Genomic DNA, 57,671 nt, shown 5'->3' with positions numbered 1-57,671 from the left:
AACCTAAGCAAGATGGTTTTCGAAGGTAAACAGCAACAACTGCTAGCCGCTGACGCAGCGCAAGTGATTGGCCTTCTGAAAGGTGAAGCGGTTTCTACAGCCTCTCAAGACGATGACAACTGCGCAGTATTCAAAATCAAAAACGCACACGGCCTACACGCTCGTCCGGGTGCAATGCTAGTTGCTGAAGCGAAGAAGTTTGAATCAACGATCCGCGTTTCAAACCTAGATGGCGACGGAAAAGAAGTGAACGCGAAGAGCTTGATGAAAGTCATCGCGCTTGGCGTTAAACACGGCCACCAGCTTCAGTTTGTTGCTGAAGGTGAAGATGCAGCACAAGCACTTGAATCGATTGGTAAAGCTATCGCTTCAGGCCTTGGCGAAGGTTAAGGAATCGATATGTCTGATAAACAAATCAAAGCCGTTACCGTTACGCTAAACCCTGCTCTCGACCTAACAGGCGCTATCGACGCACTTAATGTGGGCTCAGTGAGCCTAGTAAACAAAGGCTCTCTGCATGCAGCGGGCAAAGGCGTAAACGTAGCGAAAGTACTTTCAGAGCTTGGCGCGAAAGTGACCGTAACAGGTTTCCTTGGTCGCAATAACGAAGAAGCGTTCTACCAACTGTTTGAGCAGATGGGCGCAACTGACCGCTTCATCCGTGTCGACGGCGCGACTCGTATCAACGTGAAATTGGTAGAAAATTCAGGCCAAGTAAGCGATATCAACTTCCCAGGTGTTCCTGTTGATGCTGACGCTATCAAAGCGTTTGAAGAAACCTTGTTAGAGCTTGCTGAAACACACGATTACTTCGTGATTGCAGGCAGCCTGCCACAGGGCATCTCTCCTGAGCTTTGCGCTTCTTGGGTTCAACGCTTACACGATTTAGGTAAGAAGGTGCTATTTGATAGCAGCCGTGACGCACTTAAAGCCGGTATCAATGCGCAACCTTGGCTGATTAAGCCAAACGACGAAGAGCTGTCTCAGCTGTTCAATGCAGAACTAACCACACGCGACCAATGCCAACACGCAGGCCAAGCCCTAAGTGAAAAAGGTATTGAAAACATCGTGGTGTCACTTGGCGCAGAAGGCGTGATGTGGCTAAACCAAGGTGAATGGTTACATGCTCAACCACCGCGCATGCAAGTAGTAAGCACGGTAGGCGCAGGCGACACCTTAGTTGCTGGCCTATGTTGGGGTCACATGCAACAGATGCCAAAACCAGAACTTATTAAATTCGCAACCGCCCTATCTGCTCTAGCAGTTTCACAGGTAGGCGTGGGCATCACCAGCCAACAAGAGCTGGATTCAGTACTACAAAATATCCAATTACAGTCGCTTAGTGCTCCAACTAGCCAGTTAGACACAAGCAAATAAGACAAAAGGTTTATTATGAATATTACCATTATCACAGCTTGCCCTAGTGGCGTAGCAAACAGCATCATCGCCGCAGGCTTGTTAGAGCAAGCGACAAAAGCACTGGGTTGGAACGCCGCTATTGAATGTCAATCAAGCGTGCTACCTGACTCAACCGTATCGCAAGACACTATCGACAGCAGCGACGTTGTGGTTATCGCAGCCAACACCAACGTTGATAAAGCGCGCTTTGTCGGCAAGAAAGTGTACCAAGCAGCTATCTCGGAATGCACTGCGGATGCAAAAGCATTTCTAGAGAAAGCGGTAGTAGAAGCAACAGTACTAGACGCTTCTCAAGTTGAAAGCACTGTTGAAGTGACCGGTACCTCTCCAAACTCTTCTACAACAGCAAGCACAGGCAGCAAGAAGATCGTAGCGATTACGGCTTGCCCAACGGGTGTTGCACATACCTTTATGGCAGCTGAAGCGCTTGAAGCAGAAGGCAAACGCCTAGGTCACCAAATCAAAGTGGAAACTCGCGGCTCTGTAGGTGCGAAAAACCAACTGACTGACCAAGAAATCGCAGACGCTGATCTTGTTATCATCGCAGCTGACATCGACGTTCCTCTGGATCGTTTTAACGGCAAAGCGCTATACAAAACGACAACGGGTCCTGCGCTTAAGAAAACAAAGCAAGAGATGGAAAAAGCATTCGCAGAAGCTAAACCATACCAACACACTGCTTCTTCAAATTCAGCGCCTGCTGACGAGAAGAAAGGCGTGTACAAGCACCTAATGACGGGTGTTTCTCACATGCTTCCAGTGGTAGTTGCAGGTGGTTTGATCATTGCTCTTTCTTTCGTATTCGGTATCGAAGCGTTTAAAGAAGAAGGCACGCTGGCCGCTGCACTGATGACTATCGGTGGTGGCTCTGCATTCGCTCTGATGATTCCTGTTCTTGCTGGTTTCATTGCATTCTCAATTGCTGACCGTCCGGGTCTGGCTCCAGGTCTAATCGGCGGTATGCTGGCTAGCTCAACGGGCGCAGGTTTCATAGGTGGTATCGCAGCAGGTTTCATTGCAGGTTACGCAGCGAAATTCATTGCCGACAAGGTTCAACTTCCACAATCCATGGAAGCCCTCAAGCCAATCCTGATCATTCCGTTTATCGCGAGTTTGTTCACTGGTCTTGTGATGGTTTACATCGTGGGTGGCCCTGTTTCTGGCGTGATGAGCGCAATGACAACTTTCCTAAACAACATGGGAACGTCTAATGCGATTCTTCTGGGTGTGATTCTAGGCGCAATGATGTGTTTCGACCTTGGTGGTCCGGTAAACAAAGCAGCTTACACATTCGGTGTTGGTCTATTGGCTTCGCAAACTTACGCACCAATGGCAGCAATCATGGCAGCAGGTATGGTTCCAGCTCTAGGTATGGGCCTTGCGACTTTCCTAGTGAAAGACAAGTTTGAAGCAGGCGAGCGTGAAGCAGGTAAAGCATCATTCGTTCTTGGCCTATGTTTCATCTCTGAAGGTGCAATCCCATTCGCAGCGAAAGATCCAATGCGTGTTATCCCAGCTTGTATGGCAGGTGGTGCACTAACAGGTGCTCTATCAATGATGTTTGGTGCTCAGCTAATGGCTCCACACGGCGGTCTATTCGTACTACTGATTCCTGGTGCTATCTCTCCAGTTCTAATGTACCTATTGGCGATTGCAGCAGGTACAGCGGTAACAGGCTTTGGTTACGCGGCTCTTAAAAAGATGAGTGACTCTAAGGTAACTGCAGAGGCTTAATCCCCCTACTCTGGTTAACGGTTCAGCCCGATAACCAGAGGCTCTTGATAACCGGTTTCTTGGTAAAACGGCTCCTTAAAACAAAGGCTCCTCATTTGAGGAGCCTTTTTATTGTTCATGTATTTTCCGGTCGGAATGAGTTAAGTGCAATATTGGTATATTTGATTAGCTAGTAAGCGTTTCTTCAAAGACACCCAATTCACGACCAAGCCAGATCGCTCGTACTGTGTGATCCAAAGTTTCTTCACCGCCAGTTACAGGGTGAATAAGCACCGACATATCACCGCGTTCTTGCTCAAGCCATTCAACAATGCCCGACTCTTTGTTCGCAAAGTGAATCTCAAACATTGGCATCTTATGTGGACCAACCAAACGCTGTATTAATGGGAAAACCTCTAATACATCTTTACGTTCCGCTAAAATTTTCTGACGCAGTGTTTCTGCTTGCTCTGCAAATCGCAGAGGGAAATAGATATGACCGTGGTACATGGCACCATCCTTTAGAATTATGATGTCGCAAGTTTATACCTAAACCGCCTTTAATAGCCAAACCTAAATAGGTGAGCTTGCTTTCGGAAGGATCAATTTGAAATGGGAAAACTAGAGTTTGTTACTCGAACGAATCGAAAACAAACTCTAGTGATATTGACTATTTCTTTAAATCACTACGGGCGTAGTTTTAAAACACGGTCGATGTCTTCTGCGGAATGGCGTTCTGGTACTTGCTCCCACTCTTCGCCAAATGAACGGTTAACAACTCGCCCTCGTTGGAAACCTTCGCGCGCTTCAAGTTGCTTCGCCCAGCGCACAACGTTGGTGTAAGACTCAACTTGTAGAAACTCGGCCGCATCGTAAATTTTGCCTAGCACAAGGTTGCCATACCAAGGCCAAATCGCGATATCAGCGATGCTTAACTCGTCACCCGCCACAAATGTGTTATTTGCGAGCTGTTTGTCTAACACATCTAGTTGACGCTTAGCTTCCATTGCGAAGCGGTTAATTGGGTACTCTTGCTTTTCATCCGCGTAAGCGTAGAAGTGGCCGAAACCACCGCCTAGGAATGGTGCCGAGCCTTGTGCCCAGAACAACCAGTTAATGGTTTGCGTTCTTGCTGCCCCTTCTTTTGGTAAGAAGTGACCAAATTTTTCTGCTAGATGCATCAAGATAGATGCCGATTCGAATACATTCACGTCTTCGTCACCAGACTTGTCGACAAGTGCTGGTATTTTGGAGTTTGGATTCACTCCAACAAAGCCAGAAGAGAACTGATCAGCCTCACCGATGTTGATCAAGTACGCATCATATTCAGCTTCTTTAACACCCGCCGCTAACAACTCTTCCAGCAAGATAGTGACTTTTTGACCGTTAGGTGTGCCAAGAGAATACAATTGAAAAGCATGGTCACCAACAGGAAGTTCTTTATCAAAGCGAGCTCCAGATTCAGGACTATTGATGCTTGCCCACTTGTTACCACCAGCAGTATCGTTAACCCAAACTTTTGGTGGAGTGTATTGTTCTGACATGATATTTCCTTATTAATATAGGGTCTCACAAACTGATATTAGGTCACATGCCTGCGGTTAAAACCCCTGAATACGATTTATTTTCAAACTGTTAAGCATGGCTTATTCCAGAAAGACATAACCCGCTTAAGCGTTAGTGTGTGTAGAAGGTAAGTCTGTATTCAAACTTCAATCTAATCTCGATAAGTCCACTGCATCATTTAGCAATGATTTTACGAACGACATACCGACAGCTTCAAGAAAGCTGTGATAAAATCGGGATATTACAATTGATAAGGATTTGGCAATGTCTTCTGATTACACAGGTTCGAGTGCAGCGTATGCTCGCCAAGAGAAAGGCTACCGCGAAAAAGCACTAAAACTGTACCCTTGGGTTTGTGGTAAATGTGCGCGTGAATTTGTTTACTCAAACCTCCGAGAGCTTACCGTTCACCACGTGGATCACGACCATACAAACAACCCTGAAGATGGCAGCAACTGGGAGCTACTGTGCCTGTACTGTCACGATCATGAGCATTCAAAATACACTGACCATGAGCGTTATGGTGTGGATGCAAAAGCGAGTTTAGATGATCATCAGTCAGCGACACACAACCCGTTCGCCGATCTCGCTAAGATGATGAAGAAATAACACACCTTCAGAGTAGTCTTTGGTAGATGGTAACTGCTAGATAATAGATACATAACAAGTAACCCCAGTATGTCACCATACTGGGGTTTCTTTTATCTGCCGTCATAACCAAATAATAGAGTTCAGGTAGGCAGGATCAAAAAAGCCTTCCGAAGAAGGCTTTTTAAGAATCAAATCGAATTATGCTGCCGCTTGCTTGCGAGACTCTTCTACCTTCTTAGCGCGTTGTTTTAGCGTCAATTTATCGCGGTATGCAAACCAAACGTAAGACACAACCACTAAGAAGAACAGGTATGACAATGAGAAAATGAACGGCGATTGAATGATATCGTTCGAGATACCCCAAGAAACACCGATAACAGTCACTGCAATTTTCGCAAAAAAGCCACACATCAATAGCACTAATGCCAACTGTGGGAAACGCGTACTGCGGAATGCAAGCCAGTAGCAACTACCAACTGCTAGAGCCGCAACATAGAAGCCGAATAGGAAAGAGTGAATATGGTCAGCTGCCGCTACACCACCAGAAATTGACATCAATAAAATTAAAAACAGTTTCATAATACTCGCCTCACCATAAGTTGGAAACGCATCCTTTCAAATTTGGAATCTCAGTTTGCATACTATTTTCCCACTTTTTACGGACAACACAACCCCTCCAATCGAACAAAATGTAAGCAAAAGTACTAACAAAAATCACCCTTAACAATTGCTTAACATTCTGTTTTTAATAAAACTCCGTTACTCCTTGTCTCATATGAGCAAAGCGCTGTTACGATTTATTTTGTTACACAAATTTAACCTTGGAAATTAATTAAAATTATTTGTAACTCTGTGATATCCGCACGCAATACGCGTCTATTCAAAAACCATCACCTCAAAATCCCTGAAATAATAAGAAGACAGAGCGAAAAAGAACAAAATAGAGAGGTGTTAAAAACATTTCAAAAACCAATGAAAAACAACTTATTAACAAATTGAATTTAATTTACCAAAAATGGAAAAAGAGATTCCAATCACATTTTAATTGGTTATAATCCGCGCTCTTTTGCGCTATCTGTTGAGAAACGCAAACTAATTTTGAAGAAACAATCACAATAACCCGTCTTTAGTTAAGTGGCTCTCCACTAACCGATGACAAAACTGAGAATAAAAATGAGCAAGATTGATAAAGCAACACGTATCCTGCTAGCAGGCTTCTGTATCAACCTTTGTCTTGGCATCCTGTATGCTTGGAGTGTATTTAACAAAGCGCTAGTAACTGAAGCTGGTTGGAGTGCTGCTGAAGCATCTTCACCTTACGCTATTGCAACTATCACATTCTCTGTTTGTCTTCTTGTTGCGGGCATCCTACAAGACCGTATGGGTCCACGTAAGATCCTTATCCTAGGTACAGCGCTTACAGGCCTAGGTATGATTGCTTCTGGTTTCGCTACAACGCCTATGATGCTGAACATCACGTTCGGTATTATAACAGGTGCAGGTATCGGCTTCGGTTACGCATGTCTGTCTCCATCAGCAATGAAGTGGTTCCACTCTTCTAAGAAAGGTATGGTTAACGGTCTTATCGCAGCAGGCTTCGGTCTTGCGGCTATTTACCTAGCACCAGTAACTTCTGCGCTAATCGACAGCATGGGTATCCAAACTAGCTTTATGATTCTTGGTGTTGGTGTACTTGCAATCGCAGTACCTCTAGCAGCAACAATCAACAACCCACCAGCGGATTACACGCCAGCTGAGCCTAAAGTAAAAGCAGGCCAAGCTCCTAAAGCGGTTAAGAAGACTGAAGACCTAACTTGGAAAGTAATGCTGAAGACTCCTCAGTTCTACTCTCTATGGATCATGTACGCATTCGCTGCATCTGTTGGTCTAATGATCATCGGTAACATCACTACAATTGCTAGCGTTCAAGCTAACCTGCCAAACGCAGTTTACCTAGCGTCTATCCTTGCAGTATTCAACTCAGGCGGCCGTGTTGCTGCGGGTATGCTTGCAGATAAAATCGGTGGCGTACGTACTCTACTTCTAGCGTTCATCCTTCAAGGCGCGAACATGGCTCTATTCGCTACGTTCAACTCTGAATTCACGCTAATCATTGGTACGGCTATCGCAGCGGTTGGTTACGGTACGCTTCTAGCAGTATTCCCAACACTAACTGCTGAGTTCTACGGCCTGAAAAACTACGGTACTAACTACGGCGTGCTTTACACGGCATGGGGTATCGGCGGCGCTATCGGTGCAGCAGTTGTTGGCTTCTCAATGTCAAACGGCGAAGGTTACGGCCTAGCTTACACAATCTCTGCAGTTATGATGGCAGTGTGTATTGTTCTAGCAATCATCACTAAACCAATCTCTGAAGCTAAAGTTGCAGAACTAAAAGCATCACAAGCTTAATCAACAGAAAAGATTGAATTTGTTACTGAAGAGCTTAACCTTAGGGTTAGGCTCTTTTTGTATCAAGCGACTTCTCCATTGACGACCGAAACCACTCTTCAGCTCTCCCCCACTTATTATCTCGACAACTTCAATCGACTGGTTGAACACGCTCAAACGCTCTACCCCGATCTTCTGAGTGATGATGAATGTCGTTGGTTGTCCGCATACAAACGTCTTTCTGTTTCAAGCCAATGCCTAATGGTTCGTTTGCTTTCTCGTAAAGGCCGTTGGTTTCGCAGCGATAAACTCAACTATGTTGAGATCCCAGATCTAAAGACCGAACTGCAAGAGCTAAACAGCTCAGGCTTCATTGGGTTGAGTCATCCCGAAGAACAGCATGACCTCGCCATTAGTGAGGTCGAGCTCGGGTTGCACTTGCTCACCAAACCAGAGCTGTTGAGTGTATTCCCCGCCCTTAAGAGCCATAGAAATGCCAAGAAAGACGAGCTGTTGTTACGGCTTGATCAGCAACCTTTTGATCAATTTCAAAACCTCTCTTTCGACTGTATTTACGTCATCGAATCTCAAGTGATTGATGTATTACTGTTGCTGTTCTTTGCCAACACCTATCAAGACTTAAGTCAGTTCGTGTTAAGCGACCTTGGGCTAAACACCTTTGAGAACTACCCATTAAGCAAGCAACGCCGCTTCTTCACCTCTAGGGATCAGCTCAATCAATTAATCCAGATGCGCGATATTCAACGCTTGTATTCAGAAGGTGACCGCAAAGATGGCGAGTTTCTGGAACTGATTTTAAATGCGATTCCTGAAGAATCAGAACACAGAAGTATTGCCAGAAAACGATCGCGTTTGATCAATGATGTTGCTCGCGATCTTGAAAGGCTTAATCTAAACGACCAAGCAATCTTTTGGTTCAGACAATCTACACTTCCTCCGAGCAGAGAACGACTTGCACGCATCTATGATAAGCAAGGTACGCTAGACTTAATGTGTGACATTGTCACGCAAATGAAAGCTACTCCATCGGATGTGTCAGAGTTGGAAGTCGCTATTAAGCTTGAAGACCGGCTGCTACGGAAACAGGGGCACAAAGTTTCACGAACCATAAAGCCGAGCTGCAAAGAGTTAAAACTGGAATTAGACCTCAGCCAAACTCGAGTCGAGCTTGCGGTAAAGCAGCATTTTGAGAACCAAGGTTGGGACGTCTACTTTTCAGAAAACAGTTTTCTGTGTGGCTTGTTTGGTTTGGCTTTCTGGGATGTCATTTTCGCAGACGTTGAAGGCGCCTTTATCAATCGTTACCAACATCGACCATTGGATCTGTACCATTCAGATTTCGTAGACAAGCGAGCCGAACAGATTGAAGCCGTGTTTCAAACGATATCCAAACATGGGCTGAACCATTTTCTTGATACTTACGATGAAAAGCAAGGTATCGCGAACCCCTTTGTTCATTGGAATTATTTTCCTAAAGCACTCATCGAACACGGCATGGCTTCAATTCCAAATGCCTTGGTTGTAGACCTCTTCAAAGTGATATTGAGTGACTTAAAGCTATTTAGAACTGGGATGCCGGATTTGATTGCGTTCAAGGGCGATGAGTTTCATTGGATTGAAGTCAAAGGCCCTGGCGATAAACTGCAAGACAACCAGTGGCGCTGGATCAAAGAGTTTGAGCGATTGTCTGCCCCCTTCTCTGTTTGTTACGTCAATCAATGAGTCTTAGCTCTTAACTCTTAACTCTTAACTCTTAACTCTTAACTCTTAACTGCTAGCTTTTAGCTCTTGGGACTTAAATCTAGCTAAGTCTAAACACCAATTTCTGAGCACTAGCGAGTGACGCGCATCGACAAGTCACTCGTCCCATCAAGATCTTGTCTACAAAATTGTTAGAACATGAGCATTTTCAATCATTTTCGATATAATTATAGAAAATGCCTAATATTTAAATACGTATGAATTTGAAAAAACTCTTCATTTTAGCTTTTGTTAGCGTCTTCTCAGGTTGTGCCGTCTACGCGGGTTTAAACTTCGACGAACTGTTTGGTGAACAACAAGTACGCGATCGCCAAGCACCTATTCTTTCAGCTCAAGCGCAGCACTTCATTGACGAAGTAAAGCCCATCATTGATAACCGATGCGTGGTTTGTCACGCTTGTTATGACGCCCCTTGCCAACTCAAAATGTCTTCAGTGGAAGGTATAGACCGAGGCGCGAGCAAGGCACTCGTTTATCAAGGCACCCGCTTAACGGCATCAGCCCCTACTCGCTTGTTTGAAGATGCTTTAACCACGCAAGAGTGGCGCGATGCGGATTTTCATCCTGTCCTCAATGAGCGCATGCAAAACTCAACGGCTAACCTCGATGCTGGTCTTGTTTCTCGTATGTTGATCCAGAAAGAGAATCACCCTCTGCCCGATCAAACCCAGCTTGAAGGTTTCGACTTTTCAATCGATCGCGACCAACAGTGCCCAACCATTGAAGAATACGCTCAATACGAGAGAGATTACCCAACTTGGGGAATGCCTTATGGGATGCCAAACTTAGACAAAACCGAATACGCGACTTTAATGAGTTGGTTGGAAAATGGCGCGTTAATGAACGACCACATTCCATTGACTGATGCAGAACAAGAGCTCGTTAATGTCTACGAAAGCTTTTTAAACAAGAGTGACAATAAGAGTCAACTTTCAGCACGTTACATCTACGAGCACCTGTTTTTATCTCATGTCTATTTTTCTGATTTAGCTCAGCCAACACGCTTCTTCACTGTTGTTCGCTCTGCAACACCACCAGGTGAAGCGGTACAGCGCATCACGACTCGTCGCCCTTATGACGATCCAAAAGTAGACCGTGTTTACTACCGTCTGATTCCAGAGCAAGGCACCATCGTCGACAAAACGCATATGCCTTTCGCACTTAATAAAGAGCGTCTACAAAAGTGGAATACCTGGTTTGTCGACGTCAATTACGCAGTAAAACAACTTCCTAGTTACGACATCGATGTTTCTGCTAACCCAATGACATCATTTGAAGCGCTGCCAGTAAACTCGCGCTTCAACTTCATGTTAGATAACGCGCAAAACACCATCATGGCCTATATCAAAGGGCCGGTGTGTCGTGGTCAACTTGCCTTGAACGTAATTAACGACCGTTTTTGGGTTTTCTTCATCGACCCAGAGAAAGCCGATGTTCCGGAAATTAACGCCTTCTATGCGAGCCAAAAGAAAAACTTAAAGCTGCCTAGCGAGCTGAAAAGTAACACCGTACCTGTGACCAACTGGGTAAGATACGCGAAGCAACAAGCGCGATACCTAAACGCGAAATCAGACTTCACCAACCAATGGTTCGAGAGTGGCGTAAACCTAGACACTAGCATCATTTGGGATGGCGACGGCATCAACCCAAATGCTGCTCTCACCGTCTTTAGGCACTTCGATAGCGCCTCTGTTGTACAAGGGTTAGTTGGCACTCAACCTAAGACTGCATGGATTCTTGATTATGCTCTTCTAGAGCGTATTCACTATCTTCTCGTTGCAGGCTTCGATGTTTACGGTAACTTTGGCCACCAACTGATTACACGCATGTTCATGGACTTCTTGCGCCTTGAAGGTGAGAGTAACTTCTTAACCCTTCTTCCTAAAGACGTTCGCCACATTGAACACTCTAGTTGGTACCAGAACCAAAGCACACAACTGAGTGACTACTTGCAGCGAAACATTGCACCTTTTGATCAGCCGACCAGCGTGGTTTACAAAACGGCCGATCCGAAGCGTGAACTGCTTAATATGATCAAAGATAAGCTCGCACCTGTTCTCGATAATCGCTTTAAGATTGTTGAAACAGGTTTTGGTAGAAAGAATGAAGCACTGCTTAATCAAGTGAATTTGATTAAGGGACAAGGCCTGCGTCATGTGCCTCAATTAGTGATGATCATGATTGAAGGCGAAAACGGCGAAGAGCAACTGTTCACCATGATTCACAACAACGCTCACAGCAACATTTCGAGCCTGTTTAATGAAGAAGGTAACCGTGATTACGCCAATGATGACCTAACCCTCGTAAGAGGCGTTGTCGGTAGCTACCCTGCGGCTTACCTGTCATTAACCGAAAGCGACATTCCGACTCTGGTTAAAACGCTACAGAACTTGAACACGGAAGAAGACTACGTGGCGTTACTTGATAAGTTTGCTGTACGACGCAGCTCTCCGGAGTTTTGGCCGTTCAGTGACCGTGTCCATCGCTGGTATCAACAAGCGCAACCTATCGAGTTCGGCCTGTTGGATTACAACCGCTTTGAGAACCGTTAGTTTTCACGCATAACTTTTAAAAACAAAAATCCTCTGTCTTGGCAGAGGTTTTTTGTTTATGGGGAAAAGTATCGTAAATGCTATTGAGAAGCGAGAAGTGCTCTTAAGAAGCGAAAAGTGATCTAGATTGAATCCGATGTTTCCGGTTGGTGTAGCTCATCAAAAAACGCACGCGCGGCGGGAGAAAGGGAATCTACAGGTTGCTTCAACACCACATAAAACTGACTCTTAAGGCTCCACTTCTCGGGCTGAAGCGGAATTAAGGCTTGGTCATAATGGCCACGGTCGATTAAGTGAGAAGGCAAGAAACTCAGGTGTGTACCCGCCAAGGTTAGAATCACGCCCGATTCAACATGCCAACCATCAAAAGGCTTTACGGAATCGTACTGCTCAATATTTAGTAATCGGAACATCTCGTCTTTGGCATAGCCGCCCATATTGATACGACAGCCATTCAATGAGAAATCCCTGTCCATGATCTTCTCGGCCAGATCTTTGCGCGCATACAGATAACTGTGCTCTTCAAACAGTGGGTATTTATGTTGAAACGCTGATTTTTGATGTGACCCTAGAACCACTATCATCATATCAATCTGATTCTTTGCTAGCTTCTCATTCAACTGGGTGAAATCACCGACATCAACACTCACCTCTACACTGTTACTGCGTTGATAAAACGTCTCGATCGCTTTGGGAAGTGGGTTATAGGGTAAAGTAACGGTGTTATCTAAGCACCCAATTCGCACATGCCCAGAGAGCTCTGTCTGTACACCTCGCAACTTGTAAGCGAAGTCGGTTAAAGTCGATTTTAATTGGTTCGCATATTTATACACTTGCTCACCTTCGTGAGTCAGCTTAAAACCCCTTCTTCCACGTTGGCATAATGTTAATTCTAAGCTTTTTTCCAAGGCAATAAGCTGATTACTGAGCACAGGTTGGCTAATCCCAGTACTTGCGACCGCCTGATTGATGCCTCCTTGCTCAACAATTTCACAAAAAAGCTCTAATCTTCGCAGGTCTCTTTTATCTAACTTATTGTTTGAATTCACTTTGCCACTCACATTTGTTTTTTGTTATGTTTACATCTGATTATATTCATTTATTAACAATAAATACATCAGTATGCTTTATTCACACTTATGGAATAACAATGCATGGATGGCACTATGGCGGCAGAAGCTTACGTGAATAAACCCGAAGCAACACACAGCCACAAAAAGATAGATGACTTCGAGTTGGAACCCGTTCCCGAGAAGGCCAAACGATCTTGGTGGGTCATCAGCCTTATTTGGTTGGCAATCGGCATCGACATTTCGGGACTGTTTCTCGGCTCGATTCTAAGCAGCGGTATTGGTTTTGAAGACGCACTGCTTGCCACGTTTATTGGTTCCGGCTTATTGGCGATCATCGCGATGCTGTGTGCCAACATTGGCTTTCAAGCTGGCGTGTCTACCCCGCTGGTGAGCAGCGCGGTATTTGGCCGTAACGGCGGTAAAATTCTTGGCTTCATCAACGGCATCTCATTAGTCGGCTGGTTCGCATTCCAGGCTGATTTCTTCGCTTTCATCATGGTCGATGCACTGGCGAAATACGACATCATAATTTCACACCTCACCGCTCTTATTGGCGGCAGTGTGTTAATGATGATGACGGCTATCTATGGCGTTCGTGCTTTAGGCAAACTCAGTACCTATTCTGTTCCATTGATGGTGACGTTGATTACCATCGGTTTGTTTATGGCTGCTGATTATCAAGGTGGCGCAGCGCCATCGATTGAAGATCCTTTGACGCTTGGCCAAGCCATCTCTTTTGTTATGTCTATCTGGATTCTAGCTGCGGTTGCTGCACCTGATATTGCTCGCTACGCCAAAACACGCCGTGATGCGATTTTAGGAGCGGGTATCGGTTTCCTCGTCGGCAACAGTGCCATCATTCTTATCGCATTGATCTTGACCAAAATGACCGGCACCGACGACCTAGTTGAGGTCTTCTTCACCTTAGGTTTAGGCATGGCGGCCATTATAGTACTGGTATTCGCACAATGGACCACCAACAGTAGCAACCTAACCTCTGGCGGCTTATGCATGTCGATGGTTCTACCTAAGATTCCGCGCCCTGTTCTGGTTGTGATCATGACCATCGTCGGCATTGGTATCGCTCAACTCGGCATGGTGAACAAGTTTACCGACTTCTTAATGCTACTCAGCGTAACCATTGCGCCTGCTGCGGGTGTCTACATCGTTCAATATTATGTTTTAGATTCGACAAAAATGAGCTTTGAGAACATCCAACAAGTTCCAGCTTGGATGTTTAAAGGCTTGGCTTCTTGGGCATTTGGTACTGCATTCAGCGCTTGTACTGCACCAGAGTTTTTCAACCTGTTTTCGTTCACCAGCATCTCGGCGTTAGACGGCATTCTTGCCGCTGGTGTGATTTACCTCGCCCTAATGAAGCTTTCTCCTTCAAGTGATAAGGAATAGTAGTTGTGATTATTACTGAACAAATGATTGATGATATCGCGCTGGGTGCGACGGTATTAGGTACTGGCGGCGGCGGTGACCCATACAGCGGTGCCTTGATGGCGAAAGTAGCCATTGCAACGGCAAAGCACCCTGTACGCATGATTCCTTTAGAAGACGTGCAAGACGATTGGATGACAGTGCCCTCTTCAATGATTGGCGCACCAACAGTCGCAGTAGAGAAACTCAATTCGAAAGATCAAATGTTGATTGCTTTCGAAGCGATGGAAAAAGCGCTCGGCACTGAAGTAGCGGCAACGTTTCCTATCGAAGTAGGCGGCTTCAATTCATTGATTCCAATTCTCGTTGCAGCACAAAAGAACATTCCTGTGATCGATTGTGATGCGATGGGACGTGCGTTCCCAGAAGCTCAGATGGTGACCTTCTTTCTTGATGGTCTCCCTTCGGCACCGAACACATTGGCCGATGAGCGTGGCAATATCGTCACGCTTTATCCGATTGACGGTATTTGGTCTGAAAAGTTTGCGAGGCCAATTACCGAGCAGATGGGCGGCTCTGCAGCAATGTGCGATTACCCAATGAACGGTAAGAACCTAAAACGCAGCGCACTGCCTGCAACACTGACCCAAGCAATGAAGATTGGTGAAGCGATTAGACTGGCGAACGACAACAATAAAAGTGGCACACAGGCCGTATTAGACATTGTCGGCGGCCATACCATCATCAGTGGCAAGATTGTTGATATTCAACGTGAAACCGATGGTGGTTTTGCAACAGGTGGTGTCGTGATTGAAAAGCTGGCTCAGTTTGAAGATACCGGCGTCGATAACGTGTTTGTGCAGTTCCAAAACGAATTACTTCTCGCGCACAAAGGTACAAGCCGCGCAGACATGAGCCAAGATAACCTGCTGGCATCAACACCGGATCTTATTTCGATCTTGGATCATGAAACGGGTAAGCCAATCACAACCGAACAACTTCGTTACGGGCAGCGCATCGACCTTATCGCTTACCCTTGCGACCCCAAATGGCGCACTGACAAAGGTATTGAAGTCGCGGGCCCGGGTTACTTTGGCTACACCGTCGAGTATCAAACCATTGAACAACTAAAGTCTGCATTGAAGAGGTAGTCGCATGACAAACATTACGCTTGATTACTGCCGTTTGGGCATTGACGTAGGTGGCACCAATACCGACGGTGTGCTGCTCGACGCAGACTTAAATGTGATTGCCAAAGTAAAAACCGCAACCACACATGATGTTTCAACAGGGATCGACAACGCGATTTCTGCGCTATTAAACCAAGCAAACATTGATGGTCAGCAAGTGAAACACGCGATGCTTGGCACGACTCAATGCACCAACGCAATCGTTGAACGAAAAGGCTTAGACAGAGTCGGCATGATTCGCTTAGCGCTTCCCAGTGGTGATAGCGTCCCGCCCCTTTGTGGTTGGAGTGAAGCGTGGCAAAACCTGCTTGGTCAGCACTTCTACCAAGCACACGGCGGCTATGAATATGACGGCCAGTTGATTGCCGACATTCAAGAGTCTGAGATCCGCGAGCTTTGCCAGAAAATGAAAGGCCAAGTGGATTCCATTGCTATCTGCGGAGTGTTCTCTCCCGTCAACGGCGACCAGGAGCTTCAAGCAGCAGAATGGATTCAACAAGAACTTCCGGGCGTGAACCTATCGTTATCCCATAAAGTGGGCAGTTTAGGGCTTTTAGAGCGTGAGAACGCCACTATCCTCAATGCGGCTCTGCAAGGGACAGCAAAACGATTCGTTGACGGCTTTTGCAGTGCACTCATCAATCATGAAATCCACACCACGCCTTATTTCGGTCAGAACGACGGAACACTGATGTCACAGCAGTTCGCATTGATGTACCCGATTCTTACTGTGGCTTGTGGGCCAACAAACTCGATTCGTGGAGCGAGTCACTTAACTAAGTTAAAAGACGCGATTGTGGTCGATGTGGGCGGCACTACGTCTGATATCGGCGTACTGACTCACGGCTACCCAAGAGAATCGAGCTTAGCAGTAGAAATCGGTGAAGTGAGAACCAACTTCCGTATGCCTGATATTTTGGCGTTAGCCATTGGTGGTGGTACCAAGGTTCGCTTTGAACAGCAGCGTATAGAGCTAGGCCCAGAAAGTGTTGGCCATACCTTGACGCAAACGGCGCGTAGCTTTGGTGGTGATGAACTTACGCTCACCGATATTGCACTCAAAACAGGACAAATGCAGTGGCAGGCAGAACATCAACTGAGTGATGAGATTGGTGTTTCAGCCGAACAAGCAAGCAAGATTTATCAACAAATGGTCACGGATGTTGAAGAAGGCATCGATAAGATGAAGACCTCTGCGGCGAGTGTACCCGTAATCATGGTTGGTGGTGGTAGTGCCCTATTCCCAGATCATTTTGAAGGTGTGAGCCAAGTGGTTCGTCCTGAGCACTTTGAAGTGGCTAATGCGATTGGTGTTGCGTTGGGTGAAATATCAGGTCAATTCGATAAGATCGTACCGATTGACCCAGCATCACGTGAAGAGACCTTAAAGGGCTTGGAAGCGCAATCAAAGCAACTGGCGATTGAAGCTGGCGCATGCAGCGATAATGTCGCGATCATTGAACGCAGCGAGATTCCATTAAGCTACCTACAAGGCAATATGGTTCACGTTAAGATCAAAGCTGCTGGACATATCAAGATGGCTTAGAGCCGTTCCTTGAAAGCCTTACTTAGATTCTTATTCGACAATAAAAAAGCAGGTCACTTCTTCATATTAAAACGGAGAAATAGCCTGCTTTTTGTTTTCTGTTCTTATTTTGGGGCTTTCCGCCCAATAGCCACTCTATAGTTGCTCTCGGAGCGCTGCTAACGAGTCTTTCACCAATTCAGGTAATGAGTCTGCATTATCGCGATATTGAAGTAATGGATCCTCGCTCGCTTCAATGCTCTGGCATAAAGCAAACAGTGCAGATAATCCTAGGCTGCCGGCAGACCCTTTCAGTTTATGAGCTAAAGACTTAATTTCACGAGCGTTGTCAGCGGCACTTGCCACAATCAGTTCATCGAGAGTGACTTGGCTGCTTTGGTCAAACAACCCAACAATCTGCACTATTTTTTCTCGACCGAGAATGGCCAAGTCGTCTTTGATAATCTTAGGGTTAATCATCTGCACAATCGGTTCTCCTTGATTATGTTCCGCGTCTTGGTTTGCTCGTTGTGTCGAGCTTGCAAATGCCAATGCTGATAAGTCTAGCTCGGTTTCCTGAGGTTTAGAGTTTAGCTGACAGCAAACAGCATCTGACGGATCCGGCTGAGGCAGCAACAGCGTGTGACCGTCCAACTGCTCAACAATCAATTCCGATAATGCTTCCTTCTCTAACGGCTTAGGTAAGAATCCATCAAAGCCAGACGACAAATAGCTTTCCACTTCTTCGTTAAACACATGAGCCGATACTGCGATCATTGGGGGTACTTTTCGAATTACGTCTTCTTCACTTTTATGCTGAAGCGCATCGTCTTTGAGTTGTGGAATTAACTCGACGCCATCGCAGTCGGGTAAGTTAATGTCCACCAGCGCAATATCGAACTCTTGCTCACTGAATATGGCTCTCGCTTCTTGTCCGGTTGTCGCAATCACAACCTCGTGCCCCAAGTTATGCAAGAAGCCTTCAGCAACGATGCAGTTTACGGGGTTATCTTCAATCAGAAGTACTTTAGCTCGAATACACGCTTCAATGACCGGTACTTTCGTTTCTATCTTCTCACCGGCTTCAAGTGGCAGTGAGAACCAAAACTGGCTACCCTCGCCTTCTTCAGAATGAACGCCAATATCCCCGTTCATTGCCAACATGATGCTTTTACTGATCGCTAATCCAAGCCCTGTGCCGCCGGTTTTGTTGCGACCGCTATCGGTTTGGGTAAAGGCATCAAACAGACAAGCTTGTTCGCTAGCATCAATACCGACACCTGTATCTGACACTTCAAACATCACTCGATTTTCATCTTCGATATCTAAGCTGATAAAGATATCGACCGAGCCACTTTCCGTAAACTTAATCGCGTTACCGACCAAATTATTCAAGATTTGGCTGATTCGCGTTACGTCACCACGCCAATAGCGTTGCACATCACTTTCAATATGGAAATCAAAGTTCAGCTTCTTCTCAGCGGCACGCCCTTCCATCAATTGATAGGTATCTTGAACCATCTGATGAAGATCAAACGAAGCAGTGCGGATTTCTAAATGCCCTGCTTCAATCTTTGAGTAATCCAACACGTCATTCAAAATCGCGAGTAGGTTCTTACCGCTGCGGTTAATGATGTCTGCATAGCCGGATTGCAGCGGGTCTAACCCGGTATCTTTGAGCAATCTTGCAGTACCTAATACACCGTTCATCGGCGTTCGTATTTCATGACTCATCGTCGCAAGGAAAGCGGATTTTGCGCGGCTTGCTTGTTCTGCGGCGTTACGAGCCTTAGCGTGGTTCCCTACCTCGATGTTCAGCTTCTCATTGGTCTTTTGCAGCTGGTAGGTTCGGTCTGTGACCAACTCTTCTAAGTGTTCTTTGTGCTCTTCAAGTTCGCGTTTCGCCTTTGCTTCACCCACCGCAACCACTTGTAGCGCCTGCGCGGTGTTTCTGGCAGTGATGATCGCCTCGCCCATATGAGCCAGCTCATCATTACCCTTTACCGAGATATCAATATTCAGGCGACCTTGTGCGATAGACATCAAGGCCGATGAGTATTCAGTAAGACGTTTAACAACCGAGATATACACCACTCGCCACACGATAAATGCAACGATAACCAAACCAATAACCGAAATCACAGACAGTGACCATTGAGCCAAATTCAACGTGCTGGTCAGCTCATCAACCGCTTTTTTGGTACTGCGGTTTGAATCATCAACCAGTTGGTTAACCGTTGTATTCAGCTGAGAGAACAGCTCCAACGTATTTTGCATCAGAAACTCTGACTTTTTGGTGTTCTCATATTGTTCTAATGAAATATCGAACACGACTTGGCGTTTTCTGAGCTCTTCTAGAAGCTGAGACATCTGCGCTGAACGAGTAGGATCTTCGACCGCTTTAACGCGGCGCGCCATGATTCTTAGGTTGGATTCAAATTCTGATTGGATTTGATGAATACGCTCTACGTTGGTAACGGTTTGCGTTTCTTCAATTTGGTTAAGCATTTTGAACGCCAGCAAATGCAATTCGTGTAGGCGCTCAGACAAATCAAGGTCAACCTCTACAAGCGCATCTAAGGCTTGGTAGGCTTTATCCGTTTCTTTGGTTTCTAGCAGGTCATAGATATGCGTGACGTTAGCAACCGCAATGGTAGCCGTGTTCAAAACTTGGGTTCGCGTCAACTGCTCTAGCTCTTCGGCCAATAGGCGCATCTCTTCGACACGAGACGACAACTCTTTGCTTAACCAAAGCTTACGCTCAACCGACACACCCAACTCAGCCAGTGTGTTAATAACGCTTTGAACATTGTTTTCGAGTTTATTGAGGAGCTGAGAATCGAAACTGTCGACACCAAGCTCTTTGATATGTTGAAGAAGCGACTCAAGTTGGTCAAACAGTACGGTGCCAGCCTCTTTTCTTTCGGCCTCGTTTCTCGCATTAGAAAGTGTTTGTACTGACGAAATAATACGGTTACTCAACTCAGAAACCTGACGAGCTTCGATCATGGCAGGAAGCGCCGAATCAACGACGTTTCTTTCCGTTTTGGCTACAAAGCTAAAACCAGAAACACCGATCAATGCAGACAATAGAACCAACAGTGCCATCACTAAGAATGAGGCCAGCAGCTTGCGTCCAATACTCGCTGAAGCTAACAACATAAACTCTAAACCTTAAAACGTTCTTCTTTACCCATGCAGAATACGCTATATTTTGCAGTGTTTCTTATCTAAAACCAACAAAACGGCAATTCATGCTATCTAGACCTTTCGCTTCAATAATTCTTCTCTCACTACTGGCCTCAGTGACTACTGTCGCAGGTGCTAGTGAGCCTTTGAGCCCAATAAAACCCGCCAATGCCACATCACAAAAAGAGAAAATCTGTGCCATTTATCCGCACCTCAAAGACTCTTATTGGTTGTCGGTAAACTATGGAATGATCTCTGAAGCAGAAAAGCAGCAAGTTGAGCTAAGAGTATTGGAAGCTGGCGGTTACCCCAACGTGGCCAAACAAGCCTCGCAACTGGTGCTTTGCACGCAATGGGGAGCCGATGCCATTATTTTAGGTACGGTTTCACCCGATGCGTATCATGACAATCTCAGCGATTGGGTTGGCTCGACGCCTGTGTTTGCTACGGTAAATGAGTTAACCGTCAATGAAGAACAACAGAAGGTATTAAAAGGTACGGTCGGTGTCGATTGGTACCAAATGGGATACCAAGTCGGAGATTTTTTGTCGAAACGACACCCGAAAGGATCAGGCGAAACACCTATCGCCCTGTTACTTGGTCCACAAGCAAGTGGCGGCACTAAGCCTGTGGCACTGGGGTTTTATGATGCGATCAAGTCGAGTGATATCAAAATCGCGATCAGCTATTGGGCAGATAACGATAAAGAACTGCAAAGAAACCTAGTACAACAGGTGATCGAGGAACCGGATATCCAATATATAGTCGGAAGTGCCGTCGCGATTGAAGCAGCGATCAGTGAGCTACGAGCGGCCGATAAAACCGAAGAGATTGGGTTAATTTCGAGTTACTTAAGTCACGGAACCTACCGTGGTTTACTTCGTAACAAGGTACTTTTTGCGCCAACCGATAAAATGGTTGAGCAAGGTCGCTTGTCGGTAAAACAAGCCACGAGTTACTTACGCGGTCAACCTTACGAGCAACACAGCGCACCGATTATCGAAGCGCTGACACCTGCAACTCTCAAAGATCAAATTATCGCCGACTCATTGTCACCTTCTGAGTTTCGTCCGGTATTCAGTGTGAATCCTTAGTGCTATATTGGCTGAAGAACTCAAAACAATAAAAACGAAACAACAATTTAGGGAACATTCATGCAAAAAACGACGCGCACTATGCCAACACATAAGCATATCGCTTTGGTCGCTCATGACCACTTCAAACCTGAGCTACTAAGATGGGTCAAAGAGAACAAAGAAAAACTACAAAAGCACTTCCTTTACGCAACGGGCACGACTGGTTCTTTACTAAGTAAAGAGACAGACTTAGCAATCAAGAGCATGATCAGCGGCCCTATGGGCGGTGACCAACAACTTGGCGCGCTTATCTCTGAAGGCAAGATCGATATGCTGATTTTCTTCTGGGATCCACTTAATGCTGTACCACATGACCCAGACGTAAAAGCACTGCTTCGTATCGCAAGTGTTTGGAACATTCCTGTGGCCACTAACCGCGCTACCGCTAATTTCTTGTTTAACTCTTCACTGCTTGAAGAAGAAGTAATCATCGAGATCCCAGACTACGAAGCGTACCTAGCTGAGCGCACGTAATCGCACGTTAAATGTGCTCTCTACTGAACAGACTAAAAAGCCTGCATTTTATCGCAGGCTTTTTTATGTCTCGTTTTCAGACATTAAACAGTTCAATCATAAAACAGTGCGAGAGTCTCTCTATTTATCGCTCCACACTGCCATCTCGTTGCCACTTGGCTCTCTGAAATGGAAACGTCTGCCGCCGGGAAAGCTAAAGATCTCACGGTTTATCTGACCACCAGCATCAATTACATCGCGCTCGGTTTGCTCAAGATCTTGGCTATAAAAAACCATCAGCGCCGCGCCATTATCCGTATTCGACGCCAGATCCGCCAAATAGAAGCCGCCCATTAAGCCTTTGCCTTCAAAAGCAGAATACTCAGGGCCATAGTCTTCAAAGCTCCAACCAAACACTTGGCTGAAAAACGCCTTAGTTGCTGAGATGTCTTTCGCAGCAAATTCAATGTAGTTAATAGAGCCGTGTTCCATAGCAAATTCCTTATGCTTTATGCGTCTGACTTGTGATATTAGGGCAGGGATTGAAGATCTAATCTTAGACAATCAAGTCAAGTAACATCACTTTTTACGAACAACTGGGTAATCAGAACCATGCAGCTCCTGCACAAAGCCAGAGCCGTCGCCACTGTGCGTGATCCATACTTTCTCTTTTGCCCGCGTCATTGCTACATAGAATAAACGACGCTCTTCAGCATAAGGGAACGCGTCTGATGATTCAGTCAATGCGCCATCAATATGCAGCTGTTTCTTCTTGGTCGGGAACTGTCCTTCGTCAACACAAAGAATAATGACAAAGTCCGCCTCTTTACCTTTACTGCCGTGGCAAGTCATGAACTTGATATCAATGGAAGTGAAGATCTTCTTCCAGTCTTCCAACAACTCTGGCTTGTGGTAATGATTACGTCCAAGTAGCAACACCGATTTATTGGTTTTGCCTTTGGATTGACGGTTCAGTTGATCAAGAATCTTCTCAACTTCTTTGCTTGGCGCACTGTACACCGCCTTCTGCTTCTGTTGCTTGAAGCTGTTCAGTTCTTTCGGAATCTGAATTGGGTTTTCTTGTACAAAGCGATTAGCCACCGCACCTAACTGATTGTTAAAGCGGTAAGTCGTATCTAGGTGATGAATGGTCGAGCTTTCAAAACGATCCTTAAAGCCCGTGGTCAAATCCACATCCGCACCTGCAAACTGGTAAATCGACTGCCAGTCATCGCCTACTGCAAAAATAGAGGCTTGATGCTCGGCTTTAGACTGATTACACAGTGCTTCAACCAAGGCAAGACGATCAGGTGAGATATCTTGGTATTCATCGATCATGATGAACTTCCAAGGTGAGATAAACTTGCCCTTCTCGACATACTGAGTCGCTCGGCTGATCATGATTGAGAAGTCGATATGATTCTGTTCTTTCAGCTCCTTTTGCCACGCGGTTACACATGGCCAACACAGTGAAAGCTCGCTGTTGAGGCGCGCATAGTCTCGGTGATCAATCAGCTGTTGCTGTACTTCTTTTTTGGTTAAACCCGACGCATTCAACTGTTCTAGCTGCTTTTCAAGCCAACCGATCAATTTGAGGTTTGAAACGTGGCTACCAAGCTCATCGTCACCGGTTAAATAAGCGATTGGCCATTTAGACAAATGCTTTTGCCAACGTTTAAAGTTGGTCGGTGTCATCCAGTGCTTCTTCAACCAATCAATGCACCATGCTTGGCGTTGGTTGTCATCGAGCGCTAAAGGAGAAATAACCACACGTTCGGGTTCAACTTGATTCAGTATCTTTAAACCCAACTGGTGGAAAGTGCTGACTTGCACCTTCTCTGCTGATAAACCAATTTTGCTGTCGAGACGTTGCTTCATCTCTTCTGCCGCTTCACGACCAAAAGCGAGCAATAGCAACTCTTCAGCTTGAGCTTGATGGCTTTGCAGTAAATACGCGACGCGAGCCGTTAGAACACTGGTTTTACCCGAGCCTGCACCCGCTAAAATAAGGTTGTGATCATCATTCATCAACACCGCATATTGCTGCGATAAGTTCAGTGGTGACGACTCACATTGCGCAAACAACACTTCCCAGTTTTTTCGCTCGGTCTCTAGCCATTGCTGGTTTCTTTCAGCTTGCTTGATTTCCGTTTCAGATAACCATGACTGCATTCTTGCGATGCGGTTTGGCATGCGTTGTGCGGCCTCTTCTAGCGTCATTGTCATACTCTCTAAGCCTAAGTTGACCATATCAACCCAAGTGTTGACCTTAGAATGCGGTAGAAAGGCTGGTAATTGCTCAAGACGTGTTAATTCAGCTTCCCACTGAGGTACGTGTTCAGCCAATTGTTCACATTGAGTGTCGTGCCACTTCTGATAAGCACTAACTGACGCGCGTGCAAATTGACGGCATTGATCCCAAGGTAAGCCTTGTACTAACCAACTGCGCTGTGTTCCATCTTGTTGATTAGCAAAAAATTGTAGCGATCCCCAGAACAATCCGCGCTTTATCGCGATCTTGCCACTCCAAATAGTAAATGGGATACGCTCTTCACTGCCTACTGAAGATAACAGCAAGCGTGGACCATCAAGTTCAACCTGATGATATTCATTTTGAATAAAAAACTGTGCAGTCTTGTTAGCGCTTAGCTGCATTGGAGTGTGCTCTTAATTGGGAATATTGAATTTATATCATGATGCAATGAGAATTAATAATATCTCATATCTTATCGACGCTTTCATGACCACCTACGGGCAATTATGGATAAGTATCAAATTCTTGTGCTTGATTTCTGTTAGGATTATGGTTTTTAGTGTGTCAAGTGAGCGACTGTGGACTTTTCAGCCAAATTACGCCTCTATTGGGCGAATAAAACCATAAATTACAGCGTATTAATTCTCATCACTCTACTCGGCGTGGTGGTGCCTGCTTGGTATTATGGACAAAACACACTGATCACGCCTTTGATCTTAGGCGTTATTGCTGCGGCTCTTGCGGAAAGTGATGACAGCTTTACCGGGCGCTTGAAAGCACTCACGCTGACCTTTATCTGTTTCGCCGTTGCGGCTTTCTCTATTGAGCTTCTCTTCGATACGCCTTGGCTGTTCGCGATAGGGCTTTTTGTTTCAACCTTCTCTTTTATCATTCTCGGGGCAATTGGCCCTAAATACGCGAGTATCGCGTTTGGTTCTCTCTTGGTTGCCATCTATACCATGCTTGGTGCACACGAGAGCACCAACCTTTGGTTTCAACCGCTTCTACTGTTAACTGGCGCCGCTTGGTACTACTTCATGTCGATGATTTGGCAGATAGTGTGGCCAATGCAACCCGTGCAGCAAAACTTAGCCACGGTATTCGATCAAATCGGTAACTACATCGATTCAAAAGCGGAACTCTTCTACCCCGTTTCTGACTTGATTCCCCAGCCACACCGAATCATTGAAGCCAAACTCAACGCGAGTACCGTTAACGCACTCAACATGTGTAAAGCGACGCTGCTTAATCGCTCTAAGCGCGGACACATTGACGGCCCTAGTGACCGATTTCTTAACACCTACTTCATCGCACAAGATATTCATGAACGCGTCAGCTCTAGCCACTATCGCTATCAAGAGCTAGCAAAACACTTTGAGCGCTCTGACGTGTTGTTTAGATTTAAGTATCTACTGGAAGCGCAGGCCACTGCGTGTAAAGAAGTGGCGAGCTCGTTGAAAGTTGGCGCTGAATACCAGCATGGTGACAAGTCTGTATTGGCACTCGATGAGCTGATGTCTTCGCTCAATCATCTGCACCAACAGAATAATCCTAAATGGAAATCACTGCTGAACCAGTTGGATTACTTATTCAATAACCTAGCAACCGTTGAAAAACAGCTCTCGAATATCAGCAACCCAGATGCAGAGAAGATTGAAGAAGGTGTATTGGACGATACCAACCCTCATACTTTGACGGCAATGTGGCACAAGATCAAAGCTAACTTGCACACCGATTCTATGCTATTCCGCCACGCGATTCGCATGGCGATCACTTTGACGCTGGGCTACGGGATTATCCAGGGTTTTGATATCGAACGAGGTTATTGGATTCTACTGACGACACTGTTTGTGTGTCAGCCAAACTACAGTGCAACCCGTCAAAAACTGACGGCGCGTGTCATTGGCACGGTCGCAGGCTTATTGATCGGAGTACCGTTACTGACTTTCTTCCCGTCGCAAGAGAGCCAATTAGTGTTCATTGTGATCAGTGGCGTGATGTTCTTTGCGTTTCGAATCAATAACTACGGGTTTGCGACCGGCTTTATCACACTGCTTGTGCTCTTCTGCTTTAACCAATTAGGTGAAGGCTACGCGGTAGTATTGCCAAGGTTAGCGGATACCTTTATTGGTTGTGCTCTCGCCGTGCTTGCTGTCATTTATGTGTTGCCTGATTGGCAATCGAAGCGACTGCACAAAGTGATGGCGGATGCGCTCGATTCCAACAAGAACTATCTCGCTCAGATCATCGGCCAATACCGTGTCGGTAAGAAAGATAGCCTAAACTATCGTATCGCTCGTCGTAGCGCTCATAATAATGACGCAAACCTGACTGCCGCCATCAGTAGCATGTTGGTTGAACCGGGTAAGTACCGTACCTCTGAAGATGAGAGCTTCCGATTCTTAACACTCAATCATGCTCTGCTTAGCTATATCTCGGCTCTGGGTGCTCACAGAACGCGTATTGATGATGAAGCGACACACAAACTGGTGCTAGATGCGCACAGAGTAATCCACCAGCATCTCGACGCTCTAAATGATCAGCTCTATTCTCATAAAGAGCATTGTGAAGTGAAAAACGCTTATGACCCGGAGCTGGATAAACGTTTGAGTGAATGGCGAGAAGAAGATGAGAATTCTGTCAAAATGGTTCTACAACAGCTCCATTTGATCTATCGCATGCTTCCAGAACTGCATACCTTAGCGACCAAGTTTGCAGTTAAGGTTAAGATCGACAAGTCGTTTGAAACAGAAGCTTCTTGAGCAACAAACAAAATACCGTAAAAACAAAAAGATAACGCCAATTGCTTATCTTTTGATCATCACAAATATTTATACATTGCTTTACCCATACCCCTAATTGGGTAGAGAAATTACTTACCTACCCTTGTGCCACAAGGGTTGAAGGCGTTTTTACATTGTAGGAATTTTCTGACTTTGATTGACCAAGCCTTAACTTTTCCTAACATTTCTCGGACAAAAAACGACCACAGGAATTTATAGTTGTCTTAGTTTCAAGAAACTTCAAACATCATTTAAAATTCACTTAATCTTGTTTGATTTCCTGAATCAGTAGGCTATGCTCTAAAGAGCATATGAATTTGAACAAAGGTCACACTATGAATACACAGCAATTTGAAGCATTTAAGCAGCAAATACAGCTTCTTAGCCCACAACAATTAAAAGCACTTCAGGGTGAGATCGACGGCAACCTCGAAACAGAGAAGCTTTCTTTGCTTACTGATGAAGAGTTAAACGCGCTAAATGACCTGTTCAGTTAATAGACAGACATCACTATTTTAGCTTAAGTTCACATTTTTACCGTAAATTTCATCTGTTCATCATTGCGCTCAAAATATCGTCCGCCTAGACTCATTCCATACGTCAATAAAAGGTTCTGATATGTCGATATCTGGTATTCAATCTGGTTACGCCATTATTCAGCAATCCACCAACATGGCTGAAGAAGCCGCAATCGAGCTCAACCAAGCCTCCAAACACGCTCTAGAATCCGACGACACTTTCGAAGCTAGCGATCTCAGCTTTAATCAAATAGAGCCTGAACAAGCCATTTCCTTTAAAGACAAAGAACCTGAACCTGCTTCATCTTCAACCGATTCCTTGATTAAACTGACACAAAGCGCAAGTTATAACCGCGTTGGTGCAAGTGTGGTTGATCGTCAAAACGAAGTCATCGGTAGCCTTCTCGACATTCATATCTAAATTTCGCTCAAATACAGCCTATATTTCGCGAAACTTCGCTGCTTTTTGCTTCAACAACCACACAAACTGTAACTCATTATATCAGGCGCTTGTTTCTGGTTTATTACTCGGTAGAATCAGCGCAAACCAATTTGCTGCACAAACTTTACTTCATACTATTTATGCCAAAACTAAATCTGCATCGCCGTGACTATGTTTCTATTTTAGGAGGCGACATCTCCGCAGACGAATTAGAAAAAAAGCTTCAGCCTCATTTTGAAAAGCCAGTAAATAAGCTGACACCTAGCCCCTACCTGACAGAAAAGAATCTCACACGTCGCTGGACAGCGCTCGATAATGCAGATTCACAGCAAGAACTGCTCGACCCTCATACACAAAGTCAGTTCCAAGCTTATGAGAAAAACATTGAGCACTTTATTGGCACCGTTAAAGTCCCTGTGGGAATATCTGGCCCTTTAAGAGTCAATGGCCTATTTGCTACGGGCGATTACCTCGTACCACTCGCGACCACAGAAGCTGCGCTTGTCGCGTCTTATAACCGTGGTTCTAAGCTGATTACGGCTTGTGGTGGCGCAAGTGCTATGTTGCTCAATGAAGGCGTAACACGTACTCCTGGCTTTGCATTTCAAGGATTAGTTGAAGCCGGACAGTTTGTGGCTTGGGCTGTGACTCAGTATGACCAGTTCAAGATCTTGGCAGAATCAACAACATCACACGGCAAGCTGACCGACATTAATATCAACATCGAAGGTAACCATGTTTACTTGGTGTTCGAATTTCTAACCGGAGACGCTTCTGGTCAGAATATGGTGACCATCGCAACCAATGCCGTGTTTGAGTACATCATCGAAAATACGCCAGTTAAGCCTGACCACGCTTTCCTTGATGGCAACTTGTCAGGCGATAAGAAAGCCAATACCCAAACCTTGCGCAGCGTTCGTGGCAAAAAGGTAACTGCTGAGGTTAATATCCCTGCAGAGCTTGTCGCGAAGTACCTACACACGACACCAGAGAAGATGGTCCAGTTTGGCCAAATGACCACAGTCGGTGGCGCTTTGAGTGGTACTATCGGTATCAATGCCCATTATGCGAATGCGTTGGCGGCACTCTATATCGCTTGTGGCCAAGACGCGGCCTGTGTCGCAGAGTCAGCGATTGGTATGACGCGTATGGAACTCAACAAAGAAGGCGGTTTATACGCTAGCGTGACACTGCCTAACCTAATGGTGGGGACTGTCGGCGGTGGTACTGGCTTGCCAAGTCAAAAAGCCTGTTTAGATTTACTTGGGCTGCATGGTAACGGTAAATCACAAGCCCTAGCTGAAGTTTGTGCTGCACTGTGTTTAGCGGGTGAACTATCGATTGTGGGCGCATTTTGCGCAGGCCACTTTTCACGAGCGCACCATAAGCTAGCTCGTAAATAACCTTTATCCAATTTGGCTTGTTCGGTTTTGTCGTTCATGCAAAATCACAAGCCAACCTGAATGCGTGAGTCATAAATGGATTACTTACACTTATCTAGGGTGAGCCTTAAGCACCTCACTGCGCTGCATATTATGCTGAACACTCACAGCGTCACTCAGACCTCAGAGCAACTCTGTGTCAGCCCTTCGAGTGTAAGCAAAACCCTGTCTCAGTTGCGTGACATCCTGAATGATGAGCTTTTCTATCGAGATGGTACCAAGCTTATCCCGACTCCCTTTGCTCTGAAGATAGCGCCCACTGTTCACGCAATTCTTTCAAGCATGAATGGACTGCTTCATCAAAAGAGTTTTACCCCTCAAGAGTACCAAGGCAGTTTTTCACTTTCGATGCGTGAAAGTACTTTCGAAGTATTTGCCTCAAAGATCAGTAAAATTACCACTGAGCTCGCGCCAAGCGCGAAGCTCAACATCTATTCGAAACAACAGCTCGGCTTCGATGCTTTACTCAGTGGCAAGGTCAATTTGATCTTGTTGCCTCATGATATATCTCAGCCGCCGACCGATAACAAAGAGCTGGTTTGGGAAACAATTCTTCCAGATGAAATGGTTTGTTTGATGGGCGCACACAACCCTCTCGCTCAGCAAGAACTGACAGTGGAAGGCTACTTAGATTACAAGCACATTGGGATTTTAGATAACGAACTGTCTCAGCCTTACTTTGAACAAAACTTGGTTCAATGCCACCAACCAAGAGAGATGGCAATATCGGTCGCGGACTTCGGCGCTGCGGCTGTGTTGTGTCACCACACACCTTTCCTGTTCACTTGCTCTAAACAGTGGGCTGAGCATGCTAAACAAGCTCAGGGCTTAGTGAGCAAGCCCTTGCCTTTTGATTACGGTAAGGTGGCGTACAGCTTGGTGTGGAATAAACCCAACATGAATGATCAAGCGATCAAATGGTTGTGTGACCTGTTTTTAGAAGCTTAATATTTTTAGAGACTTAATATCTTTAGAAAGTTAACGTTCTTAGAAGCCTGATTGACCGCCTAAGAAATCTAAAGACTAGGTATAAACCTCAGGAGTTTGCATCGGTCTTTGAACTATGGTGTAGAGCTTATCGTGAAAGCTCTGCATCTGTTTTTCGGTGCATTTCGGCCAATCTAACGCGTCGCCAATGACACCATGATGCTGAAACGCATTCAGCCGAATTCGAATATCACTTGGTAGAGTCTTCAAGTAACGCCCCACTTGTTCAATTTCGTCCTCAAGATCGCTTTTATTTGGGATATGTAGCAACCTAACTTCGTGCAGTTTTCCTTTATCTGCTAAGTAGTTAATGGTTTCAAACACCCTATGATTACCTCTACCCACTAACCATTGATGTGTTTCCGATTGCCATGATTTTAGGTCAATCATCGCGCCATCAAGATAAGGCAACACCTTGTCCCACCCTTGAAGTGACAGCGAACCATTACTATCAATAAAACACGTGAGATGCGCTAACTGTGAATCACGTTTAATCGCTTGAAACAGCTCTATGATAAACGGCAACTGCATGGTCGCTTCACCGCCAGAAACGGTAATGCCACTCAAGAAAAACTGATTATGCCTGACAAGCTCCAGAACCTCTGAGACCGTCATTGTGGTAATTTTCGGGCTCGACTTATGATCGCAGACATCAATGCACTGATCGCAATTCGTACAGGCTGCTGGGTCCCACTTCACTTTGCCATCAATAAGACTCAGAGCACTGCTCGGACAGCCGCTAATGCAGTCACCACAATGGTTACAGTGATTAATTGTGTGTGGGTTGTGGCAAGTAATACAGTCAAAGTTGCAGCCCTGAAGAAACAGCACCAAGCGGTTTCCCGGGCCGTCAACACAAGAAAAGGTCAGCACACGGCTGACCTTCGCTTGTTTTTCTGTCTTATTATTTTTAACCCTAGCCATTTGAGTTGTTAGATCAGAAATTTTCATAATTCACATTGTTCGTATTCGAAACGCATAACACACATTAAAGCTATTCGTATGTCGGCGACATCTCTAAACTCACCACGCGTGGTTTACGCTCTAATATGCCCGTGTTCTTCGCAGCTTCGGCACCTAAAAAGGTGGTATTGGTGCGTGAGCCTTGCTCGTCATATTTGGCAATGTCAGATAGCTTAATCATGTAACCCGTGACACGAACCAAATCATTTGATGCAACGTTAGCCGTGAACTCTCGGTAACCCGCTTGAATCGCGCCTTTACACAGGTTAAACATCGCTTCAGGGTTAGATTTCACTGTTTCGTCGATGGTCAGAATGTCACTGATGCCCGAGGTGTAGAACTTATGGTGACCCGCGGTTGCACGAACGTAAGAGACAGGATCCGGTTCGGTACCATAAGGAATACGGACACCCGGCGTCACATCTTCATCTAAGCTAATACCGCCTTGAGCATGCAGCAGAGCTTTACCTTCTAATCCATATTTCACTTCAGAGCGTTCAACGATCTCAGCCAGCTTTTCAGAGATACGATGACCAAGCTGATTCGCCAGTTCATCGTGACCATAACGCCCTGCTTGACCTTCTTTCTCCAACAAGATGTTGACTGCTTCCGCCATGCCGTAAATACCAAACATTGGCGCAAAGCGATCCTCTTCGATCAAACCTTCTTTGGTTAAGAAGCCTTCGAAGAAGTTAGACTCTTCATGCAAGAAGCGGCTTCGAACGTTCATCAACTCAACCATGATGCCACTGTAGTTCGGCAATACTTGTTGTAAGAAATCAGCACTGTCCTCAGACTTCAACGCCACTTGCTTAAGGTTCATACGCACCAAGGTGTTTGAACCACCCGCTAACGGCAGAGAGTTGTAGCAGCTCACAATACCAAAACGCTTATCGCCGTAAGCCTCGGCATGCGCTGGATAGTTTGCAATATGTGGTTTACTGCATTCACAGATGTTGCTCGCCGCATGACGAAGTAGATCATCAGGTGTCACGGCTGGGTCGTACATAAAGGTTAAGTTTGGCGCGATCTGCTTCAATTCAGCGTCTACACGTAAAATCGTACGGCAGATAATGTTGTCTGTCGGGCCGATATTCACATGCATAAAGGCGTCTGGCAGTGTGCGATCCAACATGATCCAGAACAGCTTAATCTTTTGGTATACCTGCTCTTCTGTTAAGTCGCCCACGAAAGGCATCAACACATCATCCAACTGACCTAGGTAAACCGGAATTGAAGTGACAGACGGAACATGGTGGTAAAGGATGGTAAGCATGTTCAATGCTTCATCGAAGTTGGTTGCCGCGCTAAGCTCTAAATACTCTGAGCCTTGATGTAAGTATTTAGAATAATCTGGAAGTACATAGCGCGGCTTAAATGGGGCGTGCCCTTCAAACATGTCACACAGCACACCTTGTTGTAAGGCTTGCTCTACTTCTTTGCTTACCGGCATATACGGTAAGCTGGCTTCAGCTTCTAAGGCAAGATAGCTCGACTTCTGTTTTGGTGACAGGTTGGCATCTGAAATGATATTGCTAAAGCGTTGTTGTTGCTCTGAAAGTGGTGAAGAAGTAGATGACGCAGATTGGTGGCTCATGATTAAACCCTTAGTGTTGTTATGGGCTTATTTTATATCTCACCGTTATATTTCCACTAATGAAATGTATGCAAGACTACATTTCCAAAATGGAAATAAATAATTTGTAAATTAGCGGTGTTGAGTGTTCTATGAGCGAGATGAGAAACAGAGAAATAGAGAAATAGAGAAATAGAGAAATAGAGAAATAGAGAAACCAGAGTTAGTAGTGAAGAAATGAGAAAGCGCTAATTCGTTCTGTTTAAAACGATAGCGCCAAAAAGAGAAAACCCACATAACTAACGTTAGAGTCGTTAATGTGGGTTTAGTAGTTTAAATGAGCATTCTGAATGCTAGCTCAAGGCATACACACGATTACAGATCTGGAAGCGCTTGTTTACGTCCAACACCCATTAATACCTTTAACTCTCCTTGTGGAGTGTCAATCGAGAACGGTGTAGAGACTTCAACTACTGCAAAGCCCGCTGCACTCAATACATTTTCTGAGCGCTGTTGGCTTACACCGTAGTCTTCACTGTCGCTTTCCAAGTACCAATCCCAGTGTACAAACGTACCGTCGTTTTCAAGCAGCGTGTAAATCAGACTGACTGTGTCTTGTAGGTTCGGGATAAAACCACACACCGAAGAGGCTACCACTAGGTCAAACTGGTTTCTGAATGCTGGATGCTGCGCTGCAAGTCCGCGCGATAAAATATCAACTACCGGTTCAACGTTAGGTAACTCTTTCTTATCTAACTCTTCAATCATCCCTTCAGAGATATCAAGTGCGATGATCTCTTTTGCTAAAGGAGATATTTTCTGGCTGAGTAGTCCTGTACCACAACCAAAATCAAGGACACGGGTTCCGTTTAAATCAACGAGCTGTGTTAACTGGTCAAATACGGATTGTGCGAATACTGCAGTTGCGGGATCTTTATCCCAATCAACGGCGTATTCGTCCCATTGTTTCGCCATCATGGCCTCCATCTTTACTTCTTGTAGGTTCGGAACTTCCCCAGAGTAAACCAAATTAGTCAATTCGTCATAGAGTTATCATGCAAAGATGGACTATTTCTAAGATAGTCAGCACAATATTCAGATAATATGCACCAACCCCCGCTCAATATGGAAATGAAATGAACCTTTCTCAAGTCCAAGCCTTTTGTTCCGTTGCTGATTTAGGATCAGTTTCTGAAGCTGCACGCCAGTTAGAATGCAACCGAACCAAACTCAGCATGTCGATTAAAGCCTTGGAAAAAGAGTTAGATGTCGAGCTGTTCGTCCGCAGCGGAAACCACGTTGAGCTTTCAGAAGCGGGTAAAGCGATTTACAAAGATTGCGAAGGCATGTTGGTGACAGCCGCGCGTATTAAACAAACCTGCTTGCATGTTTCGGGCGAATTCAACGCAGAAATTTGGATAGCACGAGATGACTCCCTACCCGATGAAATGTGGCAGGACTTATCTCACGCCTTAAATAACAAGTACCCTTCTACCTCATTCAACTTCGTTCTCGCATCGAGCGGTGACTTAGCTAACCTAGTTGAAACTCAGCAAGTCGACTTCGCATTTGGTGTCGATTACGAACGCGTCGATGACCCAAGAATTATCTACAACCCGCTTGGTAAGATTCGAATGATGTCTGTATGTAAGAAAGGACATGATTTGAGTGCGATGCGACGAGTGTCTGATGAAGTACTGAGAAATTCGATGCAAGCAACCATGGTTTATCTTAATGAAAAGGATAATCCTGAGCTTGAGCCCTTCTCGCGTCGTTACATTGGCTTCTCTAGCTTCGACTTTATGTTGGATACGATTCTACGTGAAGAAGCATGGGGCGTAATGCCTGAGCCATTGATTCGCCATTTACTGCGTGAACAAGAGCTTGCCGTGATCAAACACACCTACGGTTTAACACAAGAAGACTACTGTATGTTTACCGCGGCTGGCATGGCAGAGCACCCAGGAATGAATTGGTTGGCCGACCAGCTTAGTGATTATTTGTTTGATTTCTAGCTCGCGCTTATTGCTTATCGTCGATAACAAAGGGAAAAACCACAAACAGCACTACTCCTAAAAGACCATCACGTGATCCACTAAATAGCGTCCGTCTTCTTCAACCAATACCATTTCAGCGACAAACTCACCTTTGGCGATGGTGTAAGCTTGTTTCCACACAAAGGCGATGGAGTCTGAACGTCTAAATAAAGCAACTTGCTCACGCTCAGCAAAAAAGCCATTACTGTGCTGATAATGGTGACACACCTTTTCTAAATATTCTGGCGTAACAATGTCTTTCATCCTTTGAGTAAAATCTCGACAGTGCTGTTCATGATCAACCTTAGTTGAACCATCCATCAGATTATCCATGATCGGGTTAGCAATCGCCCACAACTCATTATCACTGATATCGTCAAACTTCATATTGATTCACTCCTTGTCCATCGCAGTCGCAGTCAAATCTAGAAGACCAATAAGACCTTAGCGACTAATGTGTTTTATTAATCATAAACGATCCTATTTCAGTTGCACACCATCACCAAAAAACACTCAACGTCAACTTTATTGACACCACACCCTGATCTTAAGTAACTGAATTTTATTGATTTATATGTTCGAATTAAATAAGACATATAAACATCATCAGATAAAGTTTGTAAAGTTAGCTCATTATTAGAACAATGAAGTTATCAAAAACATCTGGAAAATATTATGTGTGACAGGAAAAGCCAAAACGAAAATCGAGTACTATTGTTCTCAGCCCTTTTAGCATCAGGCTTCGCAATTGGCGGATTGGTGTTGGGTCTTCTCGTTGGCTCTCTGGTCATAGTGTTTGACGGTGTCTATTCTCTTATCAGCTTACTGTTAACTTTATTGTCACTAGCTGCGTCGAAATACATCAATCGCCCTTCGGACACTGAGTTCCCGTTTGGTCGAGCTATCATCGAGCCGATTGTGATTGCGATTAAAGCCGTTGTGATTCTTCTTGTGGTTGGTTATTCACTTTACTCTGCGATTGGTGCCCTAATGACGGGTGGCCGTGAAGTTGATGCTTCTATCGCAACTCTGTTTGGTATTTTCAACGTACTGGGTTGTGGTTACGCTTGGTGGTACATCGCGAATAAGAGTAAACGTATTTCTTCAGGTCTGATTCAGGCTGAGTCTAAACAGTGGCAAATGGATACGCTACTGAGTGTAGCGGTAACCGCGGGTTTCGTAGCGGCTTGGTTAATTACTTTTTCTCCGCTTGCAGAATACGCAGTGTATGCCGACCCAATGATGATGTTGCTAATGTCTTTCTACTTCATCAAAGTGCCTTTCGACATGTTACGTGAGGCGATGCGCGAACTGCTTATGATGTCGGCAAACAAAGATATTTGTGATGCGGTAGATAAGAACGTTGTCGCGGTAGACAAAGAAGCGGATCAAGATTTAGAGCTGATGGGTGTGACTAAGGTTGGTCCAGAATTACGAATCAATGTTGATATTCATACCAACGACCAACAAGCGATTGCGGTCGATGATATTGAACGTACGCGCCGCCAACTTAAGCGACGCCTATCGAAGATGCCATATGAGCTTCAATTGAACCTCAATGTCGCGAGCTAAGTTTTCACCTAGCAAATAACGCTGGAACATAAGCGCAAATTAAGACTGAGATTGAACCTTTATAGAAGCCGACGCCTTTGCCGTCGGCTTTTCTCTTGTTACCCACCAGCAAGCCAGTGAACCAACGGTTACCATACATACGCCCTGCCAAAACGTCATGGTCAATGACAAGCCCAAAATCACCGAGGAAAGTAGTGTCGCGAAGATTGGCGTAAAGTACGACATGGTTGCCAAAAACACCATGTTGCCACCAAGAATCGCCGTGTTCCAAAGTGCGTAGCCTGCCCCCATGCAAGCGCCAGCTAGCGCTAAATCAATCGCCGCACTCGTTGTCATCACCATGCCGGTTTCATCACTCAATGCGTATTTGATCCACAGAGTGATCGCCGTAGCGATAAAGAAAAGTACAATCGCATTCTGCCCTTTCGCGACACGCTGGGTGTAGTTACAGTAAACAGCCCAAATAATCGCACCGAAAAACGCCATAGAATAGGTTTTAGGGTTGGTCGCAATGTTGGCAGCAATTTGGTCGACAGAGAGACCTTGGTCACCGCTGATGCTCCAAGCCACACCAAAGAATGCCAAGAAGATACTTGGATAAACCAGCCAGTTAATCTTCTTGTCGCTCAGCAGCACCGCAAATAACACCGTCAGTGCCGGCCATAGATAGTTGATTACCGCCATCTCTATCGCTTGATGTCGGCTGTTCGCCATTCCCAACGCCAAAGCCAAGAAGATCTCATAACAAACGAACAAGGCGCCGCCAATCAGCAAGTAAGACTTAGAAAAGCGTGAAAACTTAGGTAGCCCCATAACACAGACCAACAACAGCGAACTCACCGTATAAAGACTGGCCGCACCACCAATTGGACCTAGCTGTTCTGAGACGCTACGAGACAGAGCAATCAAGCAGCTCCATAGTAAAATGGCGATAATACCGTAGCAGCTATAACGATGAGATTTCAGCACACCTTTTCCTTTATCTGTTTTGATGGTCACTCTATGGTAAAACCAAGTTCAAAATAATTGGCCGAGTACATTTTCGTACTCGGCCATCAACACTTTGTTTACAAAGTATCTATCAATCTACGAAGCATCAATCAATTAACAAATCATTGGTCAATTAACGAAACGCCAATCAATTTACAAAGCATTGGTCGATTAAAGAAATCAACCGATTATGATTGTGTATTCGCTAGTGGCGGTCAGTTGTTAACTATTCACTAAGCCAGCAGTAGAGCTTGCAGGTCAGCCAGAGACTTAACCTGATAATGAGGGTTAATTCCGGCTGGCGTTGCCTTTTCTTGACTATTTAACCAACAGGTTTCAATACCAAAATCTAATCCGCCTAGAATATCGGAATGTGGGTTATCTCCGACCATCAATACTCGTTGCTTAGATGGTAACCCGATCAGCTTATGGGCATATTCAAAAATTTGTGCATCCGGTTTGGCTACCCCAACCTCTTCAGAAATTATCACGTGCTCAAAGTAATCCGTCATTCCTGTACGCTCTAAACGAATTGACTGCAGCTCTGTAAAACCGTTAGTGATGATGCCCATGTTCACTTTGCCTTTTAAAGACTCCATCAACTCTTGTGCACCCGGTAATAAAGAGCAGATATCCGCCATCGCTGTTAAGAATGCACTGTTTAAAGCAGCGGTTGTTGTCTCTAATTTCTCAGCCCAGCTTTCGAAGCGCGTGTGTTTCAGTTGATCAGCCGTAATGCGACCATCTTGATAGTCTACCCATAGTGGTAAATTAACCTCTTGGTAAACCGAATAATCCTGTTCACTAAAGTCCACACCAAAACGGGAGAACATCAGCTTCATTCCTTGAAAAGCATCAAAGTGGAACAAGGTTTCATCCGCATCAAAGAATATCCAATCGTACTTCATTTTCTGTCCTGTTATTCGCGTTGTTGAGCAGTGCTGTGTTTGTTTTTATCGTAGTTTTGCTTAATTTTTCTCTTCGCCTTGTAGGCTGGCAATCACTTTACTCGTAAATCTGTGAGCCTGTATATAAATCTAATAATTTATAGAAAACAAGCCGCAAGTCATGATGTATCGCAAATTTTGCCACATATTAAACCAATACCATACAATAAATACACTTAGGTACCGGGAGGTACTATGAAGCACTTTTTACCATCGTCTGTCATGCTTACCCCTTTTCTTGTCAAATACTATGACGAGGAGTCAGAAGACACGCTTGATTCTGAAGAGTCACAAGAACCTGAAATTGAATGCAGCGATGACTCAGATAAAACGTCGACACCAGCCTAACTAGAAGAGTTTTCAATGAAAAACCTTATTTTTCATTGTTATAGAGCTCCATACTGTCTCTAATTTAGTCGATTTATCGCGATCTATTACTGACAATCAACACAGCCAAAAACCATGAAAACGATTGCTATATGAGCCCTATCACAACGACTAGCCACAAAGTGGTAGTTCGAATTCAAAGTTGTTCCAGATCAATGGTCGACCACTTGAATGCCGACAACATGTAGGAAATTAAAAATCATAATTAACGGAGTTTTCCAATGTCTACTGCATTTTACATCCCTACAATCAACTTCATGGGTACTGGCTGTCTGAAGGATGCTGCTGATAGTATTCAGTCTCAAGGCTTTAAAAAAGGTCTGATCGTAACTGATAAGATCTTGAATCAAATTGGTGTAGTTAAGCAGGTACAAGACCTTCTTAGCCAGCGAGGCGTAGACGCAGTTGTATTCGATGGCACTCAACCAAACCCAACCATCACGAACGTTAACGATGGTCTTGAATTGCTGACTGACAACGATTGTGATTTCGTTGTTTCTCTAGGTGGCGGTTCTCCACACGATTGTGCAAAAGGCATTGCTCTGGTTGCTTCTAACGGCGGCAAGATTGCAGACTACGAAGGCGTAGACCAATCTGAAAAGCCAATGATGCCTCTTATCGCTATCAACACTACGGCTGGTACAGCATCAGAAATGACACGCTTCTGCATCATCACTGATGAGGAACGTCACATTAAAATGGCGATCGTTGACAAGCACACAACACCGCTTATTTCAGTAAACGATCCTGAACTAATGCTTGCTAAGCCTGCATCACTGACTGCTGCAACAGGTATGGATGCGCTAACACACGCAATCGAAGCTTACGTTTCTATCGCAGCGACACCAATTACAGACGCTGTAGCGATTAAAGCCATTGAACTTGTACAAGCTCACCTAAGAACGGCAGTAGCGCACGGCGAAGACATTGAAGCACGTGAACAAATGGCTTACGCACAGTTCATGGCGGGTATGGCGTTCAACAACGCGTCACTAGGTTATGTTCATGCGATGGCGCATCAGCTAGGCGGCTTCTACGATCTTCCACACGGTGTGTGTAATGCTATCTTGCTACCACACGTTCAACGCTACAACGCGCAAGTTTGTCCTGAGCGTCTACGTGATGTTGCAAAAGCAATGGGCGTTAACGTTGAAGGTATGTCACCAGAGCAAGGCGCAGAAGCTGCGATCAACGCAATTGTTCAACTAGCAAATGACGTGAACATCCCAACAGGTATCGCGCAACTTGGTGCAAAGCTAGAAGATATCCCTACTCTGTCTGACAACGCACTGAAAGACGCATGTGGTTTTACTAATCCTAAACAAGCGACCCACGAAGAAATCTCTGCGATTTTCGAAGCGGCAATGTAATCTGCCATTAAGTCACTTATAAACTTATCGACAAACGGGCTCACCTACTGAGCCCGTTTTCTTTACCTGCCATATGTTATTCAAGTCTCTGTTTTGAATAGCCACTGATTAAGATAAATCTCTTTAAAAGTCGCATTGTCATAACTGCTTAGTTATAGTCAAACTATTGATACATAGAATGACAAACAGGTTCCATTGAGTCGTTGGATAGTTAACTCCTCATTATTAGCATCGCTCGTTTCCCACTCTGCCTTCGCGGAGGAACAGGATGAGTGTCACAGCCAACCGTTAGAAGACACGCGCGTCGAAAAAGCTTACCACTACCTAAACAGCAAGTTTTGTCAGCCCGCAATATGGTTCGATAACTTCTTTGTGGATGACCGTATTACCGAGGACGCCAGAGCCGGAACCTCTGTACGTTGGTATAATGATTTCATCTATTCTGAGGGCGGTGACGTGGATTATTCCACCAAGCTCAACGCACGCCTGCATTTACCCTTTGTCAGCAAAAGGCTTAAGCTAATCTACGAGTCTGTTGGCGATGAAGAATTCTTAGACTTCTTCCCACAAGATTCTGAAGAGTTAGAGAATGCACTTGGCCTTCGTTATGACGCCTATGCCAAGGGTTACAGTAGTTTCAATATCAAAGCGACATTACGCCCAAGAATAGAGGCTCGCTATCGTTTTACCTACCCGCTCACCACAGATGCAGTATTCAGGCTGACCCAACGTGTATATCAAGAAAAACAAGAGACTGGTGAGATCACCGACATCGACTTTGATCTTTCTTTAAGTGATGATTTCTTGGCTCGATGGTCAAGCTTTGCAGGATATAACGACGACCTTAAAGGTTGGAACTATGGTACAGGGCTAACCTTGTATCACTACCTTGCCCAAGACCAAGCACTTCAATATAGCGCCACGATTAATGCAACGGATGAGCCTCATAATCATTACGAATACGCTCAGGTTTCGGTTACCTACCGACAAAACGTATGGAAAGAGTGGCTGTTCTACGAACTCATCCCTCGTTATCAATGGGAACGAGAACCTCATGAGAAACACACCGAAGAAGCCAACATCACCCTTAGGCTTGAAGTCTTGTTCAACAATGTCTAGTGAGTGTTTGTGAGATTGGGGCATCGTTAGATAGAAAACGAGGCACAAAAAAGCACATCATGTGATGTGCTTTTTCAGTTCTATATAAGGCTTAAACTGTAGTCTTAACCCTTGTAGTTTCTTACTCGTGCCGCTTCTGCTTCACGCTTGTCGACAACGGTTTTACCGATTGGCGCCAATGAGATAACCGCGAGCTTAAGGTGCTGAATCGCAAACGGAATACCTATAATAGTAATGAAACACGCTACTGCTGACATGATGTGACCAATCGCCAACCAGATCCCCGCAAATAAGAACCAAATAACGTTACCAATCACACCTAGCGGGCTCGTGCCGATGTCCATTTCATTGGTTAGCTCATCACGCGAAATCGCTTCCTGACCAAATGGGAAGAATGAGAAGTTACCCATAACAAAACATGCTCTACCCCATGGAATACCAACGATGGTTAGGAATGCGAGCAGTCCGAAGAACCACCAAGCTAGTCCCATAAATACGCCACCGAACAGAAACCAAATGATGTTTCCTATTGTTTTCATTCTGTATTCTCCAAATCTTTGAATGCTATTTATTTAATATGCCGAGTAAGGCAATGATTGTTGTAATAGGTTCATTATTGTTGAACCTTTATGAACCGTTTATGAATCACTTACATTTTATGTGATTGATATACACCACGGTTCTCTAAATCTACATAGGGCTAAACCCATTTATTTGATACCATACACTTAGATTTTTAGTACCAAAAAGCTAAACAGACTCAACAACGAATTTAAGGCCGAATTTATGAATAACACTGAGCAACCTAAAAAGAAAATGAAAAACTGGGTGCCAATCGTCTTCTTCGGACTTCTCAGCACTGTTCCAGTGTTCATGTTCTTAGTTGATGTGTACATCAACCAGTATATGTAACAGAGCCGGACATCCTAGCTATATAAATGGATATAAGAACCCTTTCCTGTATCCATTTCAGTTCCAATTAGATCAGTTCTTCTTCAGCCAGCTCTTCGTTAATCAAATCAGCTCTTCGCTAATAAAATCTAGAATGTCTATCAGCTCATGATCAGGCAAATTTAGTAGGTTATCCCCTACATACCATTCAATCTTACATTGGTTTGGCAACTCACTGATCGCTGGGTTTCCTATCCAAATCTTGTGTTTCTTCGCTATGTTATCTCTCACAATAATGCCGTCTTCATAGCTCACAGGTAAATAGAGGTGAAGCATGTTGACCTGCGGTTGTTGCGGGTTAATCGTAAACTGAGGGTAATCTTGTAGGATTTGATAAACCTGTTTGGTGCGTTCGTATAAAGCAGGCATCAGTTCTAATCGCTCATCAAACTGCATTGCTGCCGAAACCACGTAAGGCGTGCGATGATAAACATTTCCGCCCTGACGCTTCATCCATGCCGACGCTTTTGCTACGAAAGCCTTGTCACCTAATAAGAGTGACCCCCCAAGACCGTTTAACCCTTTGTACAGCGAAACATAAGCCGTATCGAACCCCTTAGCAATCTCGCTGTATGGCTTTTGATAATACGCGCCGCACTCCCACAAACGCGCACCATCCATATGCAGATGAATCGATTGTTCTTTGCAGTACTGCTTTATCGCTTCAAGCTCTTCCCACTCAGGCAGCTGACCACCAATCTCTCGCATCGGTAGTTCATACAATGCCGCGGCAATCTCATCAGGCCAAGCCTTTAAGTCGTCGACATTCCAAGTGCGAAATACGTTGCCGACCGGAAGCACGTTGAATCGATTTTGGAGCTGATACCCTTGGCGTTCATGACGCATGATATGACTCGACTCATGCATCGCTACTACTGGGTTTCTTTTCTCTTGGCACGCAATTTCTAATGCTGTGGGTTGATTCATGGTGCCGGTAATCACAAATACAGCCGCTTCATAACCTAGCAGTTCCGCGACTTTGTTTTCGAAGCTCTCGATAAACTCACCATCGCCGTAGCTATCATGGCTCACATTGTGTGTCTCACACCATTCAGCCATCTGAGCGAATGTTTGTGCTGGAGTCGGTTCTAGGTGACCGGAAAGCAACAAATCACATTGTTGACGCAAGTCCATGCTCATAGTTTTTCCTTTATTCATTGTTGTTCTATGTAGGGTTATTGGATTATTTACGTTACCCACCAACGGTGACATAAAATGCCTATATTCGCTTTTACTATTCGTGAATAATTAGTTTTACTCAGTCATCGGCGGCTTGTGCCGGAAATACTCAAATTGACGGATGTTTTATACAATTAAGTACCTAAAAACACACGCATCTAAATAGATAAGTATGGGCTAATTCGTTGTTGTTCAACCATTCTTCTATTATTGTATATCTATAATTCCAATAAATATTATTCGTTAATGGACAAAGAGGGCTATATGTCGAAAAATCGAGTCTTGGTGCTATTCGCCCACCCTTCTCAGCATCGCTCTGAAGCTAACAAACCGTTATTTGAGCAAGCAAAACGCGTTGACGGTGTCACGTGCGTCGACCTCTATGCCGAATATCCAACGTTCAAGATCAGCATCGATCGTGAGCAAAAACGCCTATTGGACCATGACATCATCATTTTTCAGTTCCCCTTATATTGGTACTCCACACCGGCAATTCTCAAAGAGTGGCAAGATCTCGTTCTAGAGTATGGCTTCGCCTATGGAACCGATGGCAACGAGTTACAAGGTAAGAGCTTACTGTGTTGCATCACTGCTGGCGGTAAAAAGGATGCTTACCAAAGTGATGGCTACAACCACTTCACTATTCGAGAACTGCTTCACCCAATTGAACAAACCGCGTCTTTATGTGGGATGAACTATCTTGCGCCTTTTGCGCTTTTTGGATCTCGTACCGCTTTAGAAGAAAACCGTATTCAACAACATGTCGATAGCTACAGAACGCTTTTACAGGCCTTGGTTGCAGGTGATATCAACATCAAAAGAGCCAACAAGGCAGAAAAGTTGAACCATATTGTGGAAGAATTGATGGCAGAGGTTAAATAATGACGGGATACTTTCTACAAGCATTTATCTATTTAATTGCAGCCGTGATTGCGGTCCCTATTGCCAAAAGACTTGGACTTGGATCAGTTCTCGGCTACTTAATCGCTGGCGTTGTGATTGGTCCCATCATTGGATTGGTTGGCGAAGAGACAACAACCATCCAGCACTTTGCCGAGTTCGGTGTAGTGATGATGCTGTTCTTAGTCGGGCTTGAACTTGAACCTAAGATGCTATGGGCGATGAGAAACCGATTGATGGGGCTTGGTGGCCTTCAAGTTGGTGGTACGACCGCTATCGTGATGGGAATTGCACAGTTCTTTGGTCAACCTTGGACGATTGCTTTAACTATCGGTTTGATCTTTGCGCTTTCATCGACAGCCATTGTTCTACAAACGTTCAATGAGAAAGGCCTGTCTAAAACGGAAGGCGGTAAAAACGCTTTCTCGGTACTTTTGTTCCAAGATATTGCCGTTATCCCAATGCTGGCGTTCATCCCTTTGTTGGCTCTTCCTGAATTGGTTGCTTTGGCAGAAAGTGCCGCCCAAACCGCTGCACACCATGATGAACTCAGTTTAGTTGCAGGTTTGCCAAGTTGGGCATACGGACTTGTTATTACGGCTTCAATTGCGATTGTGGTCGTCGGTGGACATTATCTAAGTCGGCCACTGTTTCGTTTTGTTGCGAGCTCTGGCTTACGCGAGATCTTCACTGCAACTGCACTGATGTTGGTGATTGGTATTGCCGCGCTAATGAGCCTTGTTGGTTTGTCGCCTGCCCTAGGTACTTTCTTAGCAGGTGTGGTACTTGCCAACAGTGAGTTCAGGCACGAACTGGAATCTAACATCGACCCGTTTAAAGGGTTATTGCTTGGATTGTTCTTTATCACGGTAGGCGCAGGTATCAACTTTGGCGTTCTATTTAACGATTTCGCACTCATCATTGGCTTAACTCTTGGCGTGATGGCGCTGAAAGCCTTGGTGTTGTTTACACTGGCTTTAATCTTCAGAATCAAAAACAGCGACCGCTGGCTATTTACATTGAGCTTGGCTCAAGCGGGGGAATTTGGTTTTGTACTACTCAGCTTCTCAGCACAGAACCATGTATTACCTGCGGATATTGTTCAAACACTATCACTGGTTGTTGCCCTCTCTATGTTCTTAACTCCTGGTCTGTTCATTCTGTTTGATAAAGTGATACTTCCTCGTTACGAGCAAAAGTCTAACGATCGCGAAGAAGATACCATCGAAGAGAAAGGCACGGTGATCATTGCTGGTATTGGCCGATTCGGTCAGATTGTTAACCGCTTATTGGTATCGAATGATGTCAATACTGTGGTTTTGGATCATCAAGCTAATCAAGTCGACTTGCTACGTTCAATCAACATCAAATCTTACTTTGGTGATGCGACTCGTCATGATTTATTACATACCGCTGGTATCGAAGAAGCCGCAATGTTGGTTGTGGCTATCGACAACCAAGACTCAAGTGTTGAATTGGTCAAATACGTTAAACACAACTACCCTAAAGTGAAAATCTTAGCGCGTGCATTCGACCGTGGTCATAGTTATCGCCTAAGAGAAGCAGGTGCAGACTTCGTGGAATCAGAGACCTACCATTCTGCTCTTGAAATGGGTGCAGAAGCCTTGCGTTCTTTGGGTCATCACCCATTCTTCGTCGAGCAGCAAAAATCGACTTATCAACGCGTTGAGAGCCGTAAGTCTGAAAAGCTTTACCAAGCTTGGTCTGAAGCGGAAGAGAACCCACGCTACGACAACAACTACCGACAAATCTTCATTCACCTTGAAGAAGCAATGAAAGAAGATATGAAAAAAGACCGTTCAGACAAACACTCTCGTTCTGAACGTGGTTGGACACCTCCACCGAAAGGCTATGCAGATGGCTTTGAGGAAGAAGAGTCTTAAGCAGAATCTAGACTACAGCTCTAGATAACCATGCTATTCAACCATCAAAAGCGGCTATTTGAGCCGCTTTTTCTTTCATTTAACCCCGACAAAACCTCAAATGAGCACAAGTATCAGGTGCTGAAACTCTTAATCCGAAAGATTTGTGTGATCTAGCTAAAATTTTTAATTTCTGACCACATGGCAAAAGTGGATTCGATTTTTACATTATTGAAACATTTCCACCCCGCATAAACCACACCAAAAACATGGCTATATATGCACTCATTCCTACCATTCAAGCACCCACCCAATTCTTAGCGACCACTCTCTAAGGCTTGAATTACATTGCATATATCGAAATACGCCGCAAAACCCCTAACAGATTCATTCATCAATCAAATAAATAACGCACGACATTCACAAATTCAAACCATCAAAATTAACATAAACATTTCAAAATATGTCTATCGTTACAATTTGTAACGAATGGCGGTTGTCGGTATAGTCCTGCAATTCAAAAAAGTGAGACCTTTGCGCTCACCTTAAAGGAGATATAATAATGATTACTAATGATGCTGTAATAATGGGCATGTTAGCTGTTATTCTTGGCGGTGTTTTTATCACGGAAAGTAGCCAAAATAGCGCACTGAAAAAATTCTACTCGTTCGTTCCGGGTCTATTGCTCTGTTACTTTGTTCCTTCTCTATTGAACAGCCTAGGCATCATCGACGCATCAAACTCAAAGCTGTACTTTGTTGCAAGTCGTTACCTATTACCAAGCGCACTCGTTCTACTGATCATCTCAGCTGATCTACGCAAAATCTTCGGTCTTGGCTCAAAAGCCGTCATCATGTTCCTAACGGGTACTGTCGGCATCATCATTGGTGGCCCTTTGGCAATTCTGATTATCGACCAAGTTAACCCTGACCTAGTATCTGGCGATGTATGGCGTGGCCTTACAACTGTGGCTGGTTCTTGGATTGGCGGCGGTGCGAACCAAGCAGCAATGAAAGAAGTGTTCGAGGTTGATGACCAACTCTTCTCTGCAATGATTACGGTTGATGTTATCTGTGCGAACATTTGGATGGCAGTGTTACTTATCATGGCAGGTCGTCAGAAGAAGATTGATGCATGGTTAAAAGCCGATACTTCATCTATCGAAGACCTAAAAGAAACCGTATCTAAGTACCAAGAAGAAAACGCGCGTCCGACGACGACAACGGATCTAATGAAGATCACTGCGATTGCGTTTGGCCTTACGGGCTTAGCACACTTCTTTAGCGACATTATCGCACCATGGATCTCAACTAATGCTCCTGAACTGGCGCAATACAGCCTGACTTCTGGATTCTTCTGGTTAATCGTAATGGTGACTACGTTTGCACTCATTGCTTCATGCTTCAAATCAACACGCAGCCTTGAGCACAGTGGCGCATCTAAAGTGGGCTCTGCATTCATCTACATCCTAGTTGCCACTATTGGTATGCAGATGGATATCACAGCTATCTTGGATAACCCAGGCTACTTCTTCATCGGTATCACTTGGTTAACCATCCACGCGATTATCATGATTGTGATGGCAAAGCTAATCCGTGCACCACTGTTCTTCATGGCAGTAGGTAGCCAAGCTAACGTCGGCGGTGCTGCATCGGCTCCTATCGTAGCGGCAGCGTTCCACCCAGCATTAGCTCCAGTAGGTATTCTAATGGCTGTACTTGGTTACGCACTCGGTACATACGGCGCTTACATCTGTGGCCTAATCATGCAGGCTGCTGCATTGGGTTAACAACTCATTGCTGTAAAAAATGGGCAACTGAACCTTGATCATATCGCCCATTTTCTTGAGTTCCGAGATGTAAAAAAGGCGACAGTAAAAACTGTCGCCTTTCTAATATCTTGTTACTCAGCTAAAGCTTATTCCCAATCAAGAATTACTTTACCTGACATACCAGAGCGCATCATGTCGAAGCCTTTCTGGAAGTCGTCCACTTTGTAGTGGTGAGTAATGATTGGTGTTAGATCTAGGCCTGACTGGATTAGTGAAGCCATTATATACAATGGCGAATTAAGTCATTTAAAAACAAAAGCTTAAAAAAAATCAAAATTGACAATGGCGACAAAATGGCGACATATTTTGAGCTATCAGATAAAAACCAGAAACCTAAAAAATAAGGTTCCCGCTAATCCGCGATGAACCTTTTGTCTATGTTCGATTTAGTGGCTTTCAGTAAATATACGCACGTATCGACATCAGATAACTTTGATTGCCCATACTATTTAGTTGATTGGTTAAAGTTATACATTAACGATTGCTTTAATGCCGCTTCTAACCAACCATAAGAATTACAGTCTCTATGCGTTATTTATAGTAGATTTCAAGTAACTCATCACTCTCCCATTGAGTTACTAAATATTAGTAACACTTATCACAAAATATGTCTTGTTAGCGCACTATGATTTCGACTTAACGCCATTACATCATCTACCAACTTCTCGATTTGCTTTTGCTGCATTTGCATTCGGCCTTGAAAGCTTTGGTATTCACTTTCATCCACTAATGCTAGGTCGTGTTCTCGCGCTTGCTGCTTAAGTAACTGCAGTTCTGGGGTTTGACTACGCAATTCATTTTCTAAGTCTTGTTTAAGTACTCTTTTTGCCAATGCATGTTCAAAGCCATGCTCTTGTGACCAAGCATTAGTATTGAATACAGAATTGTAGTGCACATGTACAATTTGCGTTGTTACGTTTTTCGCCTTGGCCAGTTCAAAGATTAAGTCGTTTAAGGAGAGGTCTTGTGGAACGGTTGGAATAGGAAATGCTGGATCTTGGTTTGTTGTCATACTGTCAAAAGCACGAATGACATTAAGATGGAACTTTGGACTAATCCACATTGCGTATGAGTAGACCAATTCTTTGCATACCCACGTCCCTGCACTGTTGCCGCCACGTTTAGTTTTTACAGCAAAGTGAGAATTAGTATTTTGGTCAAAGTAAGAATTCTTACTTTGCTCAATTTCTTCAATTATGTCTTGAGTTTGCTTGTTCTTAAGAAAATGAACAGGCTTATGATTTTGATGCCCACCACTCACTTTATGTAGATCATTTAATGAGTACAAGTCATCTAGCACGCGGATATCTTTTGAAAAGATTGTTAAATTTGGCATGGTTGCCTCCTTGGGGATGATCTTTAAATCACCACACAAAGGGACTAATCTTCGGGTGGTGAGCTGAACAAGGTTAGTCCTACCGCTCCCAAGGTTACGGCCAGCCGAAGCTGCCTCGCCCAGCCCACCATAATGCTGATAGTACGTTTTATAAGTAAAACGACTATGTTCAGGTGTGCTGAAGCTGCACATAAAAAACCAGCAAAAGCTAGCGTCTATGCGCCTTGGGTGTATATTGCGGGGGACTAATCCCGACACTGGATTTTGCCAGTGCCGTTACAGATTAACGATGTGGAAGATCGGTGTCAAACGTTTAATAACGTTGCATATTGTATAGAGCGCGGTTCTTATAATCAGTTTGCCTCACCTATGAACGTAGACAGAATCGAGACAAAAACAACTCCAGAGCACACACGCAGTTCCAGAGTCACACTAAATTATTAACTAATTTAGATTCATTTTATTTGTAACTATTGTAATTTTAGCCACCCATACAAATACGAATGATAATAATTATCATGAATTGTTTAAAGAAAATAATAGTTTCCTCATTTTTCCTCTCACCAATACATTGTTATTCTACAGAAATTATAGGGGAAGCTTTTCAATCGAATGACTCTTACGAAAATAAGATTAGAGATAAAAAATCGTTAGAGTTAGAAGCCCCTGACTGTACTGGCAACTCCTCTTGGATTGATTACCCTTCCTTACCTCAAGAGCCTACAGAAACGAGTAAATCCGATATTAATTGCAGTTTTATGCAGTTTGCATGGCAATCTTTTGCTTATTATACCAGTGACAAGACACCGGATTTATTCTTGAATATGATGCCGAAAGACAGAATATTTAAAGAGATACCCGATAGTTGGGACAATAAAGGTGATCAAGGATTAGTACAAAGTGAGATCCTTCAAGCCGGCTCTAATTTCCCATTGAACGATCAAGAAGGCAATCCGGTCTTCTATCAACAAAGTGTCAATAAAAAATTCTACAATGACATCGTCAAACACGGATTAAACAATAGCCAATGTGTCGCCGATATTGACAGTGGGAAAACACCGTTTGAAATATCCCCAGGCTCCACTGAAGTAAAAACCTCATGGAAATTAATATCTAATAACGACAACCCTGAAAAATTTTTCACTATTCATAGAGATGTTGAGATCGACGGGGCAGTAAGGAGTAATGTTCTAATGGGCTTGGTCGGGATTCATGTAGTGCGAAAAACAAGGAATCATCCTGAATTCATTTGGACCACATTTGAACACAAGGAAAACGCTCCTGATTGTGCTGATGTTCCTAACCTATCAAATTTTGAAAAATCAGGTAAATGGACATTTTTCAACCCAATGTCCTTTCAGAAAGTGAATACTTACTTCCCTGGTAAACCTACTCAAGTCTGTAGAGAAACACCCTATGGGGTTGGTGTTTTAACGAAAACTGAAGTAGCTAAAGATATAAAAGCGCTTAACGAGGCAATGTCAGATTATTACCAATCACGTAAATCTGTTTGGTCTAACTACTTCCTTGTGGGCACATCTTGGACAGTCTCAAACGAGAGTGATTTAAATAAAGGAGAGGTGCCTCCCTCTTGGAAAAATGAAATAGGGGGTTCGAAGTTATTATCAAACAGTACAATGGAGACCTATGTCCAAAACCCTCAATGGTTTGCTTTAGTGCATCCTAAAGAAGATAGGGGCTGTTTTGCTTGTCATAAATATGACCCTTTAACAAAGAAAGCCTTACATTTAAGCCATATGTTTAATGCGGCCCAAGATTACGGTCAGTGTTTTCTTTAAGGCTTGATTTAGAACCTAAAAATTGAAACTTCCTAACAAAGAGTGATCGGCTTTCCACTTTTATGATCTTACCCTTTCAGATTAAAAGGTTTTATAGAAATTAACGTTAATTAAACCGCATAATAACATTTCACAGCTCAACACAATTCGTTGGATTTATAATTATAAAGAGTTAAGTATGCGCTCCAGACACCCTTGGTTAGACCGCTTATTCAGTCCCCACCCTCAATGGGTCTATAAGACTGGTGTTATGTTATTGGCCCTGTTGTTTAGCTTATTGGCTTCATTAGCAACCAGTCTTTATCAAGTTCATAATGAAATTAAGCATGACGTCGACTACCTCGATCAAATCGTTTCTGTTGCGATTAAATATGGGCTTGAAAAACCCATTCTTTCTGAAGCCAGCGTCGCTAGCGGTGAATGCTCCACTGACACTATAGAGCAGTTAGAGAAGCTTTATGTGTCGCATCTACTTATGTCGATACCCATCGTTAATCTTGATAAGCAGAAACCTTATACCTATTGCTCTCCTTTCGGCGTTGAGCAATTTGAACAACGTAATTTTAAGAACTTACTCAGTACACAATTAAAAGGGGAAATGTGGCGTTTAGCGATTTATTCTCTCTCCACAACCCCAAAACATCCCCCCTATTTATACGGTTCGAATGGACAATATGGCTTCCTCTTTCCATTACGCACGGAATACCTTTTTCTTGAAAATGATTTAGACCATCAACGCTCTATTCGTTTATCTTTACCAAAAGAAAATTACACTATCCTTGAAATAGGCAGTTTGCCCAATGCTGATCGCCTGTACTCGAACTCAGTTGCTTCAAACTATCTTCCTCTTACCTTTGAATCCTCCGTCTCTGCCTCACGAGTGCTTTCGAAGTTTAAGCAAAACTTGTGGCCGGTCACCACTTTACTCTTTATGATTTCACTCACCATTCTTTGGTTATGTGTTTCCTATTGGCACGCAAAAAAAGAAATTGCTCTTCAAAAAGCGGTTCGAGACGCCCAGTTTTTCCCCTATTATCAACCCATTGTAGACGCACAAACAGGTAAAATGCTCGGTGTCGAAGCTTTACTCCGATGGCTTCCCTCTGATGGCCGCGTCATAGAACCAAGCAAGTTCATCCATTATCTAGAGCAAAGTGGGGATATCATTCCAACAACAGAAAATCTCATTACAACCATTTACCGCGACTTATCGTCTTTGATGAGTCAAAACGCTGAGTTTTATTGCAGTGTCAACATCACTCCTCTGCACCTACAAAATGACGATTTTTACCACTATTTAAAGCGGTTTCAGCACGACTACTCAAAACTGACGCTTGAATTGACAGAACGCCAACCGATTGAAAATTTGGCGTTTGCCAGTCAGCGCCTCGCCTTACTCAAAACATTAGGACTTAAAATAAGCCTTGATGATGCAGGTACCGGTTATGGCGGAAACTCCTATTTGCATTATTTCGATATTGACACTATCAAAATAGACAAAATGTTTACACGCTCCATTGATGAAGGAAAATCCGCTGTTCTCGATGGGTATATTAAAATGGCTAAGCAGTTAGAAATGAATCTAGTAGCGGAAGGGGTTGAAAATAAGCTTGAAGCTAACGGGCTTTTATTAAGAGGCGTCTTTCAACATCAAGGTTACTATTACGCTAAACCTATGTCGATTGAAGATCTCCATCGCTGGGCTTTAGATTATGGTTATACTCACGAGCGGGTTAGTGAGGCGCTCAGCTAAAAACATCACGGAGCTTACCTTAGTCAACAACGAAAAGATGCTCTTACTAATACTCGTGGTTTAGCCTATTTGAGTCCATAAAACGAACACGTCGGGAGTAAAGAAGATAACCACACTCTTTGCTCATTTGTGGCATCACTTACTTAAAGTGGTCCACCAAGGTCCCCTTGTGGGATAACGAACCATTCCCGCCTTACACATCAGAACATGTACGTCAGAAAACCCTTTTGGCCCGTTCTTTCACGATAGGTCGAAAACCAAGTCCCTTGTGCGTTGCTGATGCTTTCAAACATTGTCATCCCCATTGATGTTGATTCATACTGACTACGTTGATATCGCAGTCTTTGAAATCAAAGTCGAAAAACACATTCGTCGGCTTATTATTCCATCTGCATACCAACACCTGCATCACCGTAAGAGTGGCTGCCTTCACTATTGCAAAAAGCGCCGCAGATGGGCGCAGGCCTGCGTAATATGCCTAAAAAGTTCAGGAGCCTTATCTGGGGCGACGTCCAAGGCTGTTTTTCTACTCAATTAAGCATGCTGGTTGAGTGGTTAAACAGAGTTACTTGGGAATACCAGACACCACACCCTTTGGGTGTGCGTATTCTACTACAAGAATACACAAGCCAGTTTGTAGCACGGCTCTTGAGAGAGAGCCCATTGTTTTGTTCTTTTAAAAGAGCAAAACAATGTCCTTAAAAGGAGTTTGAATAATGCAAATTGTATACGGATATTGTCGTGAAGATGAGGCGGGGAGTTTATTGGACCGCTTTGTTGAACAAGGGGATTTTGTCAGCTTCAAAGAACTGGGCTCAGTCGGGCGTGAATACATGGCATTTGCTGCTTTGTTGCCTTTTACTGACCGCCTCCCCTTTCCTTTCTATTGGAAGGGTGTTCATTTCGTTTCGGTTCAAAAACACACTCAATCGGTCCGTCAACTCACGCCACCACCATCAAAAAATGCTCGCAAAAAACATTATCGTAAACTCAAGAACACGATCATGACCCCTCAAAATTGGAAACAACACGTCTGTCGCAATCGCGGTTTGAAGTCTGTAAACGCTTCCTTGTTGCCTTTAATGTAATCGAGAAGAACCATGGGGCTCAACGGCAACACCTTCACTCATGCGGCCCAAAGCCTTCCCCAAAATATGGGGAACTAACAACGTCCATTTTTCAACCCACCAGATGCACGACACCCCTTTTGATAAAAGCGGTGCGATGTCGTGCCTCTTTTATTTACATTTAAAGGTAACCACATGAAAGATAAAACCTCACGCTTCAACCTTCCTCTTACGTATTGGCGTCACTTTTGTACGCTACTGGCCGTCTACTTTGCCTGTGCGTCACCCGCTTACGCCGATGACCTTTTTGCCAGTGGTAAAGATACCGTGACCAACACGGTAGGGACGGGGTCTTCTGGCGAGTTCTACATTCTGGTGGCAGGCCTGATTGGCGGCATCATCGTGGGCATCATGCAAAAGAACTGGGTGGGTGGCATCATCGGCTTTTTCGTTGGCGTGGTGTTCTGGGAAGTTGGTAAAGGGTTTGTAGGCTTATAAACCACATAAGGAGAGCGCGAAACTATTCGCCCTATTTCACTATGGATCATCAAGACAAACAAACCCTCTTCGCTTTTCCAAACTACTTACAAACCGACGTCAAAATAGTCGGATTTCCAATCGATGAAATACTCCCTTCTATCTTGTTGTTTTTGATGTTGTTCAACATCAATCGGTTGGTCGCGGTCGCCGTGTGTATCGGCTTTTTCCTCACCATTCGCAGCTTAAAAGTCCGACACGGCCCCAAATTCATCATTCACTTCATCCACTGGTATGGGGATGACACAGCGAATAAAACCATTTTTAAACGCACGCCCCCAGCCACAAAAAAATATTGGATTTACTGATGCTCAATGAACATAACGGCGAGGCGCTTAAAGCGGCTCGCTTTATCAATTACGTCCTCACCGCGGTGGTGTTGATCACCGCCTTAGGAACCGCTGGGTTGAGTTTTGCTTTATTAAGCCAAAACCAAGCGGAAAAGCGCACCTTCGTGCCACCTCATATCGACCGAGCGTTTACGATCTCAAGCGATGCGGTTGATGAAGCGTATCTTTCTATGATGGCCGATTGGTGGATACACCTAAAATTTAATGTCACGCCCTCTAACGTTAAACGTCAATTCAACTTACTCATTACCTACGTGCCGCCTAAATACTGGAGTGGCTTACAAGACAAGTTGATGCGAGAAGCCGAATTTATCATCGAGAACGACGTCACCAGTTTTTTTGAAGTTGACACGCTGTCTATCAACCTGAATGAAATGAAAATACGGGTCAAAGGCACGCTCAACAAAACCATCGCGGGGCGCACACTTGACCCTGAGCCCGTGACGTATCTACTCCAAGCCGATTACTCAAGTGGCTTGATTGAACTTCACACCATCGCCCAAGAGATACCGTTATGAAAATACGCTTGATTTATGCTTTTTTTGGTTTGTTGTTACCCATCATGAGCCACGCCCATACGATTGACGCAAAGACCTACTATTTTGAGCAAAATGATACCATTGTGTTGCCCTTATCCTCGGTCAACACCAACCGTTTAGTAGTGAAAGACGACAAGATATTAAACCTTCATTGCCCTAGAGGGTTTTGTCTCGCTAAAGCCAATCAACGAGACCAATCGGGCTCTATTACCGTCAAACTCAACATCGCCTTGCCTTTTACCGCGCACGTCACCACAGAGAAAGGTCAAAATTTCTCGCTTTTTATCAACCCTAAAGCCGTCCCTGCGGTGGTGAATGAGTTTATTCCGCTTCGCTCTACTGCAGAGAAAAGTGTCTTTGAAAAAGATCTCGAATACCCTTTGGCCTTGGGGCAACTCACCAAACAAATGATACATTGGCAGCGTTCAAAGACGCCTATCCCAGGGTTTCGTGTCCATCCGATTGACCCCGAAACCCTCCCCAAAGACACGTCGCCACTGGCCATTATTCCGCAGACCCTTTTTGTAGGCCGCCCCTTCTCAGGGCTTATTTATCAAGTTAAAAACCAATCCAATGACACCGTCACTCTGACCGAAGCGCAATTTTACAGTTACGCCAGTCGGAGCGCCTCACTTGACCGTTATACCTTACCCCCAGGTGAATCTACACATCTGTACATCATCACAGGAGGTCGCGAATGAAACGATTGAAACAGTGGCTTTTTAGAGAGTCAGACTTAGAGGATGGAGTGCTCGCCAATGACCAAAGTAAGCAGCGTAACCAAATACTCAGCCTGTTAGCCGTTGCGCTCTTAGTCGCAGTTTTTTTTGCGTTTAAAGCCTTTAAACAACCTCGAACCTCGCTAGATACTGCGAAAGAAGTCGTTGAGTCAGCCCCCAATTTTGGGGAAATCATTACTGATGATTTTACCGACAAAGACAACCGCTCAGCCTTGACCTTACAAGGTCAAGACATTGAAGACGTCAAAGAAAAGATGGAAAACCTCAATCGAGACGTCGATCGTTTGATGACGAGCAACGAAAATACGATTTCGCAAATGAAGAAAGAGAACGAGATCTTACGCGAGGAATTACGCCAACATCAAGAAGCGCAGCGCACCATCGCCTTGCCATCAACCCAATCGCTATCCTCAAAGGAAGCCGGTCACCTCACCGTCATGGGAGAGCCTGCGCCGTTTGGCTCGCGCCCACTTCCTCCCAAACCTTTACCCTCTTACGCCACCAATGATCTGCAAAAAGAGAGCTTTCAATACAGCAAAGCCGATAAGGCCTCGTTTGATGACCAAGGGCAAGCGTTTGACTCGTTTGATTTTTTTTGGACAGCCTCCTCAGAGTCAGCGTACCAACGAACCGTCGACAATTACGTCCCGTCGGGCACCTTTGTGACCGCCAAAATCACCGGTGGCGCCGATGCCAATGCCGGGGCGTTCGGCCAAAGTGATACCGCCCCCATCGTGTTTCAAACCGTGCATGAAGGCGTGTTGCCCAATGGAGAAAAGAGCCACCTCAAAGACTGCACCATCATTGGGAGCGTGTACGGTGACCTTTCTTCCAATCGCGGCGTGGCGCGCACTCACACCCTCAGCTGCATTCGGGACGGTCGAATTTTAGATATCCCCGTTCAAGGCACCGTCTTTAACTTTGGGCGCAATGGCATCCGTGGCACCTCGATTTTACGTAACGGCAAAATCGTCCAAATGGCGGGGATCTCAGGCATCTTAACAGGACTGGGTGAGACCGGGGCGGGCTTGGCCAGCACCACCTCAACCTCAGCGCTTGGCTCAACGTCGAGCCTCAACAGCAAGGATGTGGGATTAAGTTTATTGGGCAATGCCACCTCGGACGTGGGGAGTAAGCTTTCGGATTACTACATTGCCTTAGCCGAGTTATATCACCCCTTCATCGAAATCAATCCAGGGGGCATCGTGAATATCGTCTTTACGAAAGGGTTCCCTCTGGATGATGAGGAAGCGATCAAACGCTATGTTGATCATCAGACAAAAGAGCAAGAGCAAGCAAAACCAGACACCCTTTTAGAAACCATCACACTCAACCCTCTCGCGGCAGAAGTTAACCAACAATTAAATTAAGGTCGGCTTTTATGACTATCAAACTTTTCACAGCGCTGCTTATTAGCCTACTAGCAGGTTGCTCTGCGGGCTTTCAAGATGAAT

At 44.6% G+C, this 57,671-nt stretch carries 51 protein-coding genes and 1 pseudogene (2 of these 52 running past the window's edge); 35 read left to right on the top strand and 17 right to left on the bottom strand.

The window, feature by feature from the left end; translation table 11 throughout:
* The 3 genes in view from fruB to fruA are tightly spaced (at most 15 nt apart) and all read left to right on the top strand, a layout consistent with a single transcriptional unit that may run on beyond the window.
* A protein-coding gene (fruB, locus tag AB4486_RS09760) for a fused PTS fructose transporter subunit IIA/HPr protein (RefSeq protein ID WP_017067036.1) crosses the window boundary here: on the top strand, window positions 1-390 show its 3' portion. 744 nt of this gene lie to the left of the window's left edge; the window shows 390 of its 1,134 coding nt (coding positions 745-1,134); its start codon lies off the left edge, out of view; its stop codon occupies window positions 388-390.
* Window positions 391-399: 9 nt separating this feature from the next.
* Complete coding sequence (pfkB, locus tag AB4486_RS09755; protein ID WP_017067035.1) at window positions 400-1,377, top strand: 1-phosphofructokinase; 978 nt, start codon at window positions 400-402, stop codon at window positions 1,375-1,377.
* 15 nt (window positions 1,378-1,392) lie between these two features.
* On the top strand, window positions 1,393-3,153 hold the full coding sequence (fruA, locus tag AB4486_RS09750; protein ID WP_372117029.1) for a PTS fructose transporter subunit IIBC: 1,761 nt from the start codon (window positions 1,393-1,395) through the stop codon (window positions 3,151-3,153).
* Between the two features lie 165 nt (window positions 3,154-3,318).
* Here fruA and AB4486_RS09745 read toward each other — a convergent pair whose 3' ends face one another.
* Together AB4486_RS09745 and yghU are read right to left on the bottom strand one after the other, a co-directional pair.
* Window positions 3,319-3,642, bottom strand: a complete 324-nt coding sequence (locus AB4486_RS09745; protein WP_017060873.1) for a DOPA 4,5-dioxygenase family protein — start codon at window positions 3,640-3,642, stop codon at window positions 3,319-3,321.
* Between the two features lie 176 nt (window positions 3,643-3,818).
* Window positions 3,819-4,676, bottom strand: coding sequence for a glutathione-dependent disulfide-bond oxidoreductase (gene yghU, locus AB4486_RS09740; protein ID WP_372117028.1), 858 nt, complete (start codon window positions 4,674-4,676; stop codon window positions 3,819-3,821).
* A 286-nt stretch (window positions 4,677-4,962) separates the two neighbouring features.
* Between yghU and AB4486_RS09735 the strand changes: the two genes are divergently transcribed.
* Complete coding sequence (locus tag AB4486_RS09735; protein WP_010428973.1) at window positions 4,963-5,307, top strand: YajD family HNH nuclease; 345 nt, start codon at window positions 4,963-4,965, stop codon at window positions 5,305-5,307.
* Between the two features lie 180 nt (window positions 5,308-5,487).
* On the opposite strand, the gene AB4486_RS09730 is transcribed toward AB4486_RS09735, so the two are convergent.
* Window positions 5,488-5,868 (bottom strand): hypothetical protein, encoded by a 381-nt coding sequence (locus AB4486_RS09730; protein ID WP_017064770.1) that lies wholly within the window; start codon window positions 5,866-5,868, stop codon window positions 5,488-5,490.
* 594 nt (window positions 5,869-6,462) lie between these two features.
* On the opposite strand from AB4486_RS09730, the gene AB4486_RS09725 reads away from it, so the two are divergent.
* From AB4486_RS09725 to AB4486_RS09715, 3 genes are all read left to right on the top strand, one after another.
* Window positions 6,463-7,701, top strand: coding sequence for an OFA family MFS transporter (locus AB4486_RS09725; protein WP_017067032.1), 1,239 nt, complete (start codon window positions 6,463-6,465; stop codon window positions 7,699-7,701).
* A gap of 57 nt (window positions 7,702-7,758) precedes the next feature.
* Window positions 7,759-9,423: a VRR-NUC domain-containing protein gene (locus AB4486_RS09720; RefSeq protein ID WP_372117027.1), complete on the top strand. Its 1,665-nt coding sequence runs from the start codon at window positions 7,759-7,761 to the stop codon at window positions 9,421-9,423.
* A 236-nt stretch (window positions 9,424-9,659) separates the two neighbouring features.
* Window positions 9,660-12,014, top strand: a complete 2,355-nt coding sequence (locus tag AB4486_RS09715) for a fatty acid cis/trans isomerase (RefSeq protein WP_372117025.1) — start codon at window positions 9,660-9,662, stop codon at window positions 12,012-12,014.
* Between the two features lie 122 nt (window positions 12,015-12,136).
* Here AB4486_RS09715 and AB4486_RS09710 read toward each other — a convergent pair whose 3' ends face one another.
* Complete coding sequence (locus AB4486_RS09710) at window positions 12,137-13,075, bottom strand: LysR family transcriptional regulator (protein WP_017085486.1); 939 nt, start codon at window positions 13,073-13,075, stop codon at window positions 12,137-12,139.
* A 93-nt stretch (window positions 13,076-13,168) separates the two neighbouring features.
* On the opposite strand from AB4486_RS09710, the gene AB4486_RS09705 reads away from it, so the two are divergent.
* From AB4486_RS09705 to AB4486_RS09695, 3 genes are read left to right on the top strand one after another with little or no spacing between them, the layout of a single operon-like run.
* On the top strand, window positions 13,169-14,494 hold the full coding sequence (locus AB4486_RS09705) for a cytosine permease (RefSeq protein WP_017064775.1): 1,326 nt from the start codon (window positions 13,169-13,171) through the stop codon (window positions 14,492-14,494).
* A 5-nt stretch (window positions 14,495-14,499) separates the two neighbouring features.
* Window positions 14,500-15,624, top strand: a complete 1,125-nt coding sequence (locus AB4486_RS09700; protein ID WP_229647755.1) for a DUF917 domain-containing protein — start codon at window positions 14,500-14,502, stop codon at window positions 15,622-15,624.
* 4 nt (window positions 15,625-15,628) lie between these two features.
* Entirely contained in the window at window positions 15,629-17,209 is a 1,581-nt protein-coding gene (locus AB4486_RS09695; protein WP_017064777.1) for a hydantoinase/oxoprolinase N-terminal domain-containing protein, read from the top strand.
* Between the two features lie 135 nt (window positions 17,210-17,344).
* Here AB4486_RS09695 and torS read toward each other — a convergent pair whose 3' ends face one another.
* Window positions 17,345-20,350 (bottom strand): TMAO reductase system sensor histidine kinase/response regulator TorS, encoded by a 3,006-nt coding sequence (gene torS / locus AB4486_RS09690; protein ID WP_372117023.1) that lies wholly within the window; start codon window positions 20,348-20,350, stop codon window positions 17,345-17,347.
* Window positions 20,351-20,442: 92 nt separating this feature from the next.
* Here torS and torT point away from each other — a divergent pair, with 92 nt between their 5' ends.
* Both torT and AB4486_RS09680 read left to right on the top strand, forming a co-directional pair.
* Window positions 20,443-21,471, top strand: a complete 1,029-nt coding sequence (gene torT, locus AB4486_RS09685) for a TMAO reductase system periplasmic protein TorT (RefSeq protein ID WP_029235253.1) — start codon at window positions 20,443-20,445, stop codon at window positions 21,469-21,471.
* Window positions 21,472-21,531: 60 nt separating this feature from the next.
* On the top strand, window positions 21,532-21,987 hold the full coding sequence (locus tag AB4486_RS09680; RefSeq protein ID WP_017060888.1) for a methylglyoxal synthase: 456 nt from the start codon (window positions 21,532-21,534) through the stop codon (window positions 21,985-21,987).
* Window positions 21,988-22,107: 120 nt separating this feature from the next.
* Here the strand turns inward: AB4486_RS09680 and AB4486_RS09675 are convergent, their stop codons facing one another.
* Together AB4486_RS09675 and helD are read right to left on the bottom strand one after the other, a co-directional pair.
* Window positions 22,108-22,458 (bottom strand): VOC family protein, encoded by a 351-nt coding sequence (locus AB4486_RS09675; RefSeq protein WP_017060889.1) that lies wholly within the window; start codon window positions 22,456-22,458, stop codon window positions 22,108-22,110.
* Window positions 22,459-22,545: 87 nt separating this feature from the next.
* The gene (gene helD / locus AB4486_RS09670) at window positions 22,546-24,621 is read right to left on the bottom strand and encodes a DNA helicase IV (RefSeq protein WP_372100269.1); all 2,076 of its coding nucleotides are present in this window, start codon (window positions 24,619-24,621) and stop codon (window positions 22,546-22,548) included.
* Between the two features lie 177 nt (window positions 24,622-24,798).
* On the opposite strand from helD, the gene yccS reads away from it, so the two are divergent.
* From yccS to AB4486_RS09645, 5 genes are all read left to right on the top strand, one after another.
* Window positions 24,799-26,982: a YccS family putative transporter gene (gene yccS, locus AB4486_RS09665; RefSeq protein WP_017060891.1), complete on the top strand. Its 2,184-nt coding sequence runs from the start codon at window positions 24,799-24,801 to the stop codon at window positions 26,980-26,982.
* 332 nt (window positions 26,983-27,314) lie between these two features.
* Window positions 27,315-27,500, top strand: a complete 186-nt coding sequence (locus tag AB4486_RS09660) for a hypothetical protein (protein WP_372058273.1) — start codon at window positions 27,315-27,317, stop codon at window positions 27,498-27,500.
* 121 nt (window positions 27,501-27,621) lie between these two features.
* On the top strand, window positions 27,622-27,942 hold the full coding sequence (locus tag AB4486_RS09655; RefSeq protein ID WP_102332914.1) for a hypothetical protein: 321 nt from the start codon (window positions 27,622-27,624) through the stop codon (window positions 27,940-27,942).
* 161 nt (window positions 27,943-28,103) lie between these two features.
* On the top strand, window positions 28,104-29,366 hold the full coding sequence (locus AB4486_RS09650) for a hydroxymethylglutaryl-CoA reductase (RefSeq protein ID WP_029235254.1): 1,263 nt from the start codon (window positions 28,104-28,106) through the stop codon (window positions 29,364-29,366).
* A 75-nt stretch (window positions 29,367-29,441) separates the two neighbouring features.
* Window positions 29,442-30,353, top strand: coding sequence for a LysR family transcriptional regulator (locus tag AB4486_RS09645; RefSeq protein WP_372058275.1), 912 nt, complete (start codon window positions 29,442-29,444; stop codon window positions 30,351-30,353).
* A 75-nt stretch (window positions 30,354-30,428) separates the two neighbouring features.
* Here AB4486_RS09645 and AB4486_RS09640 read toward each other — a convergent pair whose 3' ends face one another.
* The 3 genes from AB4486_RS09640 to AB4486_RS09630 form a co-directional block, all read right to left on the bottom strand.
* Window positions 30,429-31,343: a YjjW family glycine radical enzyme activase gene (locus tag AB4486_RS09640; protein ID WP_017060896.1), complete on the bottom strand. Its 915-nt coding sequence runs from the start codon at window positions 31,341-31,343 to the stop codon at window positions 30,429-30,431.
* Between the two features lie 43 nt (window positions 31,344-31,386).
* Entirely contained in the window at window positions 31,387-32,952 is a 1,566-nt protein-coding gene (locus AB4486_RS09635) for a YjjI family glycine radical enzyme (RefSeq protein ID WP_372117020.1), read from the bottom strand.
* Between the two features lie 354 nt (window positions 32,953-33,306).
* Window positions 33,307-33,906, bottom strand: a complete 600-nt coding sequence (locus AB4486_RS09630) for a class I SAM-dependent methyltransferase (protein ID WP_017064785.1) — start codon at window positions 33,904-33,906, stop codon at window positions 33,307-33,309.
* Window positions 33,907-34,067: 161 nt separating this feature from the next.
* On the opposite strand from AB4486_RS09630, the gene AB4486_RS09625 reads away from it, so the two are divergent.
* Window positions 34,068-34,946, top strand: a complete 879-nt coding sequence (locus AB4486_RS09625; RefSeq protein WP_016797108.1) for a LysR family transcriptional regulator — start codon at window positions 34,068-34,070, stop codon at window positions 34,944-34,946.
* 57 nt (window positions 34,947-35,003) lie between these two features.
* Here the strand turns inward: AB4486_RS09625 and AB4486_RS09620 are convergent, their stop codons facing one another.
* Window positions 35,004-35,354, bottom strand: a complete 351-nt coding sequence (locus AB4486_RS09620) for a hypothetical protein (RefSeq protein WP_017060899.1) — start codon at window positions 35,352-35,354, stop codon at window positions 35,004-35,006.
* A gap of 288 nt (window positions 35,355-35,642) precedes the next feature.
* On the opposite strand from AB4486_RS09620, the gene AB4486_RS09615 reads away from it, so the two are divergent.
* Entirely contained in the window at window positions 35,643-36,539 is an 897-nt protein-coding gene (locus AB4486_RS09615; RefSeq protein ID WP_372117019.1) for a cation diffusion facilitator family transporter, read from the top strand.
* A 39-nt stretch (window positions 36,540-36,578) separates the two neighbouring features.
* On the opposite strand, the gene yddG is transcribed toward AB4486_RS09615, so the two are convergent.
* Both yddG and yjjG read right to left on the bottom strand, forming a co-directional pair.
* Window positions 36,579-37,508 (bottom strand): aromatic amino acid DMT transporter YddG, encoded by a 930-nt coding sequence (gene yddG, locus AB4486_RS09610; protein ID WP_229647750.1) that lies wholly within the window; start codon window positions 37,506-37,508, stop codon window positions 36,579-36,581.
* A gap of 254 nt (window positions 37,509-37,762) precedes the next feature.
* On the bottom strand, window positions 37,763-38,437 hold the full coding sequence (gene yjjG, locus AB4486_RS09605) for a pyrimidine 5'-nucleotidase (RefSeq protein WP_372107258.1): 675 nt from the start codon (window positions 38,435-38,437) through the stop codon (window positions 37,763-37,765).
* Between the two features lie 234 nt (window positions 38,438-38,671).
* Between yjjG and AB4486_RS09600 the strand changes: the two genes are divergently transcribed.
* From AB4486_RS09600 to AB4486_RS09590, 3 genes are all read left to right on the top strand, one after another.
* On the top strand, window positions 38,672-38,824 hold the full coding sequence (locus tag AB4486_RS09600; RefSeq protein WP_017060903.1) for a hypothetical protein: 153 nt from the start codon (window positions 38,672-38,674) through the stop codon (window positions 38,822-38,824).
* Window positions 38,825-39,084: 260 nt separating this feature from the next.
* Window positions 39,085-40,233, top strand: coding sequence for an L-threonine dehydrogenase (yiaY, locus tag AB4486_RS09595; RefSeq protein ID WP_017060904.1), 1,149 nt, complete (start codon window positions 39,085-39,087; stop codon window positions 40,231-40,233).
* Window positions 40,234-40,428: 195 nt separating this feature from the next.
* Window positions 40,429-41,352: a hypothetical protein gene (locus AB4486_RS09590; RefSeq protein ID WP_029235256.1), complete on the top strand. Its 924-nt coding sequence runs from the start codon at window positions 40,429-40,431 to the stop codon at window positions 41,350-41,352.
* Window positions 41,353-41,456: 104 nt separating this feature from the next.
* Here the strand turns inward: AB4486_RS09590 and AB4486_RS09585 are convergent, their stop codons facing one another.
* On the bottom strand, window positions 41,457-41,891 hold the full coding sequence (locus AB4486_RS09585; protein ID WP_004730224.1) for a YccF domain-containing protein: 435 nt from the start codon (window positions 41,889-41,891) through the stop codon (window positions 41,457-41,459).
* A gap of 247 nt (window positions 41,892-42,138) precedes the next feature.
* Here AB4486_RS09585 and AB4486_RS09580 point away from each other — a divergent pair, with 247 nt between their 5' ends.
* Complete coding sequence (locus tag AB4486_RS09580) at window positions 42,139-42,264, top strand: hypothetical protein (protein ID WP_017060906.1); 126 nt, start codon at window positions 42,139-42,141, stop codon at window positions 42,262-42,264.
* Window positions 42,265-42,366: 102 nt separating this feature from the next.
* Here the strand turns inward: AB4486_RS09580 and AB4486_RS09575 are convergent, their stop codons facing one another.
* Entirely contained in the window at window positions 42,367-43,443 is a 1,077-nt protein-coding gene (locus tag AB4486_RS09575) for a low specificity L-threonine aldolase (RefSeq protein WP_372100287.1), read from the bottom strand.
* A 303-nt stretch (window positions 43,444-43,746) separates the two neighbouring features.
* Between AB4486_RS09575 and AB4486_RS09570 the strand changes: the two genes are divergently transcribed.
* From AB4486_RS09570 to AB4486_RS09560, 3 genes are all read left to right on the top strand, one after another.
* Window positions 43,747-44,364 (top strand): NAD(P)H-dependent oxidoreductase, encoded by a 618-nt coding sequence (locus AB4486_RS09570; protein ID WP_010428887.1) that lies wholly within the window; start codon window positions 43,747-43,749, stop codon window positions 44,362-44,364.
* Complete coding sequence (locus tag AB4486_RS09565) at window positions 44,364-46,286, top strand: monovalent cation:proton antiporter-2 (CPA2) family protein (RefSeq protein WP_372110202.1); 1,923 nt, start codon at window positions 44,364-44,366, stop codon at window positions 46,284-46,286. Before AB4486_RS09570 ends, AB4486_RS09565 begins: the two co-directional genes overlap by 1 nt.
* Window positions 46,287-46,827: 541 nt before the next feature.
* Complete coding sequence (locus tag AB4486_RS09560; RefSeq protein ID WP_372117018.1) at window positions 46,828-48,054, top strand: DUF819 domain-containing protein; 1,227 nt, start codon at window positions 46,828-46,830, stop codon at window positions 48,052-48,054.
* 128 nt (window positions 48,055-48,182) lie between these two features.
* On the opposite strand, the pseudogene AB4486_RS09555 reads toward AB4486_RS09560, so the two are convergent.
* Together AB4486_RS09555 and AB4486_RS09550 are read right to left on the bottom strand one after the other, a co-directional pair.
* A pseudogene (locus AB4486_RS09555) lies at window positions 48,183-48,323 on the bottom strand (L-threonine 3-dehydrogenase); the annotation flags it as partial.
* Between the two features lie 371 nt (window positions 48,324-48,694).
* Window positions 48,695-49,432, bottom strand: coding sequence for a KilA-N domain-containing protein (locus tag AB4486_RS09550; RefSeq protein ID WP_102495456.1), 738 nt, complete (start codon window positions 49,430-49,432; stop codon window positions 48,695-48,697).
* A gap of 518 nt (window positions 49,433-49,950) precedes the next feature.
* Between AB4486_RS09550 and AB4486_RS09545 the strand changes: the two genes are divergently transcribed.
* From AB4486_RS09545 to traV, 9 genes are all read left to right on the top strand, one after another.
* Complete coding sequence (locus AB4486_RS09545; protein ID WP_016800282.1) at window positions 49,951-51,231, top strand: hypothetical protein; 1,281 nt, start codon at window positions 49,951-49,953, stop codon at window positions 51,229-51,231.
* Window positions 51,232-51,409: 178 nt separating this feature from the next.
* The gene (locus AB4486_RS09540; RefSeq protein ID WP_016800281.1) at window positions 51,410-52,984 is read left to right on the top strand and encodes an EAL domain-containing protein; all 1,575 of its coding nucleotides are present in this window, start codon (window positions 51,410-51,412) and stop codon (window positions 52,982-52,984) included.
* Window positions 52,985-53,700: 716 nt separating this feature from the next.
* Complete coding sequence (locus AB4486_RS09535; RefSeq protein WP_016800280.1) at window positions 53,701-54,072, top strand: hypothetical protein; 372 nt, start codon at window positions 53,701-53,703, stop codon at window positions 54,070-54,072.
* Between the two features lie 174 nt (window positions 54,073-54,246).
* Window positions 54,247-54,549: a type IV conjugative transfer system pilin TraA gene (locus AB4486_RS09530; RefSeq protein ID WP_016800279.1), complete on the top strand. Its 303-nt coding sequence runs from the start codon at window positions 54,247-54,249 to the stop codon at window positions 54,547-54,549.
* Between the two features lie 41 nt (window positions 54,550-54,590).
* Window positions 54,591-54,896, top strand: coding sequence for a type IV conjugative transfer system protein TraL (gene traL / locus AB4486_RS09525; RefSeq protein ID WP_016800278.1), 306 nt, complete (start codon window positions 54,591-54,593; stop codon window positions 54,894-54,896).
* Complete coding sequence (gene traE / locus AB4486_RS09520) at window positions 54,896-55,456, top strand: type IV conjugative transfer system protein TraE (protein WP_016800277.1); 561 nt, start codon at window positions 54,896-54,898, stop codon at window positions 55,454-55,456. The genes traL and traE overlap by 1 nt, the downstream gene beginning before the upstream one ends.
* On the top strand, window positions 55,453-56,178 hold the full coding sequence (traK, locus tag AB4486_RS09515; RefSeq protein WP_016800276.1) for a type-F conjugative transfer system secretin TraK: 726 nt from the start codon (window positions 55,453-55,455) through the stop codon (window positions 56,176-56,178). Before traE ends, traK begins: the two co-directional genes overlap by 4 nt.
* Window positions 56,175-57,587: a TraB/VirB10 family protein gene (locus AB4486_RS09510; RefSeq protein WP_017061841.1), complete on the top strand. Its 1,413-nt coding sequence runs from the start codon at window positions 56,175-56,177 to the stop codon at window positions 57,585-57,587. The genes traK and AB4486_RS09510 overlap by 4 nt, the downstream gene beginning before the upstream one ends.
* 11 nt (window positions 57,588-57,598) lie before the next feature.
* Window positions 57,599-57,671: the start of a type IV conjugative transfer system lipoprotein TraV gene (gene traV, locus AB4486_RS09505; RefSeq protein WP_016800273.1), read on the top strand. 308 nt of this gene lie beyond the right edge of the window; 73 of the gene's 381 nt are visible here — the first part of the coding sequence; it begins with the start codon at window positions 57,599-57,601; the stop codon falls past the right edge of the window.

This window comes from Vibrio sp. 10N.222.55.C6 (genome assembly GCF_041473395.1).
GTDB lineage: Bacteria > Pseudomonadota > Gammaproteobacteria > Enterobacterales > Vibrionaceae > Vibrio > Vibrio crassostreae_C.
This window is presented reverse-complemented; position numbering and strand designations above follow the sequence as displayed.

Coding starts and splice junctions, on each gene's coding strand:
- pfkB (WP_017067035.1), top strand. CDS start 400: ATGTCTGATAAACAAATCAAAGCCGTTACCGTTACGCTAAACCCTGCT.
- fruA (WP_372117029.1), top strand. CDS start 1,393: ATGAATATTACCATTATCACAGCTTGCCCTAGTGGCGTAGCAAACAGC.
- AB4486_RS09745 (WP_017060873.1), bottom strand. CDS start 3,642: ATGTACCACGGTCATATCTATTTCCCTCTGCGATTTGCAGAGCAAGCA.
- yghU (WP_372117028.1), bottom strand. CDS start 4,676: ATGTCAGAACAATACACTCCACCAAAAGTTTGGGTTAACGATACTGCT.
- AB4486_RS09735 (WP_010428973.1), top strand. CDS start 4,963: ATGTCTTCTGATTACACAGGTTCGAGTGCAGCGTATGCTCGCCAAGAG.
- AB4486_RS09730 (WP_017064770.1), bottom strand. CDS start 5,868: ATGAAACTGTTTTTAATTTTATTGATGTCAATTTCTGGTGGTGTAGCG.
- AB4486_RS09725 (WP_017067032.1), top strand. CDS start 6,463: ATGAGCAAGATTGATAAAGCAACACGTATCCTGCTAGCAGGCTTCTGT.
- AB4486_RS09715 (WP_372117025.1), top strand. CDS start 9,660: ATGAATTTGAAAAAACTCTTCATTTTAGCTTTTGTTAGCGTCTTCTCA.
- AB4486_RS09705 (WP_017064775.1), top strand. CDS start 13,169: ATGGATGGCACTATGGCGGCAGAAGCTTACGTGAATAAACCCGAAGCA.
- AB4486_RS09695 (WP_017064777.1), top strand. CDS start 15,629: ATGACAAACATTACGCTTGATTACTGCCGTTTGGGCATTGACGTAGGT.
- torS (WP_372117023.1), bottom strand. CDS start 20,350: ATGTTGTTAGCTTCAGCGAGTATTGGACGCAAGCTGCTGGCCTCATTC.
- torT (WP_029235253.1), top strand. CDS start 20,443: ATGCTATCTAGACCTTTCGCTTCAATAATTCTTCTCTCACTACTGGCC.
- AB4486_RS09680 (WP_017060888.1), top strand. CDS start 21,532: ATGCAAAAAACGACGCGCACTATGCCAACACATAAGCATATCGCTTTG.
- AB4486_RS09675 (WP_017060889.1), bottom strand. CDS start 22,458: ATGGAACACGGCTCTATTAACTACATTGAATTTGCTGCGAAAGACATC.
- helD (WP_372100269.1), bottom strand. CDS start 24,621: ATGCAGCTAAGCGCTAACAAGACTGCACAGTTTTTTATTCAAAATGAA.
- AB4486_RS09660 (WP_372058273.1), top strand. CDS start 27,315: ATGAATTTGAACAAAGGTCACACTATGAATACACAGCAATTTGAAGCA.
- AB4486_RS09655 (WP_102332914.1), top strand. CDS start 27,622: ATGTCGATATCTGGTATTCAATCTGGTTACGCCATTATTCAGCAATCC.
- AB4486_RS09650 (WP_029235254.1), top strand. CDS start 28,104: ATGCCAAAACTAAATCTGCATCGCCGTGACTATGTTTCTATTTTAGGA.
- AB4486_RS09645 (WP_372058275.1), top strand. CDS start 29,442: ATGGATTACTTACACTTATCTAGGGTGAGCCTTAAGCACCTCACTGCG.
- AB4486_RS09640 (WP_017060896.1), bottom strand. CDS start 31,343: ATGAAAATTTCTGATCTAACAACTCAAATGGCTAGGGTTAAAAATAAT.
- AB4486_RS09635 (WP_372117020.1), bottom strand. CDS start 32,952: ATGAGCCACCAATCTGCGTCATCTACTTCTTCACCACTTTCAGAGCAA.
- AB4486_RS09630 (WP_017064785.1), bottom strand. CDS start 33,906: ATGGCGAAACAATGGGACGAATACGCCGTTGATTGGGATAAAGATCCC.
- AB4486_RS09625 (WP_016797108.1), top strand. CDS start 34,068: ATGAACCTTTCTCAAGTCCAAGCCTTTTGTTCCGTTGCTGATTTAGGA.
- AB4486_RS09620 (WP_017060899.1), bottom strand. CDS start 35,354: ATGAAGTTTGACGATATCAGTGATAATGAGTTGTGGGCGATTGCTAAC.
- AB4486_RS09615 (WP_372117019.1), top strand. CDS start 35,643: ATGTGTGACAGGAAAAGCCAAAACGAAAATCGAGTACTATTGTTCTCA.
- yjjG (WP_372107258.1), bottom strand. CDS start 38,437: ATGAAGTACGATTGGATATTCTTTGATGCGGATGAAACCTTGTTCCAC.
- AB4486_RS09600 (WP_017060903.1), top strand. CDS start 38,672: ATGAAGCACTTTTTACCATCGTCTGTCATGCTTACCCCTTTTCTTGTC.
- yiaY (WP_017060904.1), top strand. CDS start 39,085: ATGTCTACTGCATTTTACATCCCTACAATCAACTTCATGGGTACTGGC.
- AB4486_RS09585 (WP_004730224.1), bottom strand. CDS start 41,891: ATGAAAACAATAGGAAACATCATTTGGTTTCTGTTCGGTGGCGTATTT.
- AB4486_RS09580 (WP_017060906.1), top strand. CDS start 42,139: ATGAATAACACTGAGCAACCTAAAAAGAAAATGAAAAACTGGGTGCCA.
- AB4486_RS09575 (WP_372100287.1), bottom strand. CDS start 43,443: ATGAGCATGGACTTGCGTCAACAATGTGATTTGTTGCTTTCCGGTCAC.
- AB4486_RS09570 (WP_010428887.1), top strand. CDS start 43,747: ATGTCGAAAAATCGAGTCTTGGTGCTATTCGCCCACCCTTCTCAGCAT.
- AB4486_RS09565 (WP_372110202.1), top strand. CDS start 44,364: ATGACGGGATACTTTCTACAAGCATTTATCTATTTAATTGCAGCCGTG.
- AB4486_RS09560 (WP_372117018.1), top strand. CDS start 46,828: ATGATTACTAATGATGCTGTAATAATGGGCATGTTAGCTGTTATTCTT.
- AB4486_RS09550 (WP_102495456.1), bottom strand. CDS start 49,432: ATGCCAAATTTAACAATCTTTTCAAAAGATATCCGCGTGCTAGATGAC.
- AB4486_RS09545 (WP_016800282.1), top strand. CDS start 49,951: ATGAATTGTTTAAAGAAAATAATAGTTTCCTCATTTTTCCTCTCACCA.
- AB4486_RS09540 (WP_016800281.1), top strand. CDS start 51,410: ATGCGCTCCAGACACCCTTGGTTAGACCGCTTATTCAGTCCCCACCCT.
- AB4486_RS09535 (WP_016800280.1), top strand. CDS start 53,701: ATGCAAATTGTATACGGATATTGTCGTGAAGATGAGGCGGGGAGTTTA.
- AB4486_RS09530 (WP_016800279.1), top strand. CDS start 54,247: ATGAAAGATAAAACCTCACGCTTCAACCTTCCTCTTACGTATTGGCGT.
- traL (WP_016800278.1), top strand. CDS start 54,591: ATGGATCATCAAGACAAACAAACCCTCTTCGCTTTTCCAAACTACTTA.
- traE (WP_016800277.1), top strand. CDS start 54,896: ATGCTCAATGAACATAACGGCGAGGCGCTTAAAGCGGCTCGCTTTATC.
- traK (WP_016800276.1), top strand. CDS start 55,453: ATGAAAATACGCTTGATTTATGCTTTTTTTGGTTTGTTGTTACCCATC.
- AB4486_RS09510 (WP_017061841.1), top strand. CDS start 56,175: ATGAAACGATTGAAACAGTGGCTTTTTAGAGAGTCAGACTTAGAGGAT.